The sequence below is a fragment of the Microbacterium sp. KNMS genome (assembly GCF_053851835.1).
Genome location: NZ_JBSQBP010000020.1, coordinates 1 through 56,130 on the forward strand (window position 1 = coordinate 1; position 56,130 = coordinate 56,130).

Consider the following 56,130-nt stretch of genomic DNA (forward strand, 5'->3'; position numbering starts at 1 on the left):
CGACAGCGGATCCACAAACCGCGGCTTCCTGCTCGTCACACCCCCATCATCAACCCCACCACCGACATTCGAACGGGACGCGCGTGCCCGTGATCAGCGGGTCAGGAGGGCGAGATCCGCGCGCGCCTCGGGCGCCTCGCTCGCGATGTGCGCGTCCTCCTGCGCAGCCCACATGTCCCAGTAGGGCGCGAAGCCGTCGCCGTCGCGGGCGAGAGCGCGCTCGCGACGCAGCGCGGCCTCGGCATCGAGCCAGACGCTCGCATCCGCGACCTCTGCGGAGGCGGGTGTGAGCGCGCCGCATCCCTCCACGACGAGCGGCCGACCCGGATCGACACGGACCTCGGCGCCCGCGAACGTGCCGAGAGTCCAGTCGAAGCGCCGGTACCGTCCGACGGAGCCGGCGGCGTGCGGAGCCAGCACGAGGGCGCAGGCGAGCGCCGCGCCCTCCCGCAGCCCGCCCCATCCGGGGTAGAGCTCGTCGAGCGAGACGAGCTGCGCTCCCGGCCACGCCTCCACGACGAGCCGCGCGAGCGTCGTCTTCCCGGCGCCGCTGCGGCCGTCGACGACGACCCTCCGCGCCGCCCTCGCGTCGATGAGCGCGCGCACGCGGTGCGCCGCCTCCGAGATCGCGACCTCGGCGCGCTCGCTACTTCTTGAGGGCACGGATGAGCTTGGCGAGCACGCGGCCGGTGACCCACACGAGCGGGATCGCGACCGCGAGCGTCGCGATGAGGTTCGACTCGAATCGCAGCTCGCCGTCGCGTCGCACGTACGCGCCCACGGGCGCCGAGAAGCCGCCGCCTCCGCCTCCGCCGTTGCCGGCCTCGTCGGAGCCGCCGCCGAAGCCGGTCCACGTCGCCGCGACGGGGACGAAGCGCTCGCCGTCGAGCTCCTGGGGCTCGCCGTAGGCGGCGGTGACGCCGAGGTTCGCGGAGATCTTGCCGATTTCGAGGGCGATGTTGGGCATGTCCCCCACGCTACCGGGGCGAGCCGCGCCTGTCAGTCGGAATCCTCCGGCGGGCGCGGCGTGCGGGGCACCTCCGGATGCCGCTCCGCACGCCCGAGGAAGGCCGCGCGCGTCACAGCGCCGTCGCCGAAACGGCTCACGGCGTCGTCGAGCGTGCCCTCCACGCGCTTCCAGTCGGCGTCTTCATCCCACAGGGCGAGGGCCGACGAGCCCGCCTCGCGGAGGCGCTCGGCGCGGACGCCGATGAGACGCACGGCCTGGCGCAGCTCGACCGACCCGAGCAGCTCGCGCGCGACCTCGCCGATCCGCTGGCCGAGCGCGGTCGGCTCGGCCAGCGCCTGGGAGCGCGTGATCGTCGCGAAGTCGGCGAAGCGCACCTTGATCGCGACGCCGCCCGCCTCCACGCCGCCGCGGCGCAGCCGCACGGCCACCCGATCGGCGAGGCGCAGCAGCTCGGCTCGGAGCAGCTCGACGTCGGAGACGTCGGTGTGGAACGTCTCCTCGTGCGAGATGCTCTTCTCGACGCGCGTCGTCTCGACCTCTCGTGCGTCCTCGCCACGCGCGAGCGCGTGCAGCCTGTGGGCGGACGCCTGCCCCAGGGCGCGCGCGAGGACGGGCAGCGGCGTGTCGCGCAGATCGGCGATCGTCCGGATGCCGCGCCCTTCCAGCACCTCGGCCGCCTTCGGCCCCACACCCCACATCGCGCGCACGGGCCGCGCCCCGAGGAACTCGAGGGTCCGGTGCCCGGGGACGACGAGCATCCCGTCGGGCTTCGAGATCGTCGATGCCATCTTCGCGACGTGCTTGGTCGCGGCGACGCCGACGCTGCACGTGATGCCCGCCTCGTCCTTCACGCGCGCGCGGATGAGCTGCGCGATGCGCCCCGGGCTCCCCCAGAGCCGGCGGGCGCCGCGCACGTCGAGGAACGCCTCGTCGATCGAGAGCTGCTCGACGAGCGGCGTGAAGCTGCGGAAGATCTCCATCACCTGGGCCGAGACGGCCCGGTAGCGGTCGAAATGGGGTGGCACGATGAGCGCGTGCGGGCACAGGCGGATGGCCTGGCTCACGGGCATCGCGGACCTCACCCCGTAGCGGCGCGCCTCGTACGACGCGCTCGAGACGACCGAGCGGCCATCCGGAGCGCCGATGATGATCGGCTTGCCCGCCAGGGTCGGGTCGTCGAGCACCTCGACCGCCGCGTAGAACGCGTCCATGTCGACGTGCAGGATCCCGGTGCCGCTGTCGTCTGCCCCGTCGGCCGACACGAGCCTGCCCGTGCCGTCTGCCCGCCCCATGCGTCCATCCTCCCCGTCACCGCCGACATCCGCCCCGGACGGAGCGAGGGCGGAGGCTCGCGCCTCCGCCCTCGCTCACCGGGATCCGGTCGTCACTCGTCGTCTTCCTCGAGCTCGGCCTGCACCTCGGGCGTCAGGTCCATGTTCGTGAAGACGTTCTGCACGTCGTCGCTGTCCTCGAGCGCGTCGATGAGGCGGAACACCTTGCGCGCGGTCTCCGCGTCAACCTCGACCTTGAGGTTCGGCACGAACTCGGCGTCGGCCGACTCGTACTCGATGCCCGCCTCCTGCAGCGCGGTGCGGACGGCGACCATGTCGCTCGCCTCGGTGATGATCTCGAATCCGGCGGGGTGCGGCTCGATCTCCTGCGCGCCGGCCTCGAGCGCGGCCAGCATGACGTCGTCCTCGCTGACGCCCTCCGAGGAGGCGACGATGACGCCCTTGCGCTCGAAGTTGTACGCGACGCTGCCGGGGTCGGCCATGTTGCCGCCGTTGCGCGTCATCGCCGTGCGCACCTCGGCGGCCGCGCGGTTCTTGTTGTCGGTGAGGCACTCGATGAGCATCGCGATGCCGCCGGGGGCGTAGCCCTCGTACATGATCGACGTGTACTCGACCGCCTCGCCGCCGATGCCGGCGCCGCGCTTGATCGCGCGGTCGATGTTGTCCTTCGGGACCGACGTCTTCTTCGCCTTGAGGACGGCGTCGAAGAGGGTCGGGTTGCCCTGCAGGTCGGGGCCGCCGAGCTTGGCCGCGACCTCGATGTTCTTGATCAGCTTGGCCCACGACTTGGCACGCTTGGCGTCGATGACCGCCTTCTTGTGCTTGGTCGTGGCCCACTTGGAATGCCCGGACATAGATCTCCCGCTCGTCTGACTGCGCGACCGCGCGCTGCGCGCGCCGTCCAGGACGATTCTATTCGCTCGCGCCGAACTGCTCGTGCGGGCGGCGCACGGCGCTCACTCGCGGATGTAGACGGGGGTCCCGGCCGGCAGCTCCGCCAGGCGCGCGATCGCCTCGCCGCCCAGGCGGATGCATCCGTTCGAGATGGGCCCCGACCGCACGTCGTGGTAGTGGAACGCGGTCACCGCGACGCTCTGCCCGTCGAACCCGTCGAGCGTCGGCGACTGCGCCGACAGGTAGACGATCGGCAGTCCCGCCGTGTACGCCAGCTCCGGCACGGCCCGCGTGAGCATGATGAAGGAGCGCCCGAGGGGCGTGGGCGTCGCCGTCGTCCCCGACGCGAAGTCCGTCGCGACGCGCTCGGCGCCATCCGGCGTGACGATGTCGATCGTGCGGTCGCCGAGGTCGACCTCGACGCGCGCGGCGTTCGCGCTCAGCTCGACGTCGGCCATCCGCAGCCATCCCGCGACCTGGCGCGCATCGCCCTGCGACGGCGTGCTCTGGCGCCCGACGAGGAGCACCTTGACCCAGTGCTCTTCTCGCTCGACGACCGGGACGACCGTGCCTTCGAAGGGCAGCTCGCGCGCGAGCGCCGCGACCGGCTCGCCCTCGGGATCCGCGAAGACCGGGGCGCCCTCACCGAGCGGACGAGCGGACAGGGACGCGGTCTCGCCGTCGGGGTCGTCGTCCAGCGGGAGCTCGGGGATCACCGCGAAGACGTCGAGCGCCGGCAGCGCCCCGAGGTCGTACTCCTCGGTGTTCGCCGGATGCCCCGTGGGCGTCGGAGTCGGAGTCGGCGTGGGCGTGGGCGTCGTCGAGACCGACGCGGATGGCGTCGGCTGCGCGGCCGGCTCGGCCTGCGGCTGCAGGACGGACCAGAGGAACACCGCCACGAGGCCCAGCACCACGAGCCCGATCGCGCTCCACGCGATCGCGACCCCGCGTCGACGCCCGTCCACGGCTTCCCCCCTCGTCCGCGTCCATTCCACCACGCCGATCGGACGCGCGGGCGGCGATGAGATGATCTCAGGATGAAGATCCTCTCGATCCAGTCGGCCGTCGCGTACGGGCACGCCGGCAACTCCGCCGCCGTCTTCCCCATGCAGCGCATCGGCGTCGAGGTGCTCCCCGTCTACACGGTCAACTTCTCCAACCACACCGGCTACGGCGCGTGGCGGGGCCCGCTCATCCCGCCGGCCGACGTGGCCGAGGTCATCCGCGGCGTCGAGGAGCGCGGCGCCTTCGCGTCGCTGGACGCGGTGCTCTCGGGATACCAGGGCAGCGAGGGCATCGCCGACGTGATCATCGACGCCGTGGCACGCGTCAAGGAGGCCAATCCCGCCGCCGTCTACGCGTGCGACCCCGTCATGGGCAACGCGAAGTCGGGCTGCTTCGTCGCCCCGGCGATCCCCGACCTCCTGCGCGAGAAGGTCGTGCCCGTCGCCGACATCATCACGCCCAATCAGTTCGAGCTGGGCTTCCTGACCGGCACGGCGCCCGACACGCTCGAGTCCACGGTCGCAGCGGCCGACGCCGCGCGCGACATGGGCCCCCGCACGGTGCTCGTCACCTCGGTCGAGCGCCCCGACCGGCCCGAGGGCACGATCGAGATGATGGTGGTCGACGACGACGGCGCGTGGGTCGTGCAGACGCCGCACCTCCCGATGAAGGCGAACGGCTCCGGCGACGTGACGGCCGCCCTCTTCACCTCGCACTATCTCGCGACGCGGTCCGCGCCCGATGCGCTCGCGCGCACCGCGTCGAGCGTCTTCGGCCTTCTCGAGCAGACGCTCGCCGCGGGCGACCGCGAGCTCCAGCTCGTGCAGGCGCAGGAGCACTTCGCGCATCCGCGCCTCGAGTTCGCGGTTCGCCAGGTGCGCTGACGCCGCAGCGGCAGGGCCCGCGGTGCGGACCCTGCCGCGCTCAGGCCGCGCGCCGCACGCGAGCGAGGAAGCGGCGGTGCAGCCGCTCCTCCCCCGAGACCTCCGGGTGGAAGGAGATGCCGAGGAGGCCATCCTGCTCCACCGCGACCACGCGGCCGTCCGGGAGCGCAGCGATCGCCTCGGCGTGCGCGCCGACCTGCTCGACCACCGGCGCGCGGATGAACGTCGCGTGCACGGGAGGGGCGCCGAGGACCGGCATCGACAGCTCCGTCTCGAACGACTCGACCTGTCCGCCGAACGCGTTCCTGCGCACGGTGACGTCGAGCCCGCCGAACGTCTGCTGACCCTCGATGCCGTCGCTGATCCGGTCGGCGAGCAGGATCAGCCCCGCGCACGTCCCGAATGCGGGCATCCCCGTGCGGATGGCCGCCACGAGGGGCTCGCGGACGTCGAAGGCGCGCGCGAGCTTGTCGATCACGCTCGACTCGCCACCGGGGAGGACGATGCCGTCGATCTCGTCGAGCTGCTCGGGCCGACGCACGCGCACGACGTGCGCGCCGAGGTGCTCGAGCACGGCGACGTGCTCGCGCACATCCCCCTGCAGCGCGAGCACGCCGACGCGCGGTGCGGTGGGCACGGCTACCAGCCGCGCTCGGCGAGGCGATGCGGCGCCGGCAGATCGGAGACGTTGATGCCGACCATGGCCTCGCCGAGGCCGCGCGACGCCTCGGCGACGACCTTGGGGTCGTCGTAGAACGTCGTGGCCTTGACGATCGCCGCCGCGCGCTTGGCCGGCTCGCCCGACTTGAAGATGCCGGACCCGACGAAGACGCCGTCCGCGCCGAGCTGCATCATGAGCGCCGCGTCGGCGGGGGTCGCCACACCGCCGGCCGTGAAGAGCACGACCGGCAGCTTGCCCGTCTCCGCGATCTCCGCGACGAGCTCGTAGGGCGCCTGCAGCTCCTTGGCCGCGACGTAGAGCTCGTCCTTGGTCTTCGAGCGGAGCACGTTGATGTCGCTCGTGATCCGGCGGATGTGCTTGGTCGCCTCGGAGACGTCGCCCGTGCCGGCCTCGCCCTTCGAGCGGATCATCGCCGCGCCCTCGGTGATGCGGCGCAGTGCCTCGCCGAGGTTCGTGGCGCCGCACACGAACGGCACGGTGAATCCCCACTTGTCGATGTGGTTGACGTAGTCGGCCGGCGAGAGCACCTCGGACTCGTCGATGTAGTCGACCCCGAGCTCCTGCAGCACCTGCGCTTCGACGAAGTGCCCGATGCGCGCCTTGGCCATCACCGGGATCGAGACGGACGCGACGATCTCGTCGATGAGGTCGGGGTCGCTCATGCGGGCGACGCCACCCTGCGCGCGGATGTCTGCGGGCACGCGCTCGAGCGCCATGACGGCGACCGCTCCCGCGTCCTCGGCGATGCGCGCCTGCTCGGCCGTCACGACGTCCATGATGACGCCGCCCTTGAGCATCTCGGCGAGTCCGCGCTTGACGCGCCCGGTTCCAGTGGTGGCAGTGGCCACGGTGCTTCCTTTCACATCGTCGCCGTCCGGCGACGGTCGGGTACATTCGGGTTTTTGACCTAGGCCAAACGCTAGCATGGTGCGGGCCGTAGACTCGGCGGAATGGAACAGGGCGTCATCGAGATCACGGGTCGCTCCGCGTCGGACATCGCCGACAGCGTGCGCGCCCTCCTCGAACGCGGGCGGCTCCGGCCCGGCGACGCGCTTCCCCCGGTCCGCTCGCTCGCCGAGCATCTCGGCGTGAACCGCAACACCGCCGTCGCCGCGTACCGTCAGCTCGCGCAGGCGGGGTTCGTCCTCACGCAGGGCCGTGCGGGCACACGCATCGCCGACCGCTCCCCCGTCGCTCAGGAGGGCTATGCGACCGACAGCGTGCTGCGCGACGTCGGGACGGGCAATCCCGATCCCGCTCTGATCCCCGGCATGTCGCACGCGCTCGCCTCGCTCGCCGGCCGTCCGGTGCTCTACGGAGAGCCCGTCATCGACCGAGAGCTCGAGGAGCGCGCCCGCGCGTGGATGAGCCAGGACCTCGCGCCGGCAGGCCCTCCGCGTCTCACGATCACCAGCGGCGCCGTCGACGCGGTCGAGCGCCTCCTCGCACAGGCCCTCATGCGCGACGACGCGGTCGCCCTCGAGGACCCGTGCTTCCTCGCGAGCATCCAGACCGTCCGACTCGGCGGCTACCGCGCGGTGCCTGTGCCGGTCGACGCCGAGGGGATGACGGTCGACGGACTGCGTCACGCGCTCGAGCAGGGGGTGCGCGCGATCGTCTGCACCCCGCGCGCGCAGAACCCGACCGGCGCCGGGCTGTCGCCCGCGCGCGCAGCGGACCTCCGCGCCGTGCTGTCCGACCATCCGTACGTCCTCGTCATCGAGGACGACCATTTCTCTCTCCTGTCGCGCAGGCCGTACCACTCGATCATCGGCCCCGCGCACCGTCGCTGGGCGCTCGTGCGCTCGGTCTCCAAGTTCCTCGGGCCCGACATGTGCCTCGCGGTGACCGCGTCCGACCCCGAGACGGCGGACCGTCTCGCGCTGCGGCTGAGCCCCGGGACGACGTGGGTCAGTCATCTCCTGCAGCGGCTGACCATCGCGCTCCTCACCGACCCCGGCGCGCTCGCGACCATCGAACGCGCCGGCGCGCACTACGCCGAGCGGAACGCGGCGTTCGCGCAGCGCCTGTCGCGCCACGGCATCGAGGTCGACCCCGGTGACGGGCTGAGCCTCTGGGTGCCGCTCCCCGCGCCGGCCCGCGCCGTCTCCGAGCAGCTCATGCGCCGCGGCTGGCTCGCGCGGACGGGTGACGACTTCGTGCTCGACGACGCCGCGACGCCGTCACACCACCTCCGTCTGACGGTGCACGGTCTCGCCGACGACGATGCCGAGGCGCTCGCGCGAGACCTCGTCGCCGCGTGCCGGGCGGCGCGCTGACGAGGGCTTGCGTTTCGACGCGCTCCGCTCGCTCAACGACCGGGGGCGGCTCGCTGCGCTCGCTGAGTCGCGTTTCGACTCCTCGCTGGCGCTCGTCGCTCAACGACCGGGGGCGGCTCGCTGCGCTCGCTGAGTCTCGTTTCGACTCCTCGCTGGCGCTCGTCGCTCAACGACCGGGGGCGGCTCGCTGCGCTCGCTGAGTCTCAGTGGTACTCGGGCCAGGCGCCGGCGATGGCCGAGCGGACCTCGCCGAGGAGCTGCGGGAGCGCCTTCGTCTTCGCGATGATCGGGAAGAAGTTCGCGTCGCTGGCCCAGCGGGGCACCACGTGCTGGTGGAGGTGCTCCTCGACGCCCGCGCCCGCGACGTGGCCCTGGTTCATCCCGATGTTGAAGCCGTCGCACCGGGACACGGAGCGGAGCACGCGCATCGCCGTCTGCGTGAGATAGGCGATCTCGGCCGTCTCGTGCGGGTCCGCCTCGTCGTACAGGCCGATGTGGCGATACGGGCACACGAGCAGGTGCCCCGAGTTGTACGGGAAGAGGTTGAGCAGCACGAAGGCGTGTTCTCCCCTGTGCACGATGAGGGCGTCCTCGTCGCTCTTGCCCGGCGCCGCGCAGAACGGGCAGCCCGTGCCGCGGTTCGCGTCCGCGCCCGCGTTGATGTACGCCATCCGGTGCGGCGTCCAGAGTCGTTGGAACGCATCGGCCGACGACGGGAAGTCAGACGACGGCTCGAGGCGCGCGAACTCCTCGCGCGCCTCGTGCTCCTCGGTCATGTCAGAGGTCCTCGTCCGTCAGGATGAGCTTCTTCTCGGCGATCGCGCCCGTGACGAGGCGCACCGCCTCGTCGATCGGGACGCCGTTGCGCTGCGATCCGTCGCGGAAGCGGAACGACACCGTGCCGGCCGAGCGGTCCTGCTCCCCCGCGATGAGGATGAGCGGAACCTTGCCGGTCGAGTGCGTCCGGATCTTCTTCTGCATGCGGTCGTCGGACCGATCGACCTCCACGCGCACGCCCTCGACCCGCAGGCGCTGGGCGACGTCCTCGAGGTAGGGCGCGAACTCATCGGCCACGGGCACGGCCACGACCTGCTGCGGCGCGAGCCAGACCGGGAAGTCGCCCGCGTAGTGCTCGAGGAGGATCGCGAAGAAGCGCTCGATCGAGCCGAACAGGGCTCGGTGGATCATGATCGGCCGCTGCTTCGACCCATCCGCCGCGGTGTACTCGAGGTCGAAGCGCTCCGGGAGGTTCGGGTCGACCTGGACGGTCGACAGCTGCCACACACGGCCGATCGCGTCGCGCGTCTTGAGGTCGATCTTGGGACCGTAGAACGCGGCCTCTCCGGGGACCTCGGTGAGCTTGAGCCCGCTCGCGACCGCGACATTGCGCAGCGCGTTCGTCGAGTACTCCCAGAACTCGTCCGAGCCGATCCACTTGGCCTTCTCGTCATCGCGCATCGACAGCTCGAGCTCGAAGTCGTCGAGGCCGAAGTCGCGCAGCATCGAGATGATGAACTCGAGCACCTTCGTCACCTCGGCCTCGAGCTGCTCGGGCGTCACGAAGAGGTGGGAGTCGTCCTGCGTGAAGCCGCGCACGCGCGTGAGGCCGTGCAGCGCGCCGGACAGCTCGTTGCGGTAGACCGTCCCGTTCTCCGCGAACCGCAGGGGGAGGTCGCGGTAGCTGCGCGCGCGCTCCTTGTAGATGAGGATGTGCATCGGGCAGTTCATGGGCTTCAGGTAGTAGTCCTGGCCCTGCTTCGTGATGTTGCCGTCCTCGTCGCGCTCCTCGTCCATGACGATCGGCGGGAACATCCCGTCCTTGTACGTGACGAGGTGGTTCGAGGTGAGGAACAGGTCCTCCTTCGAGATGTGCGGCGTGTAGACGTAGGTGTAGCCGCCCTCGATGTGACGTCGACGCGCGTGCTGCTCCATCTCGCCGCGCACGATCCCTCCGCGCGGGTGCCAGACCGACAGGCCCGACCCGATCTCGTCGGGGAACGAGAAGAGGTCGAGCTCCTTGCCGAGCTTGCGGTGGTCGCGACGCGCGGCCTCGGCGAGGCGGTCCTGATAGGCCTTCAGGTCATCCTTGGTCGGCCACGCCGTGCCGTAGATGCGCTGGAGCTGCGGGTTCTTCTCGCTGCCGCGCCAGTACGCGCCCGCGACCCGCACGATGTCCCAGCCATTGCCGAGCAGGCGCGTGGAGGGCACGTGAGGGCCGCGGCAGAGGTCCTTCCACTGCGTCTCGCCGCTCTTCGCGTCGACGTTGTCGTAGATGGTCAGCTCGCCGGCGCCGACCTCGACGCTCGCCCCCTCCGCGGCCTCCTTCTTGCCGCCCTTGAGGCCGATGAGCTCGAGCTTGAACGGCTCGTCGGCGAGCTCGGCCTGCGCCTCCTCGTCCGTGACGACCCGGCGGACGAATCGCTGGCCCTCCTTGACGATGCGCTGCATCTCCTTCTTGATCGCCTTGAGGTCGTCGGGCGTGAACGGCTCGTCGACGCCGAAGTCGTAGTAGAAGCCGTCGGCGATGAACGGTCCGATGCCGAGCTTCGCGGCGGGGTTGATCTTCTGCACCGCCTGTGCGAGCACGTGCGCGGTGGAGTGGCGCAGGATGTTCAGCCCGTCGGGGCTGTCGATCGTCACCGGCTCCGTCGTCTGCGTCTCCGCGACCTCGGCTGCGAGGTCCTTCAGCTCACCGTCGACGCGCATGGCGACGACGTTCTTCTCGGGGTACAGGTCGAATCCGGTGGTCACTCGACCATCCTAGTTGCGCCGCCTCCGTGGGCTCGCACCGCGTGCACCCGCGAGAACGACGAAACCCCCGCCGAAGCGGGGGTTCTCGGGTGGGCGATACTGGGATCGAACCAGTGACCTCTTCCGTGTCAGGGAAGCGCGCTACCGCTGCGCCAATCGCCCAAAGGAACAGGGCCCCACGAGGGGGCCCTGTGCGCGAGCGGATGACGAGACTCGAACTCGCGACCCTCACCTTGGCAAGGTGATGCGCTACCAACTGCGCTACATCCGCGTGCGCGATACTGGGATCGAACCAGTGACCTCTTCCGTGTCAGGGAAGCGCGCTACCGCTGCGCCAATCGCGCTCATCAAGAGCTATTCAGTTGTCGAGCGAGGTGGCGACGGGATTCGAACCCGTGTAAACGGCTTTGCAGGCCGGTGCCTCGCCTCTCGGCCACGCCACCGCGGGGATCGAACCCACGTGCCTGGATCCCTTTCGGAACCCCTGCACTCGAGCGGATGACGAGACTCGAACTCGCGACCCTCACCTTGGCAAGGTGATGCGCTACCAACTGCGCTACATCCGCATTTCGCCCCCGGAGTCTCGCTCCGGGCACTTGCACCACTTTAGCCCACGTTCCACGACCGGCCAAACCACGACCCGGATCCGGGCGTGTCACCGACCGTTCACGTGCGACACGCGAGACGGGCGACCGGGTTCGCCTGGGCCGAGCCGATCCGGTATGCTCGACACCTGTGCCGCTGAGGCACGACAACTCCACATGGGCGATTGGCGCAGTTGGTAGCGCGCTTCCTTCACACGGAAGAGGTCATCAGTTCGAGTCTGGTATCGCCCACCATGAGAAGCCCCCGGTCCCGCCGGGGGCTTCGTCGTCTTCCCCGCCCGCGCGGCATGCGAGCAGGGCCGCACGGTGACCCGCGACGTATGGGAGACCAGAGCGCACGCGCTGTGCGCGCGGATCGGACGGATCTACCACGACGATCTCGACGAGGCTCGCCGTCTGTTCCGCGAGCTCGTGCCGGGCGCCGGAGACGGGATCGACTTCCGGCCGCCGCTGAGCATCGACTACGGCGAGCGGCTCGTGATCGGCGACCGCACGTTCATCAACGCGGACTTCCTCGTCGTCGGAGGCGGGCTCGTCACGATCGGCGAGGACACGCTGATCGGCCCCCGCTGCGCGATCTACACCCCCAACCACGCGGAGGACATCGCGAGCAGGGTCGAGGGGTGGGAGCTGCCAGAGCCCGTGACGATCGGCAGCAGGGTGTGGCTCGGAGGCTCCGTCACGATCACCCCTGGCGTCACGATCGGGGACGACGCCATCGTCGGGGCGGGATCCGTCGTCACCCGCGATATCCCCGCCGGCGTCGTCGCCGTCGGGAATCCGTGTCGCCCGGTTCGCGAGATCACGACCGCCCGGAGTGCGCCCGGCTCAGCTCAGGAGACGGCCGATGCGCTGTCATGACTGCGACGCCGTCGGCGTCGAGAGGGTGGCACTCGCGGTCTGCACCGAATGCGGCGCGGGCCTGTGCTCGGCCCACGCGCACGAGCTCACCACCGAAGTGCAGGCCCTGACCCTGGGGAACCCGACGGTGCGCACGGTGCGCCGGCTCCGGTGCGGCGCGTGCGCCTACTCCCCCGTGCGCCAGCCGTAGCGGCGCACGAGCTCCTGAGCGACGCGCTCGAACCGTCGACGGTCGAGCTCCGCCGCCTCGCGCCGCATCCCGTCGACGTGGACGCTGTAGAGCTGATCGAGATCGACCCACGACTCGCGGCCCTGGGCATCCCACTCCCCCGAGCCGATCGAGACGTACTCGCGGTCGCCGTCGTGCGACTTGCTCGTGAGCTTCACGGCGTACGAGCGATCGGACGTGTGCCGGCCGAGGACGAGGACGGGCCGGTCCTTGCCTCTCCCGTCGTTCTCGGCATATGGCACCCAGGTCCAGATGATCTCGCCGCCGTCGGGCGCGCCGTCGCGATCGGGAGCGTAGCTGAGGACGAGGTCTCGGACGTCGCTCGGATCCACCTCGACCGTCTGCACGCCGGAGCGCGCGTCGGCCGCCTGCGGCGGGACCTCGCGCGCCGCCTCGCGCGCGGGACGCGGCGCCCGCGGGGCCGAGGACCGGTCGTCGTCGCGCTTCCGCGCGGACCCTGCCTTCCGCTGAGGCTTCGTCGCCTGCGCGAGGACGTCGAGCGCGATGCCGGCGAGCATGCCGAGGAATCCCTGTCTTGCCACGCCGTCACCCTACCGGTGCCGACGCGCACGAGGACGCCCCGACCATCCGGCCGGGGCGTCCTGGAGAGGAGATGGGATCAGCGCACGTCGAGGACGTACCCCTCCTCGCCGTGCAGAACGGTGTCGATGCCGGCGACCTCGTCCTCGTTCTTCACGCGGAAGCCGATCGTCTTCTCGATCGCGAAGCCGATGATGTAGGCGAGCACGAAGGAGTAGATGAGGACGGCGACCGCCGCGATCACCTGGACGAGCAGCTGCGCGCCGTTGCCGCCCATGAACAGGCCGGTCTCGTTCGCGAAGAAGCCGAGGTAGATGGTTCCGATGAGGCCGCCCACGAGGTGGATGCCCACGACGTCGAGCGAGTCGTCGAAGCCCCAGCGGTACTTCAGCTCGATCGCGAGCGCGCACACCGCGCCCGAGATGAGGCCGAGCAGGATGGCCCAGATCGGGTGGACCGACGCGCAGGCCGGCGTGATCGCGACGAGGCCCGCGACGGCGCCCGAGGCAGCGCCGACAGAGGTCGCCTTGCCCTCCTTGATCTTCTCGACGACGAGCCAGGCCAGGAGCGCGGCGGCGGGTGCGGCGATCGTGTTGACGAAGGCGAGGGCGGCGGTGCCGTCCGCGGCGAGCTCGGAGCCGGCGTTGAAGCCGAACCAGCCGAACCACAGCAGCCCGGCGCCGAGCAGCACGAACGGCGGGTTGTGCGGGACGTGCGCGCCCTTCTGGAAGCCGACGCGCTTGCCGAGCACGAGCGAGAGCGCGAGGGCCGCGGCGCCCGCGTTGATGTGCACGGCGGTGCCGCCCGCGAAGTCGATCGCGCCGACGCCGAACACCTCCTGCATGCCGTAGGTGATCCATCCGCCGTATGCGAACGAGCCGTCGTCGGCGAGACCGAAGTTGAAGACCCAGCTCGCGACCGGGAAGTAGACGACGGTGGCCCAGATGCCCGCGAACGTCATCCACGCGCCGAACTTCGCGCGGTCGGCGATCGCGCCGGACACGAGGGCGACCGTGAGGATGGCGAAGGTCGCCTGGAACGCGACGAACGCGAGCGGCGGGTACGCCGCGTCCTCGGGCGTCTCGAGCAGGCTGTCGAGGCCGAGCGCCGTCCAGTCGATCGACCACGGTGCGACGAGGCCCTCGGCGCCGGGGAACGCCACGGCATAGCCGTAGAGCACCCAGAGGACCCCGATGAGGCCCATCGCCCCGATGCTCAGCATCATCATGCTGATGACGCTCTTGGCCTTCACGAGTCCGCCGTAGAAGAACGCCAGCCCGGGCGTCATCAGCAGGACGAACGCCGCGGCGATCAGCATGAACGCTGTGTTGCCTTGATCCATGTGCTTCTCCAGATCGAGTGTGGGGACCCCGGCGAGCCGTCGGGTCGAGAGGTTCGCTCGACCGGGTGGACTCAGTGTCCCGACAGCGCGTTACCCGTCTGGTGCGGCTGGTGTTTCCGATGTGTTACGAGGATCGGCGTTCCGTAAACATCGTGTTTCGCCGCCCTGGGGAGGACCTCGGGCGGCAGCGCGTCACGCGTGCGTCGACGCGACGAGACGCGAGATCGCGCGGAGGTACTTCTTGCGGTAGCCCCCCGCGAGCATGTCGGCGCCGAACACGTCCTCGAGCGGTGCGCCCGTGGCATGGATCGGCAGCTCGGCGTCGTAGACGCGGTCGACGAACGCGACGAAGCGCAGCGCCTCCGACTGGTCGGTGAGCTGGCGCACGTCGCGCAGACCCACGGCGCTGAGGCCGTCGATGAGGCGGATGTAACGCGAGGGGTGCACGCGGGCGAGGTGCGAGATGAGCGCATCGAAGCCGTCGTCGGAGGCCGAGCCGCCCGCGCCCGCGAGCGCTGCGTCGTAGTCCGCGTCGTCGAGGACGACGGCGTGCCCGTCGAGGGATCGCTGGCGGAAGTCGACGCCGTCGATCCTCAGGGTGCGGAAGCTGTCGGACATCGCATGGATCTCGCGGAGGAAGTCCTGCGCGGCGAAGCGCCCCTCGCCGAGCGCGTTCGGCGGGGTGTTGCTCGTCGCCGCCAGACGCGTCCCCGACGCCACGAGCTCGCCGAGGAGCCGCGTCATCACCATCGTGTCGCCCGGGTCGTCGAGCTCGAACTCGTCGATGCACAGCAGCGCCGATCCGCGCAGCAGCTCGACCGTGTTCTTGTAGCCCAGCGCGCCGACGAGGGCGGTGTACTCGATGAACGAGCCGAAGTGCTTCCGCCGGGCGGGGACCGCGTGGTAGATCGCCGCGAGCAGGTGCGTCTTGCCGACGCCGAACCCGCCGTCGAGGTACACGCCGGGCTTGGTATCCGGGAGCTTGGGCCTGCGCGAGAAGAGCCCGCCGCGCCGCGCGGGCTGGGCCCCCGTCGCGAACCGCTCGAGCTCCTCCTTCGCCTCCTGCTGCGAGGGATAGTCGGGGTCGACGCGGTACGACGCGAACGTCGCGTCGTCGAACTGCCGCGGCGGCACGAGGCTGGCGAGCATCTCCTCGCCGGACAGCTGCGGATGGCGGTCGGCGAGGTGGACGATCTCGGTCGCGGTGGAGGTCATGGGTCCTCAGATGTCTATCGGTTACGCGCCCCGGCCGACAGGCCGAGCCGCACCGTGCTCGCGGGCCGTAGGCTCGAAGACGGGTCCCCACAACGATAACGAGGAGCAGCCATGGCCGTCGCACCGGATGAGTCGCAGGAGAAGTTCGCCGCGTACGCCGAGCCGTGGCGGCTGGTCTCGACGCAATGGCTCGAAGAGCACCGCGGCGAGCCGGGTCTCGTGGTCGTCGAGTCGGACGAGGACGTCCTCCTCTACGAGACCGGCCACATCCCGGGCGCCGTCAAGATCGACTGGCACACGGAGCTGAACGACCCGGTCGTGCGCGACTACCTCGACGGCGCGGGCTTCGCCGAGCTCCTCGGCCGCAAGGGCATCTCCCGCGACGACACGGTGGTGATCTACGGCGACAAGAGCAACTGGTGGGCCGCCTACGCCCTCTGGGTGTTCTCGCTCTTCGGGCACGAGGACGTCCGCCTCCTCGACGGAGGGCGCGATCGCTGGATCGCCGAGGGCCGTGAGCTCACGACGGAGCGCACGGTGCGCGCGGCCGTCGAGTACCCCATCGTCGAGCGCGACGACGCCACCCTGCGCGCGTTCAAGGACGACGTCCTCGCGCGTCTCGGCGCGGGTCCGCTCGTCGACGTGCGGTCCCCCGAGGAGTACACCGGCGAGCGCACGACCGCTCCCGCGTACCCCGAGGAGGGAGCGCTCCGCGCCGGCCACATCCCCACGGCCCGCAGCGTGCCGTGGGGACGCGCCGTCGCGGAGGACGGCGGCTTCCGCCCGCGCGCCGAGCTCGAGGCGATCTACCGCGACGAGATCGGCCTGCAGGACGACGACGACATCGTCGCGTACTGCCGCATCGGCGAGCGCTCGAGCCACACGTGGTTCGTCCTCAAGCACCTCCTCGGCTTCCCGAAGGTCCGCAACTACGACGGATCCTGGACCGAGTGGGGCAGCGCCGTCCGGGTGCCGATCGCGACCGGCGGCGAGCCAGGGGCGCTCCCCGCGCAGTAGTCTGGGGCGGATGACCGACCACGCGCTCCCCGACGCCCTCGCGGAGATCCGCGACGAGTTCCTCGCGCTCGATGAGCCCGAGCGTCTCCAGCTCCTCCTCGAGTTCGCGAACGAGCTCCCGGAGATCCCCGTGCGCTACGCCGATCACCCGGAGCTCACCGAGCGCGTCGCGGAATGCCAGTCGCCCGTGTTCATCGTGCTCGAGGTCGACGCCGATCGCCGCGTCGCGATGCACGCCACCGCGCCCGCAGAGGCGCCCACGACGCGCGGCTTCGCGAGCATCCTCGCTCAGGGGCTCACGGGCCTCACCGCCGACGAGGCCCTCGCGGTGCCCGATGACTTCCCGCAGACCCTCGGCCTCACCCGCGTCGTGTCGCCGCTGCGGATCTCGGGCATGACCGGGATGCTCCTGCGCGCCAAGCGGCAGATCCGCTCGCGTCTCGTCTGAGGCGGCTCAGGCCCCGCCGACGTCGGGCACGAGCGCCTGCGTGCGCAGCCAGGAGCGGATCGCGCTGTTCCAGCGGTGCTCGTCGAAGTTCCACAGCTTCGTGTGGCGCGCCGTGTGGAAGCGCTCGAGCGTCACGAGGTCGGGGCGCTCGGACGCGAGCCGGTGCGAGGCGTCGGACGGCACGAACCCGTCGTCGTCGCTGTGCAGGAGCAGGATCGGATGCCGCAGCTCCTCCGCGCGGGAGACGATGTCGAGGTCGTCGAGCGAGATCGGGTCGCCGTGGCGCACGACCCGCGACGTCCACTCCTGTCCGAGCGCGCCCATCGCGAGCCGGGTGAAGGGCGACGGGACGCGCAGCTCGCGCGCCTGGAATCCCAGCACGAGCCGCCAGTCCACGACCGGCGACTCCAGCATGACGCCCGCGATCGCGTCGGCGTGCGCCGAGTTGAGCGCGACCTGGAGGACGATCGCCCCGCCCATCGACCACCCCATCAGGACGATCCGGCGGGCTCCGCGCCGCAGCGCCCACGCGACGGCGGCGTCGACGTCGCGCCACTCGGTCGCGCCGAGACCGTACCGGCCCGAGCGGCTGCGCGGCGCCTCGCCGTCGTTCCGGTACGAGACGCACAGAACGGGGAGCCCCTCCTCATGGAGGACGGGAACCGCGCGGAGCACCTCGGCGCGGGTCGTCCCGCGCCCGTGGACCGCGACGACCCACGTGTCCGCATCGGGATCCTCGGCCGGGAAGTACCACGCGGGGCACGGCCCGACCGGCGCGCCGATGAACTCGGTCGTGAACGGGAGGTGGAGCTCCTCGGCGCGCTCCCAGTACCAGCCGCTGAAGGCCGCGTACGGCCCGATCTGCGAGCTCGAGTCGACCTGCGTGAGCAGCTTCCTCCGCACGCGCTGCCCGTCCTCCGCGAGGACCGCGCCGAGCTTCAGGTAGTGCTCTGATCCGCCCGTGAAGAGCCCGTAGCGCCCGGGGAGGACCGTATCGGGCGTGCGCGAGAGCGTGATCGTCTGCGCGCCGGTGTCGAACCCGTGGACGGCGACGTCGGCCACGCGCGGGCCGGGCGTGACCGCCTTGCGCGCGATCCGCAGCGAGACGTAGGCGACGGCGCCCGCCACGCCGGCGAGCATGGCGGCGAGCACGGTGAGAGCGGAGCGGAGACCGATGAGGACCGGGGATGCGGCGCGCCTGGGGGTGTTCATGGCACCCTCACTCTAATCTGTCGACGTGACGGGAGATCGGGCGCGCTCAGACGCCTTCGCGGAGGCGGAGGCGGCCGTGCGCTCGGCGACGTTCCGGGGCGATCTCACCGTGCGCGACATCCCGTCGCCGCAGGGTCTGGCGCCCTTCAGCATCGCCCTCGCCGCCGATGTCCGACCCGACGACCACGGCGACTCGCCGTACGGGACCGGCCGGCTCATCCTGCTCCACGACCCCGACGGGCAGGAGTCATGGGGCGGCAGCTGGCGCATCGTGACGTTCGCCCAGGCTCCCCTCGAACCCGAGATCGGGACCGATCCGCTCCTCGCGGATGTCACCTGGTCGTGGCTCGTCGACGCGCTGGAGACCCGCGGGGCGCCGTACCACTCCCCCTCCGGCACCGCGACGAAGATCCTGTCGAAGGGGTTCGGGGCACTCGCCGCCGAGGGCGACGGCGCGCAGATCGAGCTGCGCGCCTCGTGGTCGCCCGTCGGATCGTTCCGCTCCCACGTCGAGGCCTGGGCCGAGCTCGTCTGCATGCTCGCCGGCCTCCCGCCGGGGTCGGAGGACATCGCCGTGTTCGGCGCCCGGAGGCCCAGATGACCGACCCGCAGCCGGCAGCGGACTTCCCCGTGATCGACGACCCCGCGGTCTTCGCCGAGGCCGTCGAGCGCCTGGCCGCGGGCACCGGCCCCGTGGCCGTCGACGTCGAGCGCGCCTCCGGTTTCCGCTACTCGCAGCGCGCCTACCTCGTGCAGCTCTACCGTCGCGACGGCGGCGTCTTGCTCGTCGACCCGATCGCGGTTCCCGACGTGACGGCCATCCAGCGCCTCCTGGGCGACGAGGAATGGGTGTTCCACGCGGCGAGCCAGGACCTGCCCTCCCTTCGCGAGCTGGGGCTCGACCCTCGGCGCATCTTCGACACGGAGCTCGCCGCCCGCCTCCTCGGCTGGGAGCGCGTCGGCCTCGGCGCCGTCGTCGAGGCCGCGCTCGGGGTCGAGCTCGCGAAGGCCCATTCGGCCGCCGACTGGTCGACCCGGCCCCTCCCGCGCGCGTGGCTCGAGTACGCGGCGCTCGACGTCCTCCACCTCGTCGACGTGCGCGACCGGCTGGAGGCAGAGCTCGAGGCGTCGGGCAAGGCCGAGTTCGCCCGTCAGGAGTTCGAGGCGACGCTCGCGCGCGAGCCGAAGGCGCCGCGCCCCGACCCGTGGCGGCGCCTGAGCGGACTGCACAAGGTGCGCGGCCGTCGCAACCTCGCGGTCGCTCGCGAGCTGTGGCGCGCGCGCGAGGAGCTCGCGCAGGCTCAGGACGTCTCGCCCGGTCGACTCGTGCCCGATCGCGCGCTCGTCGCCGCGGTGCTGGCCATGCCGCGCACGAAGCAGGCCCTCGCCGGCATCCGCGAGTTCACCGGCCGCGCGAGCCGGACCGAGCTCGACCGCTGGTGGAACGCGATCGTCGCCGGACGCGAGAGCGACGAACTCCCCGCCGAGCGCGTCCCGAGCGATGCGCTGCCGCCCCATCGGGCATGGGCCGACCGCAACCCCGAGGCCGACCAGCGGCTCAAGCAGGCTCGGCCCGACGTCGAGGCGAAGGCCGCCGAGCTTTCGATGCCCACGGAGAACCTCCTCACCCCCGAGACGCTGCGCCGGGTGGCGTGGGAGCCGCCCGCCGTCGTGGATGCCGCCACGGTCGGCGACGCCCTCCGCGCGCAGGGAGCCCGCCCCTGGCAGATCGAGGCCACCGCCGACCTCATCGCCGCCGCGTTTGTGCGCGCCGCGCAAACGGCCGGAGAGCAGGGCGATCCGGCTTCGTAGGTTCATCCCAATCGATGCGGAGACGCGCGCCCGCCCGTGCCTAGGCTGAGGTCAACTGACACAGGGAGGCAGAGTGGCCGAGCTTTCGGATGTCTACTTCGTCGATGGCGTGCGGACCCCGTTCGGGCGCGCCGGCGAGAAGGGCATGTACGCCAACACCCGAGCCGACGACCTCGTCGTCAAGGCGATGATCGGGCTCATGGAGCGCAACGGCGGCGTCCCCGCCGACAGGATCGACGACGTCGCCATCGCGGCCACGTCGCAGACAGGAGACCAGGGCCTGACCCTCGGCCGCACCGCGGCCATCCTCGCGGGACTCCCGCAGACCGTGCCGGGCCTCGCGATCGAGCGGATGTGCGCGGGCGCGATGACGGCGGTCACCACGATGGGCGCGTCGATCGGCGTCGGCATGTACGACCTCGCCATCGCGGGCGGAGTCGAGCACATGGGCCGGCACCCCATCGGGTCGAACGCCGATCCGAATCCGCGCTTCGTCGCCGAGAAGCTCGTCGATCCCGGCGCGCTCAACATGGGCGTCACCGCCGAGCGCATCCACGACCGCTTCCCGCACCTCACGAAGGAGCGCGCCGACCGCTTCGGCATGCTGAGCCAGCAGAAGGTTCAGGCGGCCTACGACGCCGGGCGCATCCAGCCCGATCTCGTCCCGGTCGCGGTGGCGCGCCCTGACGGAGCGTGGGCGCTCGCCACCGAGGACGAGGGACGCCGCCCCGAGACGACGATGGAGGGCCTCGCCTCGCTCAAGACGCCGTTCCGACCGCACGGGCGCGTCACCGCGGGGACGTCGTCGCCGCTCACCGACGGCGCGACCGTGAGCCTGCTCGCCGGGTCGGCCGCGGTCAAGGAGCTCGGCCTCGCGCCCAAGATGCGGATGGTCTCCTTCGCGTTCGCGGGCGTCCAGCCGGAGATCATGGGCATCGGCCCCATCCCCTCGACCGAGAAGGCCCTCGCGAAGGCGGGGCTCACGATCGACGACATCGGCCTGTTCGAGCTCAACGAGGCCTTCGCGATCCAGGTGCTCTCCTTCCTCGACCACTTCGGGATCGCCGACGACGACCCGCGGGTCAATCCCTGGGGCGGCGCCATCGCGGTCGGGCATCCCCTCGCGGCATCCGGCGTGCGCCTCATGATCCAGCTCGCTGCGCAGTTCGCCGAGCACCCCGAGGTGCGCTACGGCCTCACCGCGATGTGCGTCGGGCTCGGTCAGGGCGGCAGCGTCGTGTGGGAGAACCCGCACTACACCGGCAAGAAGAAGCGGAAGTGAGCACGATGACCGACTACTCCTCCATCGACTTCTCCGGGCTCGAGGCGCTCACGGCCGACGAGGTCGTCACGCACTCCCTCGTCAGCGACATCCGCACGCGCGGGGGTCGCACGATCGCGCTCATCACGCTCCACAACGGGCGCGACCACAAGCGGCCGAACACGATCGGCCCGCGCACGCTCGCGGAGCTCGACGGCGCGCTCGAGACGCTGCGGGCGCGCGCCGCGGCCGGCGAGATCGATGCGGTGGCGATCACGGGCAAGCCGTACATCTTCGCCGCAGGGGCCGACCTGTCGCAGATCAGCGCTCTGCGCGAGCGGAAGGACGCGCTGCTCATCGCGCAGCAGGGCCACCACGTCCTCGGCAAGCTGTCGGACCTCGGCGTGCCGTCGTTCGCGTTCGTGAACGGGCTGGCGCTCGGCGGCGGGACGGAGATCGCCCTCAACTCCACCTACCGGACCGTCGACTCGTCGGCAGCCGCGATCGCGCTGCCCGAGGTGTTCCTCGGGCTCGTCCCCGGGTGGGGCGGCGCCTATCTCCTCCCGAACCTCATCGGGATCGAGAACGCGCTCGAGGTGGTCATCTCGAACCCGCTCAAGCAGAACCGCACGCTCAAGCCGCAGCAGGCATTCGAGCTCGGCATCTTCGATGCGATCTTCCCGCCCGCGAACTACCTCGAGGACTCTCTCGCCTGGGCCGACGGCGTGCTCGCCGGGACGATCAAGGTCGAGCGCAGGAACGCTCCGGGAAAGATCGAGCGCCTGACGAAGTGGCCCGTCGCGATCAAGGTCGCGCGCGGGATGCTCGAGAGCCGCATCGGCACGGTCCCCCGCGCGCCCTACCGCGCGCTCGATCTGCTCGACAAGGCGCGCTCCGGCACCCGCGCCGAGGGATTCGCGCGCGAGGACGAGGCGCTCGCCGACCTCATCGCGGGCGATCAGTTCGCCGCGTCGATGTACGCGTTCGACCTCGTGCAGAAGCGCGCGAAGCGGCCCGTGGGCGCCCCCGACCGCTCGCTCGCCCGCAAGGTCACGAAGGTCGGCGTCATCGGCGCGGGCCTCATGGCGAGCCAGTTCGCACTCCTGTTCCTGCGCCGGCTCGAGGTGCCCGTGCTCATCACCGACGTCGATCAGACGCGTGTCGACAAGGGTCTCGCGTACATCCACGAGGAGATCGCGAAGCTCGAGCAGAAGGGGCGGCTGGACGGCGACGCCGCGAATCGCCTCCGCGCGCTCGTGCACGGCACGATCGACAAGGCCGAGTACGCGGACTGCGACTTCGTCATCGAGGCCGTGTTCGAGGAGACGAAGGTCAAGCAGGACGTCTTCGCCGAGATCGAGCGGATCGTCTCTCCCGAGGCGATCCTCGCGACGAACACGTCGTCGCTCTCGGTCGAGGAGATCGCCTCGGTGCTCGCGCACCCCGAGCGCCTCGTCGGCTTCCACTTCTTCAACCCGGTCGCGATCATGCCGCTCATCGAGGTCGTCCGCACGCCGCAGGCGAGCGAGGAGGCACTCGCGACGGCATACGCGGTCGCGAAGGACCTCCGCAAGAACGCGATCGGCTCGGCGGACGCTCCGGGCTTCATCGTCAACCGCCTGCTCGCGAAGGTCATGGGCGAGGCTGCACGCGCGATCGACGAAGGCACGCCGCTCATGACGGTCGAGCGCGCCTTCGCGCCCCTCGGCCTCCCGATGACGCCGTTCCAGCTCATCGACCTCGTCGGCTGGAAGGTCGCAGCCCACGTGCAGGACACGATGGTGTCGCACTTCCCCGACCGCTTCCACGCCTCGGCGAACCTGCACGCTCTCGCCGACCTGCCCCAGGCGGTCGAGAAGGACAGGTCCGGTCGGGTCACCGGCTGGACGAAGGACGCGCAGAAGGCGCTCTCGGTCGGCTCCTCCCCCGTCTCCGAGCAGGAGATCCTCCGTCGCGTCGAGGACGAGCTCGCCCGCGAGATCCGGATCATGCTCGACGAGGGCGTCGTCCCCGAGGTCGAGGACATCGACCTCGCGCTCATCCTGGGCGCCGGATGGCCGTTCATCGACGGCGGCGCCTCGGTCTACCTCGACCGCGTCGGCGCATCCGAGCGCGTGTCCGGCGGCACGTTCCACGATCCCGTGATCCGCGGCGTCGACGCCTGAGACGGCCAGCGAGGCGACGACAGCGGGGCGCACCGACACGGTGCGCCCCGCTGTCGCGTCTCAGGAGCTGTTCGCGATGCGGCCGATCTGTCCGGTCACGGTCGGGACGCCGCGGCCGTCCTTCTCCGGCCGCGCGACGGGCACGCGGGTGCCGAGCACCTGCGCGACGACGTCCTGGGCGATCTTCGCGGGCGTGAGGCCCGCATCCGCGAGCACCTGATCGCGCGAGGCGTGGTCGATGAAGGCGTCAGGAAGGCCCAGCTCGTCCACCGCGGTGTCGACGCCCGCCTCGCGCAGCACCTGCCGCACGCGCGTCCCGATGCCGCCCACGCGGATGCCGTCCTCGAGGGTGATGACCAGTCGGTGACGCGAGGCGAGATCGACGATCGACGCGGGAACCGGGACGACCCACCGCGGGTCGACGACGGTCGCGCCGATGCCCTGTGCCCTGAGCCGCCGTGCGACGTCGAGCGCGGTCTCGGCGAAGGTGCCGATCGCGACGATGAGGACGTCCTCCTCGTCACCGCGCGCGAGGACGTCCACGCCGTCGGCAAGGCGCTCGAGGGCGGGGATCTCCTCGCCCACCGCCCCCTTCGGGAAGCGGACCACGGTGGGCGCGTCATCGACCGCGACGGCCTCGCGCAGCTCCTCGCGCAGCCGCTCCCCATCGCGGGGCGCGGCGAGGCGGATGTGCGGGACGATGTGCAGGAGCGCGAGGTCCCACATGCCGTGGTGGCTCGGCCCGTCGGGGCCGGTGACGCCTGCGCGGTCGAGGACGAACGTCACCCCGGCGCGGTGCAGGGCGACGTCCATGAGGACCTGGTCGAACGCGCGGTTCACGAAGGTCGAGTACAGGGCGACGACGGGGTGCAGGCCGCCGTAGGCGAGCCCCGCGGCCGACGCGACCGCGTGCTGCTCGGCGATCCCGACGTCGTACACGCGATCGGGGAAGCGCTCGGCGAACGGAGCGAGTCCCGTGGGCCGCAGCATCGCGGCCGTGATCGCGATCACCTCGGGGCGCTCCTCACCCACCTGCACGAGCTCGTCGGCGAACACCTCGGTCCAGCCGCGGCCAGCGGAGGCGCCGATCGGGTCGCCCGTGGCGGGGTCGATGCGCCCGACGGCATGGAACTGGTCGGCCTCGTCGTCGAGGGCGGGCTGGTACCCGCGCCCCTTCTCGGTGATCGCGTGCACGATCACGGGTGCGCCGAACGCCTTCGCGAGCTCGAGCGTCTCGATGAGCGCAGGCAGGTCGTGGCCGTCGACCGGGCCGAGGTACTTGATGTCGAGCTGCGAGTACAGCTGGCTGTTGTTCGTGAGACGCGACAGGAAGCCGTGGGTGCCCCCGCGCACGCCGCGATACAGCGCGCGGCCGGCCGCGCCGAACTTGCCCGCGAGCCGACCGGACTTCTCGCCGAGGTCGCGGTACACCTCGCCCGTGCGCACGCGGTTCAGGTAGCGGGCCATGCCGCCGATGGTCGGCGCATACGACCGGCCGTTGTCGTTCACGACGATGACGAGGTTGCGCTCGTTGTCGTCGGTGATGTTGTTGAGCGCCTCCCAGGTCATGCCGCCCGTGAGCGCGCCGTCGCCGACGACGGCCACGACATGCCGATCGCTGCGGCCCGTGCGCTGGAACGCGCGGGAGATGCCGTCCGCCCAGCTCAGCGAGCTCGACGCGTGGGAGGACTCGACGACGTCGTGCTCGCTCTCCGAGCGCTGCGGGTAGCCCGCGAGGCCGCCTCGGGAGCGGAGGCCGGAGAAGTCCTGCCGACCGGTCAGGAGCTTGTGCACGTAGGACTGGTGCCCCGTGTCCCAGATGATCGGGTCGCTCGGGGAGTCGAAGACGCGGTGCAGCGCGATCGTCAGCTCCACGACGCCGAGGTTCGGTCCGAGGTGGCCGCCGGTGCGCGCGACGTTCTCGATGAGGAAGGCGCGCACCTCCTCCGCGAGCGTCGCGAGCTCATCGTGCGAGAGCGCGTCGAGGTCGCGGGGCCCCCGGATGCGGTCGAGCAGAGTCATGCTCCGAGCCTACGCCGGGCACCTGGGAGACGGCGCGCGACGGGCCCGGCGACGACGACGGCCCCGGGATCGCTCCCGGGGCCGTCGATGCGCGCGACGCGATGCGTCAGACGAGGCTGCGCAGCACGTACTGCAGGATGCCGCCGTTGCGGTAGTAGTCGGCCTCACCGGGGGTGTCGATGCGGACGACCGCGTCGAACTCCACGGTCTCCTTGCCGGGAGCGGAGTGCTCGCTCGGCGCGGCGGTGACCTTCACGGTCTTCGGCGTGACGCCCGCGTTGAGCTGCTCGAGACCCTCGATCGAGACGATCTCGGTGCCGTCGAGACCGAGCGACTCCCAGCTCTCGCCGGCGGGGAACTGCAGCGGGACGACGCCCATGCCGATGAGGTTCGAGCGGTGGATGCGCTCGAAGCTCTCGGTGATCACGGCCTTGACTCCGAGCAGGCGCGTGCCCTTGGCCGCCCAGTCGCGCGACGACCCCGAGCCGTACTCCTTGCCGCCGAAGATGACCAGCGGCGTGCCCTGGGCCTGGTAGTTCTGGCTCGCGTCGTAGATGAACGACTGCGGACCCTCGGGCTGCGTGAAGTCGCGCGTGTAGCCGCCCTCGATCTGCTGGCCGTCGTTGACCGCCTTCACGAGCGCGTTCTTCAGGCGGATGTTCGCGAACGTGCCTCGGATCATCACCTCATGGTTGCCGCGGCGCGAGCCGTACGAGTTGAAGTCGCGCTGCGCGACGCCGTGCTCGGTCAGGTACTGCGCGGCCGGCGTGCCGGCCTTGATGTTGCCGGCGGGGCTGATGTGGTCGGTCGTCACGGAGTCGCCGAGCGTCGCGAGCACGCGAGCGCCGGTGATGTCCTCGACCGGGGTGAGCTCCATCGTCATGCCGTCGAAGTACGGAGCCTTGCGCACGTACGTCGAGCTCTCGTCCCACTCGAACACCGGGCCGGTCGGGGTGGGCAGGTTCTTCCAGCGCTCGTCGCCATCGAACACCGTGGCGTACTGCTTGATGAACTGCTCGCGCGAGATCGACGAGTCGATGATCTCCTGCACCTCGTCGGGCGACGGCCACACGTCCTTGAGGAAGACGTCGTCGCCGTTCTCGTCCTTGCCGAGGGGGTCGGTCTCGAAGTCGAAGTTCATCGAGCCGGCCAGAGCGTAGGCCACCACGAGCGGCGGGCTCGCGAGGTAGTTCATCTTCACGTCGGGGCTGATGCGGCCCTCGAAGTTGCGGTTGCCCGAGAGGACGGCCGTCACGGCCAGGTCGTTCTCGTTGATCGCCTCGGAGACCTCCTCGATGAGCGGCCCCGAGTTGCCGATGCAGATCGTGCAGCCGTAGCCGACCGTGTAGAAGCCGAGACCCTCGAGGTCCTTGTCGAGGCCGGACTTCTCGTAGTAGTCCGTCACGACCTTCGAGCCAGGGCCCAGCGTCGTCTTCACCCACGGCTTGCGCGTGAGGCCCTTCTCGCGCGCCTTGCGGGCGAGGAGGCCTGCGGCGATCATGACCGACGGGTTCGAGGTGTTGGTGCACGACGTGATGGCGGCCAGGGTGACCGCCCCGTTGTCCAGGAGGTACGACTCGCCCTCCGGCGTGGTCACCTTCACCGGCTGCGACGCCGCGTGCCGCTCGCCGCTCGCGAGCAGGCCGGCCGCCACGTGCTCGGCGTGCGCCGCGTGCTGCTCCTCGTGCTGGTGCGACACGCCGTTCGCCGGCACGTGCTCGTGCTCCACGCCGGGGGTGGTGCCGGGGTCGGACGCCGGGAAGGTGCCCTCGACCTCGACCGTGTCCTCGGGGAGCGAGGCGTAGTTGAGGATGTCCTTCTGGAACTGCGGCTTGGCCTCCGACAGCAGGATGCGGTCCTGCGGGCGCTTCGGACCCGCGATCGAGGGCACGACGGTGCCGAGGTCCAGCTCCATGTACTCGCTGAAGACGAGCTCGCGCGACGGGTCGTGCCAGAGGTGCTGCTCCTTGGCGTACGCCTCGACCAGGGCGACCGTCTGCTCGTCGCGCCCGGTGAGGCGCAGGTAGTCGAGCGTCACGTCGTCGATCGGGAACATGGCCGCCGTCGAGCCGAACTCGGGGCTCATGTTGCCGATCGTGGCGCGGTTGGCCAGCGGCACCGAGGCGACGCCCTCGCCGTAGAACTCGACGAACTTGCCGACCACGCCGTGCTTGCGCAGCATGTCGGTGATCGTGAGCACGACGTCGGTCGCGGTCACGCCGGCGGGGATGTCGCCCGTGAGCTTGAAGCCCACGACGCGCGGGATGAGCATCGACACCGGCTGGCCGAGCATGGCCGCCTCGGCCTCGATGCCGCCGACGCCCCAGCCCAGCACGCCGAGGCCGTTGACCATGGTGGTGTGCGAGTCGGTGCCGACGCAGGTGTCGGGGTAGGCGCGCAGAACGCCGTCGACCGTGCGGTCGTAGACGACCTTCGCCAGGTGCTCGATGTTCACCTGGTGCACGATGCCGGTGCCAGGGGGAACGACCTTGAAGTCCTGGAACGCGGTCTGGCCCCAGCGGAGGAACTGGTAGCGCTCGCCGTTGCGCTCGTACTCGATCTCGACGTTGCGCTCGAGGGCGTTCTCGGTGCCGAAGAGGTCGGCGATGACCGAGTGGTCGATGACCATCTCGGCGGGCGAGAGCGGGTTGATCCTGTCGGGGTCGCCGCCGAGGGCCGTGACGGCCTCGCGCATGGTCGCGAGGTCGACGATGCAGGGCACGCCCGTGAAGTCCTGCATCACGACGCGAGCCGGCGTGAACTGGATCTCCGTGTTCGGCTCGGCATTCGGGTCCCACGAGCCCAGGGCGCTGATCTGCTCCTTGGTGATGTTCGCGCCGTCCTCGGTGCGAAGCAGGTTCTCGAGGAGGACCTTGAGGCTGAAGGGGAGCTTCTCGAAGCCGGCGACCGCGTCGAGGCGGAAGATCTCGTAGTCGGTGCTGCCGACCGTCAGGGTGCTCTTCGCACCGAAGCTGTTCACCGTGGACACGGGCTGTCTCCTCCTGGTCGACCGCGCACTTACGCCCCCATCATGCTCGCCGCTGAGCGCGTCGGCTAGGAAGGCGGACCTTACCGGCCGCGGCCGGGCGACAGGTTCCCCGAAGTGCGCAATTTATCTCGATGTCAAGATAAATCTACCACGCGCCCGCGGTCGGTCCCCGTCGCGCCGCGCTCAGCCTTCGCGTCGGCCGTACAGCGCGCGCACCGCGAGCCAGGTGACGGCGACCATGGGCGCGAACAGCGGCAGGCCCATGACGATCTTGAGAGTGCCGAGGGCCGTGACGTCGCCCGCGAAGTAGAGCGGCAGCTGCACGGCGAGCCGCGTGAAGAAGAGCGCGGCCCATGCGATGCCCAGCCAGAAGAACACCCGCCGCTTGCGCCGGTCGGCGCGCCACGCCGTCCCCTCGCCCATCAGGAAGCCGGCCGCGAGGCCGATGAGCGACCAGCCGACGAGCGCCGAGACGAGCAGCGCCGTGCCGTAGAGGCCGTTCGTCAGGAACCCCGGGACGAAGTTGTCCTCGCCGCGCCCCGTCCACAGCGCGAGCGCCGCCGCGGCGGCGGCCGCGACGAGGCCTCCGATCGCGGCGGAAGGGGGCGACTTCTGGACGAGACGCACGACCGTGAACACCGCCGCGACGCCGACCGAGACCCCGAGCGCGAGAGCGAGGGCGTCGGGCCGCAGCGTGAAGAGGACGACGAAGGCGAGGCTCGGCAGCACCGACTCGAGCACGCCGCGCCAGCCGCCCATCGCCTTCCAGACGACGTGGCCGGTGCTCCGCTCCTCAGCGGGGTCCAGCCCCATGCGGCGCGCGGCGTCGCCGAGTGCCGCTCCGAGTGCGTCGGACGCGCGCGGCGGCTCGAGAGGCGTCTCGTCCCCCCGGTCGTCCTGTCCGGTCACGCCGCGCCCGGCGTCTGCGGCATCTTGAGCGGGATGAGGTCGCGCGGCGGCATGGGAGCGCCGCCGCGCACGACGACGATCGAGCGGAAGAGGTCCTCGATCCGCTCCGCCGCCTCGGGGTCGCTCGTCGCGCGCCCGCCCACGACGCCGCGCAGGAACCAGCGCGGGCCGTCCACTCCGATGAAGCGGGCGAGGCGCTTCTCCGCGCTGCCGCCGCCCGCGACGACCGGCACCTCGGCGAGGAGCTCGGGGCCGAGGGGTCCCTCGCGCTCCTCGACCCGCCCGCCCTGCTGACGCACCTGGTCGCGGATCTGGTCTCGCGTCTCATCCCACAGTCCGCTGGACCGCGGCGCCGCGAACGGCTGGACCTGGAGCGTGGACTCGGCGTAGTCGAGCCCGACCGCGACGATGCGCTTGGACTGCTCCTCGACCTCGAGCCGGAGGTTGAGGCCCTCGCGCGGCAGGATCTTGATGCCGCCGAGATCGATGTACGGGCGGACCGGGTTGGCCTCGCTCTCGTCGAACGGCCCCTCCTCGGCGCGGTTGCGGGTCGTCGCGGGCGCGGCCTCGCCCTCGGGGACGGCGATCTCGTCGTTCTGCGGCGCGCTCTCGTCGCTCATGCCACTCCTCGTGTCTCGTAGCCGGTCGAGCCGAATCCGCCGACCCCGCGCACGGAGTCGGGGAGCTCGTCGACCGGGATGAATCGGGCGCGCGGGACGGGCATCAGGATGAGCTGAGCGATGCGGTCCCCCGCGGTGATCTGGTACGCCTCTCGGGCGTCGGTGTTCAGGAGGGCGACCTTGATCTCGCCCCGGTAGCCCGCATCGATCGTGCCCGGCGCGTTCACGATCGTGATGCCGTGCTTGGCCGCGAGCCCGCTGCGCGGGACGACGAACGCGGCGTAGCCCTCGGGCAGCGCGATGCGCACGCCGGTGCCGACGAGCGCACGCTCTCCCGGCTCGAGGAGCACCGACTCGCTCGCGACGAGGTCCGCCCCGGCGTCGCCGGGGTGCGCGTACGCGGGAGCCTCTGATGCGACAATGGGGACGTCAACGATATCGGTCACGCAACGAGGGTAATGCAGAACACAGTGTCGTCCCCGAACAGCGCGTCGGCCGCGGGCGCCGCCGCCGTCTACCGCGAGCGGCTCTCCCCGTCGCTCTGGCTGCTCGCGTCGGCCGCGATCGCCGCGCCCATGGTGTCGCTCGTCTTCGTGCGCCTCGATCCGTCGATCGCCCTCGCGCTGGGGGCGATCGTGGCCGTCGGCGTCATCGCCCTGCTCATCGCATCGTCGCCCGTCGTGGAGGTGCGCGACGGCATGCTGCGCGCAGGGCGGGCGCGCATCGAGGTGGAGCTCCTCGGCGAGCCGGCGGCGCTCACGGGCGACGAGGCGAAGGCGGCGCGGGGAGCCGGGCTCGACCCGCGCGGATGGTATCTCGTGCGAGGCGGGATCGACCCGGTCGTCGTGGTCCCGGTCATCGACCCGGACGATCCCGTCTCGTCGTGGACGATCTCCACGCGCACCCCCGACCGCCTCGCGGCGGCCGTGGTGCGCGCGCAGATCACGCAGCGCAGTCGCGGCAGATAGGCCCGTCGGCGCCGTCGTGGTCGAGCTGCGAGCGGTGCTTCACGAGGAAGCAGCTCATGCAGGTGAACTCATCCTCCTGCGGCGGGAGCACGACGACATCGAGCTCGACATTGGACAGGTCGGCGCCCGGCAGGTCGAAGCTCGACGGGTTGTCCGCGTCCTCCGAGTCGATGGATCCCGCGTTGTCGGGGCGGCGCGCCTTGAGCGCCTCGATCGACTCGTTGTTGTCGTCTTCGCTCTTGCGTGGGGCGTCGTAGTCGGTTGCCATCGGAGGGCGTCACTTCTTTCGTCATCGGGTGTTGCACATCCCCGCCATCGGGCGGGGCGGCGATAGTTTGCACGACGCCCGCGGCTTTCGCAAATGCTCAGCGCGTCGCCGTCGGGCGTCCGTCCGTGCTCGCGATGAAACTCGCGGCGCGCCCGCGGTATTCCCGCCTGCGAGCCACCGCGCGTGAAACCATGTCGGGACACCGATTGTCATCGTGTGAGGAGCAAGAGCATGGATCAGCTCACGATCGTGGGGACCGAGGACGGCAAGCTCGTCCTGGCGAACGAGTCGGGGCAGCGCTTCACGCTCCCCGTGGACGACCTGCTGCGTTCCGAGCTGCGCCGGATCGACCGCGCGGCGCATCGCGAGGAGCCCCACGCGCCGACGGCGAGCCCTCGCGACATCCAGCAGCACATCCGCGCGGGACTCACGGCAGAGCAGGTCGCGGAGCTCCTCGGCGCGCGCGTCGAGGACGTCCGCCGCTTCGAGGGCCCCGTGCTCGCCGAGCGCGAGCACATCGTGGGCCGCGCCCTCGCGGTCCCCGTGCTCATGGGGGTCGACCTCGCCGGCGACCAGAATCCGACCTTCGGCGAGGCCATCCGCTCGAAGCTCGCGGACCTCGACGCGTCGGGCGAGCGCTGGACGAGCTGGAAGGACGAGACCGGCTGGATCGTCAAGCTCGAGTTCTCGGCCGCGGAGGTCGACCACGACGCCCGGTGGAGCTTCGACCCGCGGCGCAGCGCCCTCGCGCCCCTCAACGGCGACGCCACGCAGCTGTCGCGGCAGGGCCCGCTCCCGGAGGGGCTCATCCCCCGCCTGCGCGCGCTCGAGGTCGTCGAGCCCGCGGACGAGGATCGCTTCGACTCCGGCGCCTTCGGGCCCCGCAGGCTCCCCGAGCAGGACACCGCGACCGACGGCATGACCCGGTCGATCCCGTCGGTGCGCGAGGCCGCGACGAAGCGCGCTCCCAGCGCGGAGGGGCCGAGCTCCGAGACCGCCGACCTCCTGGAGGCGCTGCGACGCCGCCGGGGCCAGCGCGAGAGCGCTCCCGTCCTCGAGATGGAGGAGACGCCGCCGGCCGAGGCCGATGGCGAGGATCACGGGCCCGCTCCGGTCGCGCTCTTCGATGCGCTCGAGCCGGGATACCGCTCGGAGTCGGAGCCGGAGCAGCCCGCACCGCAGCCCGAGCCGGAGACCCCGCGTCGTCGAGGGCGCGCGTCCATGCCCTCGTGGGACGAGATCGTCTTCGGAGCCCGCGCGGACGACTGAGCCTCAGCGCGCGTAGGAGCCGAGGCGGATCAGCGGCACGGTCACCTCCTCGGGGGTCGTCGACCCGTGCTGACCCACCATGTCCTGCGGACGCTTGTCGTCCAGGCGGTCGTCGTAGAACGCCCACGTCCCGCGCGCCGCGACGAGCACGTCGCCGATGCGCGCCTCGGCATCAGGATGGACGTCGCCGAAGAGACCGGAGGCGATCGCCTCCGCGCGCGTGGCGATGTCGGCCGTCCCCTCGGCTGCGCGGCGCCAGACGTCCGCGACCTCGTCGGCCCGCGCGTCGTCCTCGAGGTAGAGATGCAGCAGGCGCGGCTCGCCGCCGACGAGCGCCACCCCGTCGAGTCGCGGGTCTCCGTCGCGGAGGAGGATGTGCCGGTGCCGGGGCACGTCGATCATCCCGTGGTCGGCGGTCACGACGACGCCGACGCCCGCGGGGACGGGCGCGGCGAACGCGGCGTCGACGTCCTCCAGGGCGGCGACCCACGCGTCCGAGGCGACGCCGTGCCGGTGGCCGGCCTTGTCGACCTCGGGCAGGTAGCAGTAGACGACCGAGCCGGGGTGAGCGCTCGCGAGCCCGTACGCGGTCGCGAGGCGCGCCCGGACGCCGTCCTCCGCGATGTAGCGCGCGCCGCGCAGGACGGCAGCGGTGAAGCCGCTGCCCGCGAACTCCGCGAGCCCGACCGCGAACGCCGCGCGGCCGTCGGCGTGCGCGCGCTCGAAGACGGTCGTCGCGCGCTGCCACGTGACGGGGTCGAGGCCGTCGCGCTCGTAGCCGTTCAGCTGGTTGGCGAGCACCCCCTGTGCGGGGTCGAGGACGCGGTAGCCGACGAGTCCGTGCTCTCCCGGCCAGGCGCCGGTGAGCGTGCTCGTGAGCGCCGCGGCCGTCGTCGACGGGAACACGCTGCGCGCGACATCCTTCTTGGCCATGGCGCCCGCGAGACGTCGCGCGTGCCCGGCATGGGCTCGCAGCTGGATCGATCCGAGGCCGTCGACGACGACGATGACCGCGGAAGTCGCGGCGGGCAGCCACTCCCCTCCTCCGTCGAGCGAGCGCAGGGACTCCTGCGCGACCTCGGTGAGGCTCCGGGCGTTCAGGGGGCCCGCCGGTACGATGAGGGACATCCGGGCCAGTCTCCCACAGCGGAGCTGCGCGCCGTCGCCCTCCGCCCGCGGGCGCGCGCCGCACGCCCCGGGATCCGTCCCACCCGAGGAGAGGGCTGAATGGCGCGCAAGCAGGCATCCGACGCCACGCCGGTCGAGGAGCGCATCGAGGACATCGACCTCGAGTCGGAGATGCAGGGGTCGTACCTCGAGTACGCCTACTCCGTCATCTACTCGCGGGCCCTGCCGGATGCGCGCGACGGCCTCAAGCCCGTGCAGCGCCGCATCCTCTACCAGATGGCCGAGATGGGGCTGCGCCCCGACCGCGGCCATGTGAAGAGCGCGCGCGTCGTCGGCGAGGTGATGGGAAAGCTCCACCCGCACGGCGACACCGCCATCTACGACGCCCTCGTGCGCCTCGCGCAGGACTTCGCGCTGCGCGTGCCGCTCGTCGACGGGCACGGCAACTTCGGCTCGCTCGACGACGGCCCCGCGGCGGCCCGGTACACCGAGGCGCGCCTCGCGGCCGCCGCCATGGCGATGACCGAGAACCTCGACGAGGATGTCGTCGACTTCATCCCCAACTACGACGGGCAGTTCCAGCAGCCCGACGTCCTGCCGGCCGCCTACCCCAACCTCCTCGTGAACGGCACGACGGGGATCGCCGTCGGCATGGCGACGAACATGGCTCCGCACAACCTCACCGAGGTCGTCGCGGCCGCCAACTTCCTCCTCGAGAACCCCGACGCGACCCTCGACCAGCTCATGGAGTTCGTCCCGGGGCCGGACTTCCCCTCGGGCGGCATCGTCGTCGGCCTCGACGGGATCCGAGACGCGTACGAGACCGGCCGCGGCGCGATCAAGGTGCGGGGGAAGGTGTCGATCGAGCAGATCGGCCCCCGCCGCACGGGCATCGTCGTCACGGAGCTGCCCTACATGGTCGGGCCCGAGCGCGTGATCGAGAAGCTCAAGGACGCCGTCCAGTCCAAGAAGCTCCAGGGCATCAGCGATGTCACCGACCTCACCGACCGCAACAACGGGCTGCGCATCGTCATCGGGGTGAAGACGGGCTTCGACCCGCAGGCGGTGCTCGAGCGGCTCTACCGCCTCACGCCGCTCGAGGACTCCTTCAACTTCAACAACGTCGCCCTCGTCGGCGGACGGCCGCACACGCTCGGCCTCGTCGAGCTCCTGCGGGTCTACGTCGAGCACCGCCTGCAGGTGGTGACGCGCCGCAGCCGCTTCCGCCTCGCGCGGCGTCAGGAGCGCCTGCACCTCGTGCGCGGCCTGCTCGTGGCCATCCTCGACATCGACGAGGTCATCCAGGTCATCCGCACGTCCGACGACTCCGAGCAGGCCCGCACGCGCCTGTGCCAGGTGTTCGATCTCGACGACGTGCAGGCCGAGTACATCCTCGAGCTGCGCCTGCGCCGCCTCACGAAGTTCTCGCGCATCGAGCTCGAGAAGGAGCGCGACGAGCTGCTCGCCGAGATCGCGCACCTCGAGGAGCTCCTCGGCTCCGATGCGCTGCTGCGCAGGCAGGTGGCGGCGGAGCTGGACGCGGTCGTCGACAAGTACGGCACGCCGCGGCGCACGCTCCTCATGAACGCGAAGCCCGCCGCGGCGCGCACGCGGCAGACCTCGGATGTCGACCTCCAGATCGCGGATGGCCCCACGCTCGTGGCGCTGTCGACGACGGGGCGCGCGGTGCGCGTCGAGGTCCCGGAGGGCCAGCAGCTCGCGGCGCCGTCGAGGCGGAGCAAGCACGATGCGATCCTCTCGACGGTCCAGACCACCGTCCGCGGCGAGGCCGGCGCGCTCACGAGCCGCGGGCGCATCGTGCGGTTCCACCCCGTCGACCTGCCGTCGGTGCCGCCGAACGCGGTGCAGCTGGGCGTGGGCGTCAAGCTGCACGACTACATCGGGCTCGCCGACCGCAGCGAGCGGATCCTCGCGCTCGTGAAGCTCGACGACGACGCTCCGGTCGCCATCGGCACCGCGCAGGGCGTCGTGAAGCGGATCGTCCCGTCCGCGCTGCCGGCGAAGCCCGAGCTCGAGGTCATCGCGCTCAAGCCCGGGGACGAGGTCGTGGGCGCGGCGTCGGCACCCGACGACGCCGAGCTCGTCTTCATCACGACCGACGCGCAGCTGCTGCGCTTCGCCGCCTCCTCGGTGCGCCCCCAGGGGGCCGCGGCAGGCGGCATGGCCGGGATCAAGCTCAGCGCGAAGGGCGCCGTGCTCTTCTTCGGTGCCGCGACCGGCGACGACACGGTCGTCGTCACGGTGTCGGGCGCCGAGGGGATGCTCGCGGGCGCCGACACGGGGCGGGCGAAGATCTCGGACTTCTCGGAGTTCCCCGGCAAGGGCCGCGCGACGGGCGGCGTCCGCGCGCACGCCTTCCTCCGGGGCGAGGACCGGCTGACGCTCGCGTGGGTCGGCCCCGACCCCGCCCTCGCGGTGGACGCGAACGGGTCGGTGCGGAAGCTCCCGCAGACCCTCTCGAAGCGCGACGCGTCGGGGCAGCCGCTCGAATCCGTCGTCGCCTCGATCGGCCGGACGCTCGTCTAGGACCGGCGCTCGGCCGAGGGCGCGTCCTAGACGTCGATCGACTCGCGGTCCAGGCGGTCGGCGGAGTCGATGATGAACTCGCGGCGCGGGGCGACCTCGTTGCCCATGAGCATCTCGAACACGCGGCCCGCGGCCTCGGCGTCCTCCATGCGCACGCGGCGCAGGAGGCGGCCGTCGCGCTGCATCGTCGTCTCCGCGAGCTGGTCCGCGTCCATCTCGCCGAGTCCCTTGTAGCGCTGGATGGGCTCCTGCCAGCGCTTGCCCTGCTTCTGCAGTCGCGCGAGGAGGCGCGTGAGCTCGGCGTCGCTGTAGGTGTAGATCGTCTCATTGGGCTTCGAGCCGGGGTTCATGACGATCACGCGGTGCAGCGGCGGAACGGCCGCGTACACCCTGCCGTGCTCGATGAGGGGCCGGAGGTACCGGTAGAAGAGGGTCAGCAGCAGGGTGCGGATGTGCGCGCCGTCGACGTCGGCGTCGCTCATCATGATGACCTTGCCGTAGCGCGCGGCGTCGATGTCGAACGTCCGCCCGGAGCCCGCGCCCACGACCTGGATGATCGAGGCGCACTCGGCGTTCGAGAGCATGTCGCCGATCGAGGCCTTCTGCGTGTTGAGGATCTTCCCGCGGATGGGCAGAAGGGCCTGGAACTCGCTGTCGCGAGCGCGGCGGGCCGTGCCGAGCGCCGAATCGCCCTCGACGATGAACAGCTCGGAGTTCGACACGTCGCTCGAGCGGCAGTCGATGAGCTTGGCCGGGAGCGACGAGCTCTCGAGCGCGTTCTTGCGGCGCTGCGTCTCCTTGTGGGCGCGCGCCGACACACGTGCCTTCATCTCGGCGACGACCTTGTCGAGGAGCATCGACGTCTGGTTCTTGTCGTCGCGGCGCGTCGAGGTGAAGCGCTCCTTGAGGCCCTCGCGGACGACCTTCGCGACGATCGCGCGGACGGCGGGCGTCCCGAGCACCTCCTTCGTCTGGCCCTCGAACTGCGGCTCCGGCACCGACACCGTGAGGACCGCCGTGAGACCGGCCAGCACGTCGTCCTTCTCGACGCGGTCGTTCTGGCCGACCTTGAGACGCCGTGCGTTCTTCTCGACCTCCGCGCGCAGCTGCTTGAGCAGCTCCTGCTCGAAGCCCTGCTGGTGCGTGCCGCCCTTGGGCGTGGAGATGATGTTGACGAACGAGCGGATGATCGTGTCGTACCCCGTGCCCCAGCGCAGCGCGATGTCGACGCTGCACTCGCGCTGGACATCCGTGGATCGCATCGATCCGTCGGGCTGCAGCATCGGCACCGTCTCGGTGTACGTGCCGGAGCCCTGGAAGCGCCAGTCGTCGGTCACGGGCGCGTCGGTCGCGAGGAAGTGCACGAACTCGGAGATGCCGCCGTCGAAGCGGTACGACGTCTCCGTCGGCTCGTCTCCGCGCTCGTCGCGGATCACGATCTCGAGCCCCGGCACGAGGAACGCCGTCTGCCGCGCGCGCGTGACGAGCTCGTCGACCTGGAACGCCGCGTCCTTCGTGAAGATCTGCCGGTCGGCCCAGTACCGCACACGCGTGCCGGTGACGCCCTTGGCGACCTTGCCGACGACGCGCAGCTCGCTGCGCTCCTCGAAGGGCGTGAACGGCGCCTCGGGCGTCGGCTCGCCGGTGTCCGCGAAGCGCCCGGGCTCGCCGCGGTGGAACGACATCGCCCAGGTCTTGCCGTCGCGGTCGACCTCGACGTCGAGGCGCTCGGACAGGGCGTTCACGACCGACGCGCCGACGCCGTGGAGTCCGCCGGAGGCGGCGTACGAGCCGCCGCCGAACTTCCCGCCCGCGTGGAGCTTCGTGTAGACGACCTCGACGCCGGACAGGCCCGTGCGGGGCTCGACGTCGACCGGCACGCCGCGGCCGCGGTCCTGGACCTCGACGCTGCCGTCGCCGTGCAGGATGACGTCGATGCGCGTGCCGTTGCCGGCGACCGCCTCGTCCACGGCGTTGTCGATGATCTCCCACAGGCAGTGCATGAGGCCGGGCGATCCGTTCGACCCGATGTACATGCCGGGGCGCTTGCGGACGGCCTCGAGGCCTTCCAGCACCTGGAGATGATGAGCGGAGTACTCGGAGGTCACGATCTTCGATCATACTTTCGACGTGCCCGGAAGAGCCTGCGACACTCCCCCGATGCGCGCTCCCACGAGGACATCCGGCGCGCTCGCGTCCAGCCCGTACGCGCAGAGCGAAACATGCGGCCATGCGGGCATGATTCCGAGGTCCCCGTGGTTTCATACAGTGAATCGGAAGAGTCGAGACCGAGATCGACAGGTTCGAACAGGGAGGCAGACCATGACCGCGACATCCACACCCGAAGCCCCTGTCTCGTACCGTCTCACCGCGGCCGACCGCTGCGACAGCTGCGGGGCGCAGGCGTACATCGCCGCCGAGGTCAACGGCAGCCAGCTGCTCTACTGCGCCCACCACGGTCGCAAGTACGAGGAGAAGCTGCGCGCCGTGGCGACCTCGTGGCTCGACGAGACGGCCCGTCTCGCCGAGACGGACTGACACCAGGCTTCCGAGGCGCCCGTCCCCGCGAGGGGGCGGGCGCTTCGCCGTTCCCGCTCCTCAGACGTACACGCGCGGGATGAGGGGCGACACGCGCAGGAGGGGCTCCTCGCCGACCGTGCCGATCGCCTCGGCGATGGTCGTCGACGTGCTCTCGCCGCGATCGCCCGCGCCGAACAGCACGACCTCGTCGCCGACGGCCGCGCCGTCCCATCCGTCGATCGTCGACGTCGTCTCGCGCACCGCGCGCAGCCGACGCGCGCCCGCGGGCGTGCCCACCGACATCCGCCCGGCGAGCGTGGAGAACAGGCCGTCGAGCGAGCCGATGCCCACCTCGACCGTGTCGCCGTGCACGGCGGTCACCTCGCTCACGAGGGAGGCGGATGGCGCGGTGCCGGGGATCTCCGGCCCCTCGGCCGAGCGGATGCCGTAGCAGAAGGCGCCGACCCGGACGAGGTCGCACCGGAACTCCGCGCGATGCCACGCTGCCGCGCTGGCCGCGAGGTGGCGCACCTCGGGCCGCAGGCCGGCCGCTCGCGCCGCCGCGACCGCCTCGTCGAAGAGAGCGCGCGCGGCGTCGTCCTCCTCGTCGCTCGCCTCGGCGATGTGGCTCCAGATCCCGGCGACCCGCACCGCGTTCTCCGCCTCGAGCGCGGCCGCGCGGGCCGCGAACGCCGGCCACGCCTCGACGCGCACGCCGTTGCGGTGCAGGCCCGTGTCGATCTTGAGGTGGACGACCGCGGTCTCGCCGCGGGCGGCGGCCACGCGGCCGACGCGCTCGAGATAGCCCGCGTCGCCCACGCCGAGCTCGACGCCCGCCTCGAGAGCCTCCGCGATCTCGCCCTCGTCGACGGTCAGCCACGAGAACACCCGCGCGCGGTCGCCGGTCACGGCCTTGGCGCGCATGCCGGTCGCGATGTCGAATGCGCCGAGCCAGCGCACGCCCTCCGCGGCGGCCGCGTCCGCGATGGCCTCCACGCCGTGGGCGTAGGCGTCGTCCTTGACGACGACCAGGAGGTCGGCCGGCGCGACGCGGGCCCTGACGGCGCGCACGTTCTCCCGGAACCGGCCCAGATCGATCCGCAGGGCGCTCACGCGACGACCTCCCTCTCCACGCCGAGGCCGACCCGCGCCACCAGCTCGGCGGCCGTCAGACCCGTCACCGTCGTCCACTCGGCGATCTCGTCGCGCACGGCGCCCGATCCGAAGAAGACGACCTCGTCGCCCGGCTCCGCGCCATCCGCCCCGCCGACGTCCACGACGCACACGTCCATCGCGACGCGCCCGACGATCGCGCAGCGGCGTCCGCGGATGTCGACGTGCGCGCGGCTGCCGAGCGCGCGCACGACGCCCTGCGCGTACCCGCCGGGGACGAGCGCGATCTGCGTGTCGGCGGGCGCGCGGTGGACGAAGCCGTACGACACGCCCTCGCCCGCGAGGAGCGGCTTCGTCGACAGGACGCGCGATGCGAGCGACAGGACCGGCTGTCCGCCGGAGCCGGGAAGGCCCAGGACGCGGGCCATGGGCAGCGTCGGCTCGTCGGCGGTCGCGACGAGGCCGAGATCCTCGACGATCGCGACATCCGGCGCGTCCGCGCGCACCGCCCGGACACCCGCCGCGTGCAGGGCGCGCGCCACGGTCACGAGGCCGTGGCCCCACGCATCGCGCCGGACGTCGCCGATCGCGTCGGGCGGCGTGTCACGCAGGTTCGCGGCCAGGGCCGCTGCCGACACGCGCGCGCGGGGCGCGGACGTCCGAAGGCGCTGCGAAGTCACCCGATCTAGACTAGCCAGGCCCATCGCAAGCGACCTGGAGGACGCCCGTATGCCCTCGACCGGCCTGAGCCTCGGCCCCAAGCTCCGCTACCTCGTGGAGCGCGCGCGCCGCATCGACGTCGGGTCGGTGATCGAACGCGCCAAGGAGGTGCACGAGCAGCACGGCAAGGCGGTCCCGCTCGTCGTCGCCGACATGCTGTGGTCCGCCGCACGGCGCGACGTCGCGTTCCAGGACTACGTCGACTACGACTTCGCGATCCTCACGCGCGAGGAGCGGGCGACGTTCATGACCCACCCGGTGTCGATGCAGCTCGCCGCGAAGTACGCGCACCCCGACCACCGCGTCCTCTTCGAGAACAAGATCGAGTTCAACCGGCGCTTCGACCGCTTCCTGCGGCGCGAGTGGCTCGTCGTCGAGGCGGGGAACGCGGACGCGGTCCGCGCGTTCGTCGAGAAGCACGGCACGATCGTCGCCAAGGTGCCCGTGAGCCACATGGGCCTCGGAGTGCACCGCTACCACGCCGAGGAGGTGCAGGACTGGGCCGCGTTCCACCGCGGTCTCCTCGAGCGCGACGAGATCCTCCTCGAGGAGGTCATCGTGCAGCATCCCGACCTCGCCGCCGTCTGCCCCGGAACGGTCAACACGACGCGCATCACGGCGTTCAACGACGGCAGCGACGTGCACATCCTCGCGATCGCGCAGAAGTTCGGCCGCGGAGCGGTGAGCGACCAGATGTCGTTCGGCGGCTTCTACACGATGCTCGACGACGCGGGGCACGCGATCGGCGCGGGGTACGACTCCCACGGCCACGTCCACGAGAAGCACCCGGACACGGGCTTCCCGATCGCGCAGTTCCAGCTGCCCTTCATGGAGGAGGTGCGCGCGTTCATCGACCAGGTCGCGCGCATCGTGCCGCAGGTGCAGTACGTGGGCTGGGACGTCGTCGTCTCCCCCGACGGCCCTGTGCTCGTCGAGGGCAACTGGGGCGCCGGCGTCTACGAGAACAAGCCGTCCGTGACGGGCATCCGCACGGGGCACAAGCCCCGCTACCGCAAGGCGATCGGCTTCTGACGGAACGCAGAACGGGCCGGACCCCGAGGGGTCCGGCCCGTTCTCGCGCGTCTGATCAGCGACCGGCCGGCGCGGTGACCTTCCGGATGATGCCGAGCGGGGTCGACTGGTGGCCCTGCCCGAGCGGGTTGTCGCCGAGGATACGCACGAGGCGCTTCTCGCCGGCCTTGTCGAGCGTCGAGCCGAGGATGTTCCCGCCGATGTCGTTGATGTCGACCACGGCGACGTCGGCGTCCACCCCGAGCAGCGAGCGCACGTGCTCGGCGACCTCGCGCGGACGCTCGGGGCCGAGCACGACCGCCCGGTTGTAGGGCGGGATCGTGCCGGGGGTCGGCCCGTCGATCGCGCGCGCCTTGTCTCCCGCGATGCGGTAGAAGTCGCCGCGGCGGCCGAGGAGCTTCGTCACGGCCGACACGGCGGCCGCGAAGAGGATGCGCGGCGTGCCGACCTCGCGCAGCGCCATCTCCATCGTCTCGGGGATGCCCAGGCCGATGCCGTACGCGGTCTTCGTGACGTACTTCGAGAGGAAGGTCGCCAGCTTCCGCGGCCGGATCTCGTCCATCATGTACGAGCGGCCCTGCGTGATCGCGACGATCTTCTCCGTCACGAACAGGAGGTCTCCCGGCTCGACGGCGTCCTTCGCGTACTCCGCGATGATCGCGTCGATCTCGTCATCCGGCATGACCACCTTCGTGCGCAGGGGGATGCGCGCGTAGCGGACGCCGTCGACCTCGACCTCGAGGTGCTTGCCCTCGTTCGCCTCCGCCATCACTCGAGGTAGTCCCGGAGCGACTGCGAGCGGCTCGGGTGGCGCAGCTTCGCCATGGTCTTCGACTCGATCTGGCGGATGCGCTCGCGCGTCACGCCGAAGGTGTCGCCGATCTGGTCGAGCGTCTTGGGCTGCCCGTCGCCGAGACCGAAGCGCATGCGGATGACGCCCGCCTCGCGCTCGGAGAGCGAGTCGAGCAGGCTCTCGAGCTGACGCTGCAGCATCGTGAAGCCCACCGCGTCCGCGGGGACCACGGCCTCAGTGTCCTCGATGAGGTCGCCGAACTCGCTGTCGCCGTCCTCGCCGAGGGGCGTGTGCAGCGAGATGGGCTCGCGACCGTACTTCTGGACCTCGATGACCTTCTCGGGGGTCATGTCGAGCTCCTTGGAGAGCTCCTCGGGCGTGGGCTCGCGACCGAGGTCCTGCAGCATCTGCCGCTGGACGCGGGCGAGCTTGTTGATGACCTCGACCATGTGGACCGGGATGCGGATGGTGCGCGCCTGGTCGGCCATCGCGCGCGTGATCGCCTGGCGGATCCACCACGTCGCGTAGGTCGAGAACTTGAAGCCCTTGGTGTAGTCGAACTTCTCGACCGCGCGGATGAGACCGAGGTTGCCCTCCTGGATGAGGTCCAGGAACTGCATGCCGCGGCCCGTGTAGCGCTTCGCGAGCGAGACGACGAGGCGCAGGTTGGCGCCGAGCAGGTGGCTCTTCGCCCGCTGGCCGTCGCGCGCGACCCACTGGAGGTCGAGGCCGAGCTGGCTCGACTTCTCGGCGGCCGACATCTTGGAGAGCTTCTCCTCGGCGAACAGACCGGCCTCGATGCGCATCGCGAGGTCGACCTCCTCCGCCGCGTTGAGGAGGGGCACCTTGCCGATCTGCTTCAGGTAGTCCTTGACGGGGTCGGCCGTCGCGCCGGTGATCTGCGTCGAGTAGACGGGAACGTCCTCCTCGTCGCTCGAGCTGATGACGATCGCGCCGGTCGGAAGCGGCTCGACGGCCGGCTTCTTCTCGTCCTTCTCGTCGCCCTTGGCGTCGTCCTTCACCTCGTCGGCGTCGGTCTCCGCGTCGGCGTCCACGTCGATGTCCTCGACGTCGACGTCCTCCTCGATCTCGGCGTCCTCGTCGGACCCCTTCTTCGCTGTGCTCTTGGCCGCCTTCGTCTTCTTCGTCGACGCGGTCTTCGCTGCGGTCTTCTTGGTCGTCTTCTTCGCCGTGGAGCCCTGAGCCGTCTCCTCGACGACCTCTTCCGCGGCGGCTTCGTCCTTCTTCGCGGTACTCCGCGAAGCCTTCGTGGCAGTTGTCACGTTCTCGCCTTTCACCGACGGCGCTGCGCGCGTCGCCCCCGGGTGTCTTCGGGCACTAGTAAGACCCTTGTCAAGTCCCGCGCCTCGACAGCACGGACTCGACAACGGGTCGTGCACTCATTCTCTCATACCTGAGCCGCGTCCTCCGCCGCGGCTCGATCCGCTCCGATGAGGGAAACAGCCCGGCCCCCGCCCACATTCCCGGCGGGGTCAGTTCGGCTTGTCCTCGTCGCCGTTCGGACGGGAGGCGAGGTACCGCTCGAGCTCGGCGGCGAGCTCGTCGGCGCTCGGGATGTCGCTCTCGTGGATGAGGCCGGCCGAGCTCGGCGCTCCGCCGTCCGACAGATTGGCCATGTAGGCGTCGTATCGCTCCTCGAGCCCCGTCACCATCCGCGCGAGCTCGTCGTTGCCGTGGATCTGCTCCTCGACCTTCGCGAGGTACTCGAGGTTGTCGTCGCGGAGTCCGTCGAGATCGAACACGCGCCCCGTCGACGACGCGATCCGGTCGATCGCCGACAGCGTCGCCGCGGGGTAGTCGGTCTCGGCGAGGTAGTGCGGCACGAGGAGGACGAACCCGGCCACGAGCAGCCCGGCGGCCGACGCGCGGTACTCCAGGAGGTGCCCCGCGGTCGCCGGCACCTGCGTGCGGGGCTGCCAGATCGACTGCGCGGCGATCAGCTCGGTGCGGTTGCCGCTCACGGTGACGCCCAGCTCGCGGGTGTGCGGGACCGGCATCGCGATCGCGTGCACCCAGGTGAGCCCCGACACGTCGAACTCCCGCGCGAAGGCGATCACCGTCTCGGCGAACGCGTCCCACACGAAGTCGGGCTCGTACCCGGACAGGAGGAGGAAGGGCTGGCCGAGCGCGTCGTGGACGAGGGAGAGCTCGAGGCGCGGCGGGCGGAACTCGGTCAGGTGGTCCTTGTCGAAGGTGACGATCGGGCGACGCGCCCGGTAGTCGAGGAGCACGTCGTTCGAGAACACCGCGATGACGTGCGGATCGAGGTCCTCCCGCATGTAGTCGATCGCGCCCGACACGGCGCCGCCGGCGTCGGTGAACCCGGTCAGGAGCACGACGAGCGGCAGGCCACCGGGAACCACGGGGGCGTCGGCGAGTCGTTCGAAGAGATCTCGATGAGCGGGCATTCCTCCATGCTACGAGTCGCACGGCCCGCGCGGGCGGTCGTCGGGGTCGGGCGAGCGCGAACCTAGGATGGAGGAATGCCTCACCCCGAGATCGAGCTGTCCGCAGCCACGTTCCCCGCAGAGGGCGCCGATGCCCTCGTGATCGCGATCCCCGATCTGACGGGCGACGGGCCGGGGCCGGCCGGGCTCGCCGACCTCCTCCCCGCGCTCGATGCCATCGGCTTCACGGGGGCCCGCAACGCGTTCGCGCGGGTCTATGCGCCGGGCTTCTCGGATGCCCCGCTCGCGGTGGTCGGCCTCGGACGGCGCCCCGATGCGGACGCCGTCCGCGACGCCGTGGGGACGGCCATCCGCTCGTTCACGGGCTTCGACACGATCGCCGTCTCCGTCGCCGCCGAGGTGGAGGACGGATGGCGCGCGGCCGCCGAGGGCGCGGCGCTCGGCGGATACGCGTTCGCGGGATACAAGTCCGACTCGCAGGACAAGAGGGACAAGCGCCGTCGGGCGTCGCGCGTCGTCGTGCACGCGCCGGAAGGCGCGGACGACGCGGCCCTCGCCGCGGTGCGCGCAGGAGCCGAGGCCGTCGCCCTCGTGAAGGACCTCGTGTCGACGCCCGCCGAGTGGCAGAGCCCTGCGCAGCTGGCCGACACGGCCGTCGAGACGACGCAGGGTCTGCCGATCGACGTCACCGTGTGGGACGAGAGCGCCCTCGCGGAGGCCGGCTTCGGCGGCATCCTCGGCGTCGGGAAGGGATCCGACCGGCCGCCGCGCCTCGTCCGCCTCGACTACGCCCCGGCCGGCGCGGAGCGCCATATCGCGCTCGTCGGCAAGGGCATCACCTTCGACACGGGCGGGCTCTCGCTCAAGCCCGCGGCGTCCATGGTCGGCATGCAGGAGGACATGACGGGCGCCGCCGAGGTGCTCGCGGTCGTCCGCGCCGCCGCCCAGCTCGAGCTTCCCGTGCGGGTGACGGCGTGGATGTGCATCGCGGACAACATGCCGTCCGGTCGCGCGACGCGCCCCGGCGACGTGCTCGTGATGGCCGACGGCACGACCGTCGAGGTGACCAACACCGACGCGGAGGGGCGGCTCGTGCTCGCCGACGGCCTCATCGCCGCGAGCAGGGAGAACCCCGATGTCATCGTCGACGTCGCGACCCTCACCGGGGCGATGATCGTCGCGCTCGGCACGCGCCACACGGGCGTGATGGGGCACGGCGACGCGGTCGACGCGTTCCTCCGCTCAGCCGATCGGACCGGCGAGCTCGCGTGGGCGCTCCCCCTGCCCGAGCACATCGCCGAGGAGCTCGACTCCCGCGTGGCCGACATGCGCAACGCGAACGTCGGGAATCGCGCGGGCGGCGCGCTCTTCGCGGGGCTTTTCCTTCAGCGCTTCGTGGGCCGCACCGGCGAGGGAGACGACGCCCCGCGCATCCCGTGGGTGCACCTCGACATCGCGGGCTCGTCGATGAGCACCGGCAGCGCCTTCGGCTTCACGGACAAGGGGCCGACCGGCGCCACCGTCCGCGCGCTCATCGACTTCGTCGCGGCAGGCGGTGAGGTGCGATGACCGAGCAGGTCTTCGACGTCGTCGTCCTCGGCGGCGGCAGCGGCGGCTACGCCGCCGCGCTGCGCGCCGCCGAGCTCGGCAAGCGCGTGGCGATCGTGGAGAAGGACAAGGTCGGCGGCACGTGCCTGCATCGGGGGTGCATCCCCACGAAGGCGCTGCTGCACGCGGCGGAGGTCGCCGACACCGTGCGCGGCGCGGCCGAGTTCGGCGTCACCGCCGAGCTCTCGGGAATCGACGCCGCGCAGGTGGCGGCCTACCGCGACGGCATCGTGGCGAAGAAGCACAAGGGCCTCGAGGGCCTCATCAAGGCGCGCGGCATCACGGTCGTCGCCGGCGAGGGGCGTCTCGAGGCCGGCCCGGCCGTCCGCGTCGGCGACGATCTCCTGCGTGCGCAGGACGTCGTCCTCGCGACGGGCTCGTACAGCCGGACGCTGCCCGGGCTCGAGCTCGGGGGCCGGATCATGGCGAGCGAGGGCGCCCTCGCCCTGGATGAGATCCCGTCGAGCGCGATCATCCTCGGCGGCGGGGTGATCGGCGTCGAGTTCGCGAGCGTCTGGCGGTCTTTCGGCGCCGACGTGACGATCGTGGAGGCCCTCGAGCATCTCGCGCCCAACGAGGACATCGCGCTCAGCAAGGGCCTCGAGCGCGCCTACCGCCGTCGCGGCATCCGCACCTCGCTCGGCGTCCGCTTCGCGTCGGCGTCGCAGACCGCCGACGCCGTCACCGTGACGCTCGAGAACGGCGAGACGCACACGGCCGACGTGCTGCTCGTGGCCGTCGGTCGCGGCCCCGCGACCGACGGCCTCGGTCTCGACGAGGCCGGCGTCCGGCGGGATCGCGGCTTCGTCGTCGTCGACGACGAGCTGCGCACGAGCGCACGCGGCGTGTGGGCCGTGGGAGACATCGTGCCGGGCCTGCAGCTGGCCCACCGCAGCTTCCAGCAGGGCATCGCCGTCGCCGAGCGCATCGCGGGTCTCGCGAGCGCCCCGGTTCCCGATGCCCAGCTCCCCCGCGTGACCTACTCCCACCCCGAGCTCGCCTCTGTCGGCGTGACCGAGGCGCAGGCGATCGCGCAGCAAGGTGCCGACGGGATCGAGACCGCCGAGTTCAATCTCGCGGGCAACGCGAAGAGCGAGATCATCGGGACCGGCGGACTCGTGAAGGTCGTGCGCCGCAAGGACGGCCCCGTCCTCGGCGTGCACCTCATCGGCGACCGCGTGGGCGAGCTCATCACGGAGGGCCAGCTGGCCGTCGCGTGGGAAGCCCACCCCGACGACCTGGCGCCCCTCATCCACGCGCATCCGACGCAGAGCGAAGCGCTCGGCGAGGCCTTCCTGGCGCTCGCGGGCAAGCCGCTCCACGCGCTGTGACGCCGCCCCCGGACCCCAACAACACTAAGCTAGACAAGAATTCGACATTCCGAAGGAGACTCCTGACATGAGCACTTCCGTCGTCCTCCCCGCTCTCGGAGAGAGCGTGACCGAGGGTACGGTCACCCGCTGGCTGAAGCAGGTCGGTGACACCGTCGCAGCGGACGAGCCGCTTCTCGAGGTGTCGACCGACAAGGTCGACACCGAGATCCCCTCGCCGGTGAGCGGCGTCCTGGAGACCATCCTCGTGCAGGAGGACGAGACGGTCGAGGTCGGTGCTGAGCTCGCCCGTGTCGGCGACGGCTCCGGCGCGGCCGAGGCTCCCGCGGCACCGGCCGCCGAGGCGGCGCCCGCCGAGGCCGCCCCCGCCCAGGCCGCCCCCGCGGAGGCTCCGGCCGCCCAGGCTGCGCCTGCCGCGGAGGCTCCCGCGGCCGCGCCCGCCGCAAGCGGCGACTCCTCCGACGTCGTGCTCCCCGAGCTGGGCGAGAGCGTGACCGAGGGCACCGTCACCCGCTGGCTCAAGCAGGTCGGCGACTCCGTCGAGGTCGACGAGCCGCTGCTGGAGATCTCCACGGACAAGGTCGACACCGAGATCCCGTCGCCGGTCGCCGGCACGGTCCAGGAGATCCTCGTCCAGGAGGACGAGACAGTCGAGGTCGGGTCGGTGCTCGCTCGCGTCGGCAGCGGCGCCCCGGCGGCTCCGGCTGCTCCCGCCGCCCCGGCTGCCGCCCCCGCGGCTCCCGCCGAGGCCGAGGCGCCTGCGGCTCCCGCCCCCGCGGCTCCGGCTGCTCCCGCTCCGGCGGCTGCTCCCGCCGCTCCGGCTGCTCCCGCTCCGGCGGCTGCTCCCGCCGCTCCGGCTGCTGCTCCCGCCGCCCCTGCGGCGCCGGCCGCGCCCGCCGGCGAGGACGAGAAGCTCTATGTGACGCCGCTCGTGCGCCGTCTCGCGGCGCAGAACAACGTCGACCTGTCCACGGTGAAGGGCACGGGCGTGGGCGGCCGCATCCGCAAGGAGGACGTCCTCAAGGCCGCGGAGGGCGCTGCCGCGGCTCCGGCTGCCGCGCCGGCTGCCGCTGCGGCGGTCAAGCCCGAGCCGTCGCCGCTGCGCGGCACGACCGCCCCGATGTCGCGCCTGCGCAAGGTGCTGGCGTCGCGCGCCGTCGAGTCGATGCAGAAGACCGCTCAGCTGACCACGGTCGTCGAGGTCGACGTCACGAAGCTCGCCGCCTTCCGCGACGAGGTCAAGGGCACGTTCCTCGAGAAGACCGGCGACAAGCTGTCGTTCCTGCCGTTCTTCGCCCTCGCCGCCGCCGAGGCGCTGCAGGCGTACCCGATCGTCAACGCGACGGTCGACGGCGAGAACAACATCGTCTACCCGCCGACGGAGAACCTCTCCATCGCGGTCGACACCGAGCGCGGTCTCCTCACGCCGGTCGTCCGCGACGCCGGGTCGAAGAACCTCGCGCAGATCGCCCACGAGATCGCCGACCTCGCCGCGCGCACGCGCGACAACAAGCTGAAGCCGGACGAGCTCTCGGGCGGCACCTTCACCCTGACGAACACCGGATCGCGCGGCGCGCTGTTCGACACGCCGGTCGTGTTCCTGCCGCAGTCGGCGATCCTCGGCACGGGCGTCGTCTTCAAGCGCCCCGGCGTCGTGAAGGTCGACGGGGTCGAGGCCATCGGCATCCGCTCGTACGTGTACCTTGCGCTCTCGTACGACCACCGCACGATCGACGGCGCGGACGCCGCCCGCTTCCTGTCGGCGGTCAAGGCGCGCCTCGAGGCGGCGGAGTTCGCGGGCGACCTCGGCATCTGAGGTCGACGCGCCCCGAGCGAAGGGGGCCGGATGGACGCACCGCGTTCATCCGGCCCCCTTCGCCGTGTCGTAGACCTGGCGCAGGCGCCATGCGCCGTCGACCCGCTCGAGCACGACGTGCCGGGTCTCGCCGTCCACCACGGCGCGGGTGACGGCGACATCCCCGAAGTCGTCGAGAAGGGCCACGGTGGCGTCATCCGCCCCCTCGACGAGCCGCGCCGTCGCCTGCACGGGCGTCTCGTCGTCGACCCCTTCCGCCTCGGGGCCGTGCTCGCTCTCGGGCGCGCCCGCGGCATCTGCCGGCTCAGCAGCCGCGGCCGGCTCCTCTGCGGCGCCCGCGCCGGGCGACGCGTCCGACGGCCACAGGGCTCCGGCGAGGAGGACCGCGGCCGCGCACGCGCCTCCGACGAGAAGCGGAGCGCGACGCGAGCCCGTGCGCGCGCCGCGCGGCCGCAGACGGGATCGGATGAGCGCCGCCCCCTCGCGCAGCCCCTCCCACGCGCGCGTCGCCAGCATCCCCACGCCCGCATCGACGTGCCGGTCGATCCAGTCGCTCCAGGCTGGCATCGCCGCGCGGTCCGGCTGGTCCGCGCCCTGACGCCGTTCGGGCGTCGCTGCCGCGTCCGAGCTCGCGGTGCCGTCGTCCGCTCGGAGCAGAGGTCGCGGCGCGCAGGCGTCGAAGAGCCGCGACTCGAGCTCGGGGAGCGTGCGGTGGAGCCCGCGCGGGCGCTCGAGCGCGGTCGCGCACTCGTCGAGTGCGCGCCGCACGACGCGGTCGCCCGATGCCTCGCTCACGGTGGCCAGCACGCGCCGTGCGGAGGCCTCGGCGGCATCCCCGGCACCGAGAGCGAGCACCGGGCGCGCCTCGTCGGTGAGCCACCACTCGCCGCTCGGCCCGTGCTCGTCCCCCGCACGGCCCGCCCAGGCCTCCTGCACGCCGCGGAGGACGCTCACCGCGAGCGTCACGATCTCCCCGCCCGCGAGCGCCGGCCCGCGTGCGAGCCGTCCGGTGAGCCAGGTCTCCAGGCGCGCGACGCACCACGGCAGCGCGAGCGCGTGGCCATCCGGAAGCCGCACGATGTCGACGGGAGCGAGCACGTGCTGCGCGCCGGCGGCACGCCATCCGTCCCATCCTTCCGCCGCTTCGGTCCGCACGAGCTGGACCACATCGTCGCCGGCAGCCGCGAGCTCGCCCGCGAGCGGCGCACCGGGTGGAGCCACGTGTCGGATCAGCCGATACGCGCCTGTCCCCTCGGAGATGCCCGGCTCCCCCGAGATCACGTCGTCCCACCCCATGCGCCCACTCTCGCCCGCAGGGGCGGCGAGGCGCGCGGCGGATCGCGCCGACGCGCCCGACGCGCCGTCCGGAGGCGCCTGTGCACGCGTCGTCGGCCGCTCAGCGGCACTCGGGCGCACCCGCGCGCCGGTAGGCTTGTCCCATGGCACGCAGCACTTCCGCCGAGAAGCGACCCGGCTTCTTCTCGCAGATCAGGTCACTGTTCACGTTCACCCGTGAGGCCTTCCCCTGGCTCGGCTGGCTGCTCGCCGGGATCGTGGTGCTCGGCGTCGCCCTCGGCGTCGTCGTCGGCTTCCTGCTGCAGCCGCAGTGGTGGGGCATCCTCCTCTGGGGCATCACCGGACTCATGGTCGGCGCGCTCGCTGCCATGATGACCATGACGCGCTTCTCGACGCGCGCGATGTACCGCAAGCTCGACGGCATGCCCGGCGCGAGCGGCCACGTCCTCTCCAACATGCTCGGCCGCAACTGGCGCGGCGAGGAGATGCCGGTCGGCATCAACCCCAAGACGCAGGAGGCGGTCTACCGCGCCGTGGGCCGCGGCGGCATCGTCGTCGTCGGAGAGGGCTCCAAGGGCCGGCTCACGCGCCTCATGCGCGACGAGCGGATGCGCGCCCAGCGTGTGGCGTCGGGCGTCCCGGTCCACGAGTTCTACGTCGGCCACGGCGAGGGCGAGGTGCCGATCGACCAGCTCGCGAAGACGATCAAGGCCCTGCCGAAGGCGATCGACCGCGCGACGATGGGCGCCGTCCTGCAGCGCATCGAGTCGGTGTCGCAGTCGATCACGTCGCTGCCCATCCCGAAGGGCATCGACCCGACGAAGGTCCGCTCGCAGCGGCCGCGCTGATCCTCTGACATGACGATGCCCTCGCCGCGCGGCGAGGGCATCGTCATGTCAGGGCGTCACGCGCGCAGGAGGACCGTCCCGGCGGCCTTGTCATGCAGGCCCCGCTGGTCCTGGTCCCACACGACGGCCGGGATCACGAGCATGAGGAGCGCGGTGCGCACGATCGGCCGCCAGACGCCCGTCCACGCGCCATCCGCTCGGACCAGGCGCATCCCGACGAGCCGGTGCCCTGGGCTCCCGCCGAGCATGGGGATGAAGAGCACCTGCAGCGCTGCGAAGACCATGAGCGGCGTGAACATCGTGAGACCGGCCTCGCTGGGCAGCGCGAACTGGTCGTACCCGAAGAAGGCGGATGCGATGAGGGTCGCCGCCGCGTAGTCGATCGCGAGCGCGGCGATGCGGCGGCCAGGACGGGCGATCGAGCCGGCGCCCGATGCCGGCAGGCCCAGGCTGGCCCCCGGGTGGTCGGCGTGGGTGGGGGATGTCACCCGACGAGCCTAGAGGAACCGGGCTGTGTAACATGCCGGAAACATAAGGGACATGACGAGGCAACGCCGGAGCCGTAGGTTTGCCGCGTCGTCCGTTCCACGGATTGCCCCACCCGAGATCCCACAACTGGAGCCTCAATGTTCAAAGATTCCTCCGAGGTCCTGAAGTTCATCAAGGACGAGGACGTCAAGTTCCTCGACATCCGCTTCACGGACCTTCCCGGCGTCCAGCAGCACTTCAACATCCCGGCTTCCACCGTGGACGAGGAGTTCTTCACGGTCGGCCAGCTCTTCGACGGCTCCTCGATCCGCGGGTTCGCGAACATCCACGAGTCGGACATGCAGCTCATCCCCGACGTGTCGACGGCATACCTCGACCCGTTCCGCGAGGCGAAGACGCTCATCATGGTCTTCGACATCTACAACCCGCGCAACGGCGAGATCTACGCGAAGGACCCGCGTCAGGTCGCCAAGAAGGCCGAGAAGTACCTCGCCTCCACCGGCATCGCCGACACCGCGTACTTCGCTCCCGAGGCCGAGTTCTACATCTTCGACGACGTGCGCTACGAGGTGAAGCAGAACGCGAGCTTCTACTCGGTGGACTCCGAGGAGGGCGCGTGGAACACGGGCCGCGCCGAAGAGGGCGGCAACCTGGCCAACAAGACCCCGTACAAGGGCGGCTACTTCCCGGTGTCCCCCGTCGACAAGACGGCTGACCTCCGCGACGACATCAGCCTCAAGCTCATCGAGGCCGGCCTCGAGCTCGAGCGCGCGCACCACGAGGTGGGCACGGGCGGCCAGCAGGAGATCAACTACCGCTTCGACACCATGGTGCACGCGGCCGACGACATCCTGAAGTTCAAGTACATCGTCAAGAACACGGCCGAGGAGTGGGGCAAGGTCGCGACCTTCATGCCCAAGCCGCTCTTCGGCGACAACGGCTCCGGCATGCACACGCACCAGTCGCTGTGGGCCGACGGCAAGCCCCTCTTCTACGACGAGACCGGCTACGGCGGCCTGAGCGACATCGCCCGCTGGTACATCGGCGGAATCCTCGCGCACGCTCCCGCGGTCCTCGCGTTCACGAACCCGACGCTGAACAGCTACCACCGTCTCGTCAAGGGCTTCGAGGCTCCCGTGAACCTCGTCTACTCCGCCGGCAACCGCTCCGCGGCCATCCGCATCCCGATCACCGGCTCGAACCCGAAGGCCAAGCGCATCGAGTTCCGCGCCCCCGACGCGTCGGGCAACCCGTACCTCGCGTTCGCCGCGCAGCTCATGGCCGGCCTCGACGGCATCAAGAACCGCATCGAGCCGCACGAGCCGGTCGACAAGGACCTGTACGAGCTCCCCGCCGAGGAGGCCAAGGGCATCCCCCAGGTCCCGAACTCGCTGCAGGACTCGCTCGACGCGCTCCGCGAGGACCACGCGTTCCTCCTCGAGGGCGGCGTGTTCACGCAGGAGCTCATCGACACCTGGATCGAGTACAAGGAGGAGAACGAGATCAAGCCGCTCGCGCAGCGTCCTCACCCCTTCGAGTACGAGCTGTACTTCGGCGTCTGAGCCGCGCACAGCGATGCTGAGGAGCGCCCCGGGGACCTGTTCCCCGGGGCGCTCCCGCGTCCGTGGAAGGATGGCGCCATGAGCGACTCGCGCGTGATCGCCGTCTTCAGCACGAAGGGCGGCGTCGGGAAGACGACGACCGCCGTGAACCTCGCCTGGCAGGCCGCAGCGGACGGGCATCGCGTCCTCCTGTGGGACCTCGATCCGCAGGCGGCCGCGACGTGGCTGCTCGGTGTGCGCCAGAAGCTGCGCGGCGGCGCGGAGGCGGTCCTCTCAGGCGAGCGATCGGCCGCCAAGGCCATCCGGGAGACGTCGGTCGAGGGGGTGGACGTCCTGCCCGCCGACGCCTCCTACCGCGACCTCGACATCGCCCTGGACGCGACGAAGAAGTCGGGGTCGCGCCTCGCGCGCGTCCTGAAGCCGCTGCGCGACGACTACGACGTCGTGATCCTCGACTGCCCGCCAGGCGCATCGCTCGTCGCCGAGAACGCCCTGCGTGCGGCCGACGTCGTGCTCGCGCCGCTCGCGCCGTCGCTGCTCTCGCTGCGGTCCTTCGACCAGGTGCGCGACCTGCTCGCCGAGGACGGGCGCGACGCCGCGCTCGTGGCGTTCCTCACGATGGTCGACCGGCGCAAGCGCAGCCACCGCGACGCCGCTGACGAGCTGCCGTCGCGCGTCGCCGAGATCACCGACATCGTCGTGCCGTTCACCGTCGTCGCGGAGCGGATGGGCGAGAAGCACGCGGCGATCGGCGCCTTCGCTCCGCGCTCAGAGGCCGCGAAGGCCTACGCGGCGCTGTGGCACCGGGTCGCGCGCGCCTGAAGGGCCCTCCGCCCCTCGGCCGCTAGGCGGGATCGCCGTAGAAGAGGCGCTCGAACACCTTCCGCGACCGTCGCGACGCGCGCAGCCAGTCCTCCTCGACGTCGTTCGCCGAGTACGGCGGGTACTCGAGGATGCGTCCGATGCCGTCGAGCGCGCGACGGTCCGTCGGCAGCACGTCGCTCGTGTTGCCGGAGTACAGCGTGTTCGCGGAGCGCAGGCGGGCGGCGAGCCGCCACGCCGCCGCCAGCTGCTCGGCGTCGGCCTCCGACACGAGGCCTGCCTCCCTGGCCGCCGTGAGCCCCGCGATCGTGGACGTCGTCCGCAGCTCGGGGCGCGCGTGGCCGTGCTCGAGCTGCAGCAGCTGGACCAGCCACTCGACGTCGCTCAGGCCGCCCGGACCGAGCTTGAGGTGCCGGGTGCGGTCGATCCGCTGCGGCATGCGCTCGTTCTCGACACGGGCCTTGATCCGCTTGATCTCCCGCGTCGAGGCGAGGTCGATGCGCTCGGGGTAGCGGATCTCGTCGGCCATCGCCATGAAGTCGCCGATGAGCTTCGCCGAGCCGGCCACGCCGCGCGCGCGGAGCAGCGCCTGCGCCTCCCACGAGAGCGACCAGCGCCGGTAGTACTCGGCGTACGCGTCGAGCGACCGCACGATAGGGCCGCTTCTGCCCTCGGGGCGCAGCTCCGCGTCGAGATCGAGCGGCAGCCGGAAGTCCTCCGACACGCGACGCAGCTCCGACACGATCCGCGCGGCGAGGTCGTGCGCGCGCGTGGGATCGACCTGCTCAGGCCGGTACACGTAGAGCACGTCGGCGTCCGATCCGAACCCGAGCTCGGCTCCGCCGAAGCGGCCCATCCCGATGATCGCGAAGTCGAGCGAGTCGTCCTCCGGCGGCACGACGTCCCGCCGCACGGCACGCAGCGTCGCCTGGATCGTGACCTCCGTGATGGTGGTCAGCGCGTCGCCCAGCTCCTCGATCGTGATCGCGCCGAGCACCGCGCCCATGGCGGTTCGCAGCATCTCGCGACGGCGGAGGGCGCGCACGGCGGCCATCGCCTCCTCGAGCCCCGCATGACGGTCCTGGATGGCGCGCGCCTCCGCCCGCAGGACGTCGCCGGCTCGTGGGCGGAGGCGCTCCTGATCGTCGAGCCACGCGACCGACTCGGGGATCCACTCCATGAGATCGCCGATGTACCGCGACCCCGACAGCATCTTCGTGAGCCCCTCGGCGGCCCCCGTCGAGTCGCGGAGCATGCGCAGGAACCACGGGGTGTCGCCGAGGCGCTCGCTGATGCGCCGGTACGAGACGAGGCCGTGGTCGGGGTCGACGCCGTCCGCGAACCAGCGGAGCATGACCGGCATGAGGTGGCGCTGGATGGTCGCCTTCCGGCTGAGACCCGAGGTGAGCGCGCGGATGTGCCGCAGCGCGCCGCCCGGGTCGCGGAGGCCGATCGCGGCGAGGCGGGCGTGCGCCTCGTCGGCCGTGAGGCTGCGCTGATCCTCGGGGAGCGCCGCGACCGCGGACAGCAGCGGACGGTAGAACAGGCGCACGTGCACGTCGCGCAC

General features: G+C 71.4%; 50 protein-coding genes and 6 tRNA genes (1 of these 56 only partly in view). 22 read left to right on the forward strand and 34 right to left on the reverse strand.

The window, feature by feature from the left end; translation table 11 throughout:
- Positions 1-93 precede the first annotated feature (93 nt).
- From ACWXWW_RS12735 to ACWXWW_RS12755, 5 genes are all read right to left on the reverse strand, one after another.
- On the reverse strand, positions 94-663 hold the full coding sequence (locus tag ACWXWW_RS12735) for a hypothetical protein (protein ID WP_455970159.1): 570 nt from the start codon (positions 661-663) through the stop codon (positions 94-96).
- Positions 647-967: a hypothetical protein gene (locus ACWXWW_RS12740; RefSeq protein ID WP_455970160.1), complete on the reverse strand. Its 321-nt coding sequence runs from the start codon at positions 965-967 to the stop codon at positions 647-649. The genes ACWXWW_RS12735 and ACWXWW_RS12740 overlap by 17 nt, the downstream gene beginning before the upstream one ends.
- 32 nt (positions 968-999) lie before the next feature.
- The gene (gene dinB / locus ACWXWW_RS12745) at positions 1,000-2,262 is read right to left on the reverse strand and encodes a DNA polymerase IV (RefSeq protein WP_282977919.1); all 1,263 of its coding nucleotides are present in this window, start codon (positions 2,260-2,262) and stop codon (positions 1,000-1,002) included.
- A 92-nt stretch (positions 2,263-2,354) separates the two neighbouring features.
- On the reverse strand, positions 2,355-3,116 hold the full coding sequence (locus ACWXWW_RS12750) for a YebC/PmpR family DNA-binding transcriptional regulator (RefSeq protein ID WP_271172058.1): 762 nt from the start codon (positions 3,114-3,116) through the stop codon (positions 2,355-2,357).
- A 102-nt stretch (positions 3,117-3,218) separates the two neighbouring features.
- Positions 3,219-4,121: a L,D-transpeptidase gene (locus tag ACWXWW_RS12755; protein WP_324014610.1), complete on the reverse strand. Its 903-nt coding sequence runs from the start codon at positions 4,119-4,121 to the stop codon at positions 3,219-3,221.
- 72 nt (positions 4,122-4,193) lie between these two features.
- Between ACWXWW_RS12755 and pdxY the strand changes: the two genes are divergently transcribed.
- Positions 4,194-5,045, forward strand: coding sequence for a pyridoxal kinase PdxY (gene pdxY, locus ACWXWW_RS12760; RefSeq protein WP_324014609.1), 852 nt, complete (start codon positions 4,194-4,196; stop codon positions 5,043-5,045).
- Between the two features lie 40 nt (positions 5,046-5,085).
- On the opposite strand, the gene pdxT is transcribed toward pdxY, so the two are convergent.
- Together pdxT and pdxS are read right to left on the reverse strand one after the other, a co-directional pair.
- Positions 5,086-5,682: a pyridoxal 5'-phosphate synthase glutaminase subunit PdxT gene (gene pdxT, locus ACWXWW_RS12765; RefSeq protein WP_455970161.1), complete on the reverse strand. Its 597-nt coding sequence runs from the start codon at positions 5,680-5,682 to the stop codon at positions 5,086-5,088.
- A gap of 2 nt (positions 5,683-5,684) precedes the next feature.
- Entirely contained in the window at positions 5,685-6,575 is an 891-nt protein-coding gene (gene pdxS / locus ACWXWW_RS12770; RefSeq protein ID WP_421076209.1) for a pyridoxal 5'-phosphate synthase lyase subunit PdxS, read from the reverse strand.
- 102 nt (positions 6,576-6,677) lie between these two features.
- Between pdxS and ACWXWW_RS12775 the strand changes: the two genes are divergently transcribed.
- Positions 6,678-8,006 (forward strand): aminotransferase class I/II-fold pyridoxal phosphate-dependent enzyme, encoded by a 1,329-nt coding sequence (locus ACWXWW_RS12775; protein WP_455970162.1) that lies wholly within the window; start codon positions 6,678-6,680, stop codon positions 8,004-8,006.
- A gap of 203 nt (positions 8,007-8,209) precedes the next feature.
- Here ACWXWW_RS12775 and ACWXWW_RS12780 read toward each other — a convergent pair whose 3' ends face one another.
- From ACWXWW_RS12780 to ACWXWW_RS12810, 7 genes are all read right to left on the reverse strand, one after another.
- Positions 8,210-8,782: an HIT family protein gene (locus ACWXWW_RS12780; RefSeq protein ID WP_271172064.1), complete on the reverse strand. Its 573-nt coding sequence runs from the start codon at positions 8,780-8,782 to the stop codon at positions 8,210-8,212.
- A gap of 1 nt (position 8,783) precedes the next feature.
- Positions 8,784-10,712: a threonine--tRNA ligase gene (gene thrS, locus ACWXWW_RS12785; protein WP_271172192.1), complete on the reverse strand. Its 1,929-nt coding sequence runs from the start codon at positions 10,710-10,712 to the stop codon at positions 8,784-8,786.
- A gap of 135 nt (positions 10,713-10,847) precedes the next feature.
- A tRNA-Val gene (locus ACWXWW_RS12790) sits at positions 10,848-10,919 on the reverse strand.
- 36 nt (positions 10,920-10,955) lie between these two features.
- Positions 10,956-11,028: transfer RNA gene (locus ACWXWW_RS12795), tRNA-Gly, on the reverse strand.
- Position 11,029: 1 nt separating this feature from the next.
- Positions 11,030-11,101 (reverse strand) — tRNA-Val (locus ACWXWW_RS12800).
- A 28-nt stretch (positions 11,102-11,129) separates the two neighbouring features.
- Positions 11,130-11,200: transfer RNA gene (locus ACWXWW_RS12805), tRNA-Cys, on the reverse strand.
- 50 nt (positions 11,201-11,250) lie between these two features.
- A tRNA-Gly gene (locus ACWXWW_RS12810) sits at positions 11,251-11,323 on the reverse strand.
- 197 nt (positions 11,324-11,520) lie between these two features.
- On the opposite strand from ACWXWW_RS12810, the gene ACWXWW_RS12815 reads away from it, so the two are divergent.
- The 3 genes from ACWXWW_RS12815 to ACWXWW_RS12825 all read left to right on the forward strand — a co-directional run bounded on the left by ACWXWW_RS12815 (position 11,521) and on the right by ACWXWW_RS12825 (position 12,413).
- Positions 11,521-11,596: transfer RNA gene (locus ACWXWW_RS12815), tRNA-Val, on the forward strand.
- A 72-nt stretch (positions 11,597-11,668) separates the two neighbouring features.
- Entirely contained in the window at positions 11,669-12,223 is a 555-nt protein-coding gene (locus tag ACWXWW_RS12820; protein ID WP_455970163.1) for a sugar O-acetyltransferase, read from the forward strand.
- On the forward strand, positions 12,210-12,413 hold the full coding sequence (locus ACWXWW_RS12825; protein WP_419775752.1) for a DUF2180 family protein: 204 nt from the start codon (positions 12,210-12,212) through the stop codon (positions 12,411-12,413). Before ACWXWW_RS12820 ends, ACWXWW_RS12825 begins: the two co-directional genes overlap by 14 nt.
- Here the strand turns inward: ACWXWW_RS12825 and ACWXWW_RS12830 are convergent.
- From ACWXWW_RS12830 to zapE, 3 genes are all read right to left on the reverse strand, one after another.
- Positions 12,389-12,994: a type II toxin-antitoxin system PemK/MazF family toxin gene (locus ACWXWW_RS12830; RefSeq protein ID WP_282977927.1), complete on the reverse strand. Its 606-nt coding sequence runs from the start codon at positions 12,992-12,994 to the stop codon at positions 12,389-12,391. The genes ACWXWW_RS12825 and ACWXWW_RS12830 overlap by 25 nt on opposite strands.
- A gap of 77 nt (positions 12,995-13,071) precedes the next feature.
- Positions 13,072-14,334 carry an ammonium transporter gene (locus ACWXWW_RS12835; protein WP_324014598.1) on the reverse strand — a complete coding sequence of 421 codons (1,263 nt, stop codon included), beginning with the start codon at positions 14,332-14,334 and terminating at the stop codon, positions 13,072-13,074.
- A 192-nt stretch (positions 14,335-14,526) separates the two neighbouring features.
- Positions 14,527-15,549 (reverse strand): cell division protein ZapE, encoded by a 1,023-nt coding sequence (zapE, locus tag ACWXWW_RS12840; RefSeq protein WP_455970164.1) that lies wholly within the window; start codon positions 15,547-15,549, stop codon positions 14,527-14,529.
- A gap of 111 nt (positions 15,550-15,660) precedes the next feature.
- Between zapE and ACWXWW_RS12845 the strand changes: the two genes are divergently transcribed.
- Together ACWXWW_RS12845 and ACWXWW_RS12850 are read left to right on the forward strand one after the other, a co-directional pair.
- Entirely contained in the window at positions 15,661-16,566 is a 906-nt protein-coding gene (locus ACWXWW_RS12845; protein WP_455970165.1) for a sulfurtransferase, read from the forward strand.
- A 10-nt stretch (positions 16,567-16,576) separates the two neighbouring features.
- Complete coding sequence (locus tag ACWXWW_RS12850) at positions 16,577-17,014, forward strand: SufE family protein (RefSeq protein ID WP_455970166.1); 438 nt, start codon at positions 16,577-16,579, stop codon at positions 17,012-17,014.
- A gap of 6 nt (positions 17,015-17,020) precedes the next feature.
- Here ACWXWW_RS12850 and ACWXWW_RS12855 read toward each other — a convergent pair whose 3' ends face one another.
- The gene (locus ACWXWW_RS12855) at positions 17,021-18,226 is read right to left on the reverse strand and encodes an alpha/beta hydrolase family protein (RefSeq protein ID WP_271172070.1); all 1,206 of its coding nucleotides are present in this window, start codon (positions 18,224-18,226) and stop codon (positions 17,021-17,023) included.
- A gap of 25 nt (positions 18,227-18,251) precedes the next feature.
- Here ACWXWW_RS12855 and ACWXWW_RS12860 point away from each other — a divergent pair, with 25 nt between their 5' ends.
- The 4 genes from ACWXWW_RS12860 (at position 18,252) to ACWXWW_RS12875 (ending at position 23,464) form a co-directional block, all read left to right on the forward strand.
- Positions 18,252-18,827 carry a DUF3000 domain-containing protein gene (locus ACWXWW_RS12860; protein WP_271172071.1) on the forward strand — a complete coding sequence of 192 codons (576 nt, stop codon included), beginning with the start codon at positions 18,252-18,254 and terminating at the stop codon, positions 18,825-18,827.
- Positions 18,824-20,038, forward strand: coding sequence for a ribonuclease D (locus ACWXWW_RS12865; protein WP_455970167.1), 1,215 nt, complete (start codon positions 18,824-18,826; stop codon positions 20,036-20,038). Before ACWXWW_RS12860 ends, ACWXWW_RS12865 begins: the two co-directional genes overlap by 4 nt.
- A gap of 73 nt (positions 20,039-20,111) precedes the next feature.
- Positions 20,112-21,320, forward strand: coding sequence for a thiolase family protein (locus ACWXWW_RS12870; protein WP_271172073.1), 1,209 nt, complete (start codon positions 20,112-20,114; stop codon positions 21,318-21,320).
- A 5-nt stretch (positions 21,321-21,325) separates the two neighbouring features.
- The gene (locus ACWXWW_RS12875) at positions 21,326-23,464 is read left to right on the forward strand and encodes a 3-hydroxyacyl-CoA dehydrogenase NAD-binding domain-containing protein (RefSeq protein ID WP_455970184.1); all 2,139 of its coding nucleotides are present in this window, start codon (positions 21,326-21,328) and stop codon (positions 23,462-23,464) included.
- Positions 23,465-23,524: 60 nt separating this feature from the next.
- On the opposite strand, the gene dxs is transcribed toward ACWXWW_RS12875, so the two are convergent.
- The 5 genes from dxs to dut all read right to left on the reverse strand — a co-directional run bounded on the left by dxs (position 23,525) and on the right by dut (position 30,450).
- Entirely contained in the window at positions 23,525-25,486 is a 1,962-nt protein-coding gene (dxs, locus tag ACWXWW_RS12880; RefSeq protein ID WP_282977933.1) for a 1-deoxy-D-xylulose-5-phosphate synthase, read from the reverse strand.
- 106 nt (positions 25,487-25,592) lie between these two features.
- Positions 25,593-28,475 carry an aconitate hydratase gene (locus ACWXWW_RS12885; RefSeq protein ID WP_455970168.1) on the reverse strand — a complete coding sequence of 961 codons (2,883 nt, stop codon included), beginning with the start codon at positions 28,473-28,475 and terminating at the stop codon, positions 25,593-25,595.
- A 183-nt stretch (positions 28,476-28,658) separates the two neighbouring features.
- Positions 28,659-29,384 (reverse strand): DUF3159 domain-containing protein, encoded by a 726-nt coding sequence (locus tag ACWXWW_RS12890; protein ID WP_282977937.1) that lies wholly within the window; start codon positions 29,382-29,384, stop codon positions 28,659-28,661.
- Positions 29,381-30,004, reverse strand: a complete 624-nt coding sequence (locus ACWXWW_RS12895; protein ID WP_271172077.1) for a DUF3710 domain-containing protein — start codon at positions 30,002-30,004, stop codon at positions 29,381-29,383. Before ACWXWW_RS12895 ends, ACWXWW_RS12890 begins: the two co-directional genes overlap by 4 nt.
- A complete protein-coding gene (dut, locus tag ACWXWW_RS12900) occupies positions 30,001-30,450 on the reverse strand; it encodes a dUTP diphosphatase (protein ID WP_282977938.1) in 450 nt (149 codons plus the stop codon). The genes ACWXWW_RS12895 and dut overlap by 4 nt, the downstream gene beginning before the upstream one ends.
- A gap of 12 nt (positions 30,451-30,462) precedes the next feature.
- Here dut and ACWXWW_RS12905 point away from each other — a divergent pair, with 12 nt between their 5' ends.
- A complete protein-coding gene (locus ACWXWW_RS12905; RefSeq protein WP_271172079.1) occupies positions 30,463-30,972 on the forward strand; it encodes a DUF3093 family protein in 510 nt (169 codons plus the stop codon).
- Here the strand turns inward: ACWXWW_RS12905 and ACWXWW_RS12910 are convergent.
- Positions 30,947-31,240 carry a DUF4193 domain-containing protein gene (locus ACWXWW_RS12910; protein ID WP_271172080.1) on the reverse strand — a complete coding sequence of 98 codons (294 nt, stop codon included), beginning with the start codon at positions 31,238-31,240 and terminating at the stop codon, positions 30,947-30,949. The two genes, ACWXWW_RS12905 and ACWXWW_RS12910, sit on opposite strands and share 26 nt — an antisense overlap.
- A gap of 231 nt (positions 31,241-31,471) precedes the next feature.
- On the opposite strand from ACWXWW_RS12910, the gene sepH reads away from it, so the two are divergent.
- Positions 31,472-32,509, forward strand: coding sequence for a septation protein SepH (gene sepH / locus ACWXWW_RS12915; RefSeq protein ID WP_455970169.1), 1,038 nt, complete (start codon positions 31,472-31,474; stop codon positions 32,507-32,509).
- A gap of 3 nt (positions 32,510-32,512) precedes the next feature.
- On the opposite strand, the gene ACWXWW_RS12920 is transcribed toward sepH, so the two are convergent.
- Entirely contained in the window at positions 32,513-33,637 is a 1,125-nt protein-coding gene (locus tag ACWXWW_RS12920; RefSeq protein ID WP_455970170.1) for an alkaline phosphatase family protein, read from the reverse strand.
- A gap of 99 nt (positions 33,638-33,736) precedes the next feature.
- Here ACWXWW_RS12920 and ACWXWW_RS12925 point away from each other — a divergent pair, with 99 nt between their 5' ends.
- Positions 33,737-36,184 carry a DNA gyrase/topoisomerase IV subunit A gene (locus tag ACWXWW_RS12925; protein WP_455970171.1) on the forward strand — a complete coding sequence of 816 codons (2,448 nt, stop codon included), beginning with the start codon at positions 33,737-33,739 and terminating at the stop codon, positions 36,182-36,184.
- Positions 36,185-36,210: 26 nt separating this feature from the next.
- Here ACWXWW_RS12925 and ACWXWW_RS12930 read toward each other — a convergent pair whose 3' ends face one another.
- Positions 36,211-38,292 (reverse strand): DNA gyrase/topoisomerase IV subunit B, encoded by a 2,082-nt coding sequence (locus ACWXWW_RS12930; RefSeq protein ID WP_455970172.1) that lies wholly within the window; start codon positions 38,290-38,292, stop codon positions 36,211-36,213.
- Between the two features lie 214 nt (positions 38,293-38,506).
- On the opposite strand from ACWXWW_RS12930, the gene ACWXWW_RS12935 reads away from it, so the two are divergent.
- Positions 38,507-38,722 carry a DUF7455 domain-containing protein gene (locus ACWXWW_RS12935; protein WP_271172085.1) on the forward strand — a complete coding sequence of 72 codons (216 nt, stop codon included), beginning with the start codon at positions 38,507-38,509 and terminating at the stop codon, positions 38,720-38,722.
- Between the two features lie 60 nt (positions 38,723-38,782).
- Here ACWXWW_RS12935 and ACWXWW_RS12940 read toward each other — a convergent pair whose 3' ends face one another.
- Together ACWXWW_RS12940 and ACWXWW_RS12945 are read right to left on the reverse strand one after the other, a co-directional pair.
- The gene (locus ACWXWW_RS12940; RefSeq protein ID WP_455970173.1) at positions 38,783-39,817 is read right to left on the reverse strand and encodes an alanine racemase; all 1,035 of its coding nucleotides are present in this window, start codon (positions 39,815-39,817) and stop codon (positions 38,783-38,785) included.
- Entirely contained in the window at positions 39,814-40,497 is a 684-nt protein-coding gene (locus tag ACWXWW_RS12945) for an alanine racemase (protein WP_455970174.1), read from the reverse strand. The genes ACWXWW_RS12940 and ACWXWW_RS12945 overlap by 4 nt, the downstream gene beginning before the upstream one ends.
- Before the next feature lie 49 nt (positions 40,498-40,546).
- On the opposite strand from ACWXWW_RS12945, the gene ACWXWW_RS12950 reads away from it, so the two are divergent.
- The gene (locus tag ACWXWW_RS12950) at positions 40,547-41,569 is read left to right on the forward strand and encodes a sugar-transfer associated ATP-grasp domain-containing protein (protein WP_282977949.1); all 1,023 of its coding nucleotides are present in this window, start codon (positions 40,547-40,549) and stop codon (positions 41,567-41,569) included.
- 55 nt (positions 41,570-41,624) lie between these two features.
- On the opposite strand, the gene ACWXWW_RS12955 is transcribed toward ACWXWW_RS12950, so the two are convergent.
- From ACWXWW_RS12955 to ACWXWW_RS12965, 3 genes are all read right to left on the reverse strand, one after another.
- A complete protein-coding gene (locus tag ACWXWW_RS12955) occupies positions 41,625-42,338 on the reverse strand; it encodes a coenzyme F420-0:L-glutamate ligase (RefSeq protein ID WP_271172089.1) in 714 nt (237 codons plus the stop codon).
- Positions 42,338-43,645: an RNA polymerase sigma factor gene (locus ACWXWW_RS12960; protein WP_282977951.1), complete on the reverse strand. Its 1,308-nt coding sequence runs from the start codon at positions 43,643-43,645 to the stop codon at positions 42,338-42,340. The genes ACWXWW_RS12955 and ACWXWW_RS12960 overlap by 1 nt, the downstream gene beginning before the upstream one ends.
- Before the next feature lie 210 nt (positions 43,646-43,855).
- Positions 43,856-44,791, reverse strand: coding sequence for a proteasome assembly chaperone family protein (locus ACWXWW_RS12965; RefSeq protein ID WP_324014576.1), 936 nt, complete (start codon positions 44,789-44,791; stop codon positions 43,856-43,858).
- A 75-nt stretch (positions 44,792-44,866) separates the two neighbouring features.
- Here ACWXWW_RS12965 and ACWXWW_RS12970 point away from each other — a divergent pair, with 75 nt between their 5' ends.
- The 3 genes from ACWXWW_RS12970 (at position 44,867) to sucB (ending at position 49,546) form a co-directional block, all read left to right on the forward strand.
- Entirely contained in the window at positions 44,867-46,360 is a 1,494-nt protein-coding gene (locus ACWXWW_RS12970; protein WP_455970175.1) for a leucyl aminopeptidase, read from the forward strand.
- Entirely contained in the window at positions 46,357-47,730 is a 1,374-nt protein-coding gene (gene lpdA / locus ACWXWW_RS12975; RefSeq protein ID WP_455970176.1) for a dihydrolipoyl dehydrogenase, read from the forward strand. Before ACWXWW_RS12970 ends, lpdA begins: the two co-directional genes overlap by 4 nt.
- Before the next feature lie 67 nt (positions 47,731-47,797).
- Positions 47,798-49,546, forward strand: a complete 1,749-nt coding sequence (gene sucB, locus ACWXWW_RS12980) for a 2-oxoglutarate dehydrogenase, E2 component, dihydrolipoamide succinyltransferase (RefSeq protein ID WP_455970177.1) — start codon at positions 47,798-47,800, stop codon at positions 49,544-49,546.
- A 45-nt stretch (positions 49,547-49,591) separates the two neighbouring features.
- On the opposite strand, the gene ACWXWW_RS12985 is transcribed toward sucB, so the two are convergent.
- Positions 49,592-50,842, reverse strand: a complete 1,251-nt coding sequence (locus ACWXWW_RS12985) for a hypothetical protein (protein WP_455970178.1) — start codon at positions 50,840-50,842, stop codon at positions 49,592-49,594.
- 143 nt (positions 50,843-50,985) lie between these two features.
- Here ACWXWW_RS12985 and ACWXWW_RS12990 point away from each other — a divergent pair, with 143 nt between their 5' ends.
- Positions 50,986-51,690, forward strand: coding sequence for a DUF4191 family protein (locus tag ACWXWW_RS12990; RefSeq protein ID WP_271172096.1), 705 nt, complete (start codon positions 50,986-50,988; stop codon positions 51,688-51,690).
- A gap of 56 nt (positions 51,691-51,746) precedes the next feature.
- Here the strand turns inward: ACWXWW_RS12990 and ACWXWW_RS12995 are convergent, their stop codons facing one another.
- Entirely contained in the window at positions 51,747-52,178 is a 432-nt protein-coding gene (locus tag ACWXWW_RS12995) for an RDD family protein (protein ID WP_282977963.1), read from the reverse strand.
- Positions 52,179-52,316: 138 nt separating this feature from the next.
- On the opposite strand from ACWXWW_RS12995, the gene glnA reads away from it, so the two are divergent.
- Together glnA and ACWXWW_RS13005 are read left to right on the forward strand one after the other, a co-directional pair.
- Positions 52,317-53,741: a type I glutamate--ammonia ligase gene (gene glnA, locus ACWXWW_RS13000; protein WP_271172098.1), complete on the forward strand. Its 1,425-nt coding sequence runs from the start codon at positions 52,317-52,319 to the stop codon at positions 53,739-53,741.
- A gap of 78 nt (positions 53,742-53,819) precedes the next feature.
- Positions 53,820-54,563 carry a ParA family protein gene (locus ACWXWW_RS13005; protein WP_455970179.1) on the forward strand — a complete coding sequence of 248 codons (744 nt, stop codon included), beginning with the start codon at positions 53,820-53,822 and terminating at the stop codon, positions 54,561-54,563.
- Between the two features lie 22 nt (positions 54,564-54,585).
- Here ACWXWW_RS13005 and ACWXWW_RS13010 read toward each other — a convergent pair whose 3' ends face one another.
- Positions 54,586-56,130 carry the 3' portion of a bifunctional [glutamine synthetase] adenylyltransferase/[glutamine synthetase]-adenylyl-L-tyrosine phosphorylase gene (locus ACWXWW_RS13010; RefSeq protein WP_271172100.1) on the reverse strand. The gene runs 1,461 nt beyond the window's last position, so the window shows 1,545 of its 3,006 coding nt (coding positions 1,462-3,006); its start codon lies off the right edge, out of view — the gene reads right to left on this strand; it ends in the stop codon at positions 54,586-54,588.

Coding starts and splice junctions, on each gene's coding strand:
- ACWXWW_RS12875 (WP_455970184.1), top strand. CDS start 21,326: ATGACCGACTACTCCTCCATCGACTTCTCCGGGCTCGAGGCGCTCACG.
- ACWXWW_RS12970 (WP_455970175.1), top strand. CDS start 44,867: ATGCCTCACCCCGAGATCGAGCTGTCCGCAGCCACGTTCCCCGCAGAG.
- ACWXWW_RS13005 (WP_455970179.1), top strand. CDS start 53,820: ATGAGCGACTCGCGCGTGATCGCCGTCTTCAGCACGAAGGGCGGCGTC.
- glnA (WP_271172098.1), top strand. CDS start 52,317: ATGTTCAAAGATTCCTCCGAGGTCCTGAAGTTCATCAAGGACGAGGAC.
- ACWXWW_RS12740 (WP_455970160.1), bottom strand. CDS start 967: ATGCCCAACATCGCCCTCGAAATCGGCAAGATCTCCGCGAACCTCGGC.
- ACWXWW_RS12850 (WP_455970166.1), top strand. CDS start 16,577: ATGACCGACCACGCGCTCCCCGACGCCCTCGCGGAGATCCGCGACGAG.
- ACWXWW_RS12855 (WP_271172070.1), bottom strand. CDS start 18,226: ATGAACACCCCCAGGCGCGCCGCATCCCCGGTCCTCATCGGTCTCCGC.
- pdxY (WP_324014609.1), top strand. CDS start 4,194: ATGAAGATCCTCTCGATCCAGTCGGCCGTCGCGTACGGGCACGCCGGC.
- ACWXWW_RS12845 (WP_455970165.1), top strand. CDS start 15,661: ATGGCCGTCGCACCGGATGAGTCGCAGGAGAAGTTCGCCGCGTACGCC.
- ACWXWW_RS12750 (WP_271172058.1), bottom strand. CDS start 3,116: ATGTCCGGGCATTCCAAGTGGGCCACGACCAAGCACAAGAAGGCGGTC.
- ACWXWW_RS12905 (WP_271172079.1), top strand. CDS start 30,463: ATGCAGAACACAGTGTCGTCCCCGAACAGCGCGTCGGCCGCGGGCGCC.
- ACWXWW_RS12775 (WP_455970162.1), top strand. CDS start 6,678: ATGGAACAGGGCGTCATCGAGATCACGGGTCGCTCCGCGTCGGACATC.
- ACWXWW_RS12985 (WP_455970178.1), bottom strand. CDS start 50,842: ATGGGGTGGGACGACGTGATCTCGGGGGAGCCGGGCATCTCCGAGGGG.
- dinB (WP_282977919.1), bottom strand. CDS start 2,262: ATGGGGCGGGCAGACGGCACGGGCAGGCTCGTGTCGGCCGACGGGGCA.
- thrS (WP_271172192.1), bottom strand. CDS start 10,712: ATGCGCGTCGACGGTGAGCTGAAGGACCTCGCAGCCGAGGTCGCGGAG.
- ACWXWW_RS12935 (WP_271172085.1), top strand. CDS start 38,507: ATGACCGCGACATCCACACCCGAAGCCCCTGTCTCGTACCGTCTCACC.
- sepH (WP_455970169.1), top strand. CDS start 31,472: ATGGATCAGCTCACGATCGTGGGGACCGAGGACGGCAAGCTCGTCCTG.
- dxs (WP_282977933.1), bottom strand. CDS start 25,486: ATGACTCTGCTCGACCGCATCCGGGGGCCCCGCGACCTCGACGCGCTC.
- ACWXWW_RS12990 (WP_271172096.1), top strand. CDS start 50,986: ATGGCACGCAGCACTTCCGCCGAGAAGCGACCCGGCTTCTTCTCGCAG.
- ACWXWW_RS12910 (WP_271172080.1), bottom strand. CDS start 31,240: ATGGCAACCGACTACGACGCCCCACGCAAGAGCGAAGACGACAACAAC.
- ACWXWW_RS12780 (WP_271172064.1), bottom strand. CDS start 8,782: ATGACCGAGGAGCACGAGGCGCGCGAGGAGTTCGCGCGCCTCGAGCCG.
- ACWXWW_RS12925 (WP_455970171.1), top strand. CDS start 33,737: ATGGCGCGCAAGCAGGCATCCGACGCCACGCCGGTCGAGGAGCGCATC.
- ACWXWW_RS12865 (WP_455970167.1), top strand. CDS start 18,824: ATGACCGACCCGCAGCCGGCAGCGGACTTCCCCGTGATCGACGACCCC.
- ACWXWW_RS12835 (WP_324014598.1), bottom strand. CDS start 14,334: ATGGATCAAGGCAACACAGCGTTCATGCTGATCGCCGCGGCGTTCGTC.
- ACWXWW_RS12825 (WP_419775752.1), top strand. CDS start 12,210: ATGCGCTGTCATGACTGCGACGCCGTCGGCGTCGAGAGGGTGGCACTC.
- sucB (WP_455970177.1), top strand. CDS start 47,798: ATGAGCACTTCCGTCGTCCTCCCCGCTCTCGGAGAGAGCGTGACCGAG.
- ACWXWW_RS12965 (WP_324014576.1), bottom strand. CDS start 44,791: ATGCCCGCTCATCGAGATCTCTTCGAACGACTCGCCGACGCCCCCGTG.
- ACWXWW_RS12920 (WP_455970170.1), bottom strand. CDS start 33,637: ATGTCCCTCATCGTACCGGCGGGCCCCCTGAACGCCCGGAGCCTCACC.
- ACWXWW_RS12950 (WP_282977949.1), top strand. CDS start 40,547: ATGCCCTCGACCGGCCTGAGCCTCGGCCCCAAGCTCCGCTACCTCGTG.
- zapE (WP_455970164.1), bottom strand. CDS start 15,549: ATGACCTCCACCGCGACCGAGATCGTCCACCTCGCCGACCGCCATCCG.
- ACWXWW_RS12955 (WP_271172089.1), bottom strand. CDS start 42,338: ATGGCGGAGGCGAACGAGGGCAAGCACCTCGAGGTCGAGGTCGACGGC.
- lpdA (WP_455970176.1), top strand. CDS start 46,357: ATGACCGAGCAGGTCTTCGACGTCGTCGTCCTCGGCGGCGGCAGCGGC.
- ACWXWW_RS12895 (WP_271172077.1), bottom strand. CDS start 30,004: ATGAGCGACGAGAGCGCGCCGCAGAACGACGAGATCGCCGTCCCCGAG.